Source organism: Pseudomonas sp. SD17-1 (assembly GCF_029201585.1).
Classification (GTDB): Bacteria; Pseudomonadota; Gammaproteobacteria; order Pseudomonadales; family Pseudomonadaceae; genus Aquipseudomonas; species Aquipseudomonas palmensis.
The window spans coordinates 2,981,254-3,038,590 of the sequence record NZ_CP104044.1; the positions used below are offsets into that span (position 1 = coordinate 2,981,254).

A 57,337-nucleotide genomic window follows, 5' to 3' on the forward strand; every position below is an offset into this window, starting at 1 on the left:
AGCGCCAGGCTCTGGAGGCAAACCGCCCTGCTGCGCTTGAGGCCCTAGCTAGTCTTGGCCCTGTACAAGCCCTGGATAACGACGAAGTCGTCTTGTGCAACACGCAGCAGGTGCAGCCATGACCGACCTGATCGAAGTGAAGACGGCAGACCTGGTGGGCGAGCAGTTGGCCTGGGCGGTCGCCAAGGCCGAAGGTCTGGATGTGCATGTAGAGAAGCCGCACTACGGCGCGCCGGCCAGGGTGTTCGTCAGCTATCGCGGCGAAGCAATCGAGCGGTGCGAGCGGTTCAACCCTCACGAGAGCTGGGCGCTTGGCGGGCCGCTGAAGACGAAACACCAGATCGGCGACGGCCCTGTGCGGGGTGGCTGGACGGCCTACCCCAGCAGGCCGAATGAGCCCACCGACTGGCTGATAGGCCCGACTCCACTCGTCGCGATCTGCAGAGCCGTCATAACTAAAATCACCGGCTGGGCAGTCCAGGTGCCCAAGGAGCTGATGCCATGATCGCCCTCGCCTATATGGCCTACCTGATCTACAGGGGGCCGCGATGAGCGATACGAGCCTTTACCACGGCGAGTGCTTGGAGGTGATGCGGGCGTTGCCGGACGCCAGCGTCGACATGGTGCTGGCTGACCTACCCTACGGGACCACGCAGTGCGCCTGGGACGTGGTGATCCCCTTCGCCCCCCCTCTGGGAGCAGTACTTGAGGATCGCCAAGCCCGAAGCGGCCATCGTCCTCTGCGCAGCCCAGCCGTTCAGCTCACTGGTGGTCGCCAGCAACCCCCGCGACTACCGCTACGAATGGATTTGGGAAAAAGGCAACGCAACCGGCTTCCTCAACGCCAAGAAGCAGCCACTGCGGGCGCACGAAAGCGCCCAGGTCTTCTATCGGCGCCAGCCAGTGTACAACCCACAGATGACCACCGGGCACGAGCGGCGCACGGCGAAGCGTAAGACGGTCAACTCGGAGTGTTACGGCAAGGCGCTGTCGCTCACCGAATACGACTCGACGGACCGGTACCCACGCTCGGTGCAATTCTTCTCGAGCGACAAGCAGACGGCCAATTTCCATCCAACCCAGAAGCCAGTTAACTGGATGCGCTTCCTGATCGCCACCTACACCCATCCCGGCCAGGTGGTGCTCGACAACACCATGGGCAGCGGTACGACCGGCGTTGCCTGCATCCAGTTGGGCCGACTCTTCATCGGCATCGAGCAGGACGAGGCGCATTTCGGTACCGCGCAGCAGCGCATTGCCGAGGCGCTCTCCATCCGCGACACCCCGGCGGTGCAGATCGAACTGTTCGAAGCGCGCGCCTAACCCCCCTACTACTCAAGCCCGCCGACATGCGCGGGCATGGAGATCTATTGCCATGAACAAAGAGGCCGAGAGCGGCGACTTCGACAAAGTCACCGAGCAGCGCATGGCCGAACTACTCGGCTGCACGAAGCGATCCCTCGAAGGCCGGCGCCTGCGCTCGGTTTTCCCCGAAGGCGTCTGGATGAAGATCCACGGCCGCATCATGTACAGCAAAAGAAGGTACGACGAATGGCTCGAAAGCCAATGGATTTGCCCCGTGGGGTCGAAATCTTCCGCAACTCCCTCCGGATTCGTTTCACATGGAGCGGTATCCGTCGATGTGAAACGCTCCCCTATCCCCCGACACAAAAAGGCATCCAGGCTGCATCCCAGCTTCGCGATCAGGTAGTCAGCTTCAACAGGCTTGGGCTGCTTGATCAGGACAAGTACGCCGAGCTGTTTCCGGGATCGCAGACCGTCGCCGGTAGCAAGCCGTCGTTCGGCGAGTATGCCCAGCTCTGGCTCGATAGCCGCGAAATCACGCCCGGTACCCGCCAGAACTACAAAAGCGCGCTCAACCTATACTGGATGCCGGCGCTGGCCCTCACCCAGGTGGACCTGATTTCGACGACAACCATTCGACGCATCATCACCAGCACCGAATGGCACTCGCCAGGTGTGAAGCGCAACGCGCTGATCAGGCTTTCGACGATCCTCGGCGCGGCGCTCCAGGAGGGTCTGATAACGAAGAACCCTGCCGCCGCAGTCGAGCTGCCGAAACGATCACGAAAGGAAATCGACCCCTTCACCCTGGACGAGGCAAACCAGATAATCGAAAAGCTGTACCAGCACGCTCACTGGCCCAGCCAAATTTATGCGGCGTTTTTTGAGTTCGTGTTTTTCACCGGGGTGCGCCTGTCCGAAGGCCTGGCGATGCGATGGGATGCGGTTGATCTGGATAAGAAGGTAGCCCACGTGCGACGCACAGTCGCATTGGGCGAGGTGGTAGAGCGCACCAAGACCGGCAAAGACCGGTTTGTACTGCTCAACGAGAGGGCCTTGCGCGCGCTCGAGTTCGCAAAGAACTACGCCGAGCGCCGCAGGAATGGAAAGGGACGGGTCACCGAAACACCGTTCGTGTTCCCGCCGTCGAAGAACGCAGAGTTCGTTCAGCAGACCTCGGACCTGCATCACCAATGGCGGCCGGTCCTGAAGGACCTAGGAATTCGTTATCGGCCGCCATACAACTGCCGCCACACCTATGCGACAATATGCTTAATGTCCGGCCTCAACCCCGCATTCATCTCCCAACAGCTTGGCCACAGCGTTCAGATGCTGCTGTCAACTTATGCGCGTTGGATTAACTCAAGCTCCGACTGGAGCGAGCTGGAAAAGCTGCAAATTGGTATCAAATCGGTATCAGCTGCATTGCCAGCGACGTAAGCTATTGATAGGTAAGCCCTTTGATCTCCACCGCTAACATCACCATGCAGTTTGGCGCCAAGCCCTTGTTCGAGAACGTCTCGGTCAAGTTCAACAATGGCAACCGCTACGGCCTGATCGGCGCCAACGGCTGTGGCAAGTCGACCTTCATGAAAATCCTCGGCGGCGACCTGGAGCCGTCGGCCGGCCAGGTGATGCTCGAGCCGAACGTGCGCCTGGGCAAGCTGCGCCAGGACCAGTTCGCCTACGAAGAATTCACCGTGATCGACACCGTGATCATGGGCCACGAGGAACTGTGGCGGGTCAAGGCCGAGCGCGATCGCATCTACTCGCTGCCGGAAATGACCGAAGACGACGGCATGGCCGTCGCCGAGCTGGAAACCGAATTCGCCGAGATGGACGGCTACACCGCCGAATCCCGCGCCGGTGAACTGCTGCTGGGCCTGGGTATCCCCCTCGAACAGCATTTCGGCCCCATGACCGAAGTCGCCCCAGGCTGGAAACTGCGTGTGCTGCTGGCCCAGGCACTGTTCTCCGACCCTGAAGTGCTGCTGCTCGACGAGCCGACCAACCACCTGGACATCAACACCATCCGCTGGCTGGAAAGCATCCTCACGGCGCGTAACAGCACCATGATCATCATTTCCCACGACCGTCACTTCCTCAACAGCGTGTGCACCCACATGGCTGACCTGGACTACGGCGAGCTGCGTCTGTTCCCGGGCAACTACGACGAGTACATGACCGCCGCCACCCAGTCGCGCGAGCAACTGCTGTCGGACAACGCCAAGAAGAAGGCCCAGATCGCCGAGCTGCAGACCTTCGTCAGCCGCTTCTCGGCCAACGCCTCCAAGGCCAAGCAGGCCACCTCGCGCGCCAAGCAGATCGACAAGATCCAGCTGGCCGAGGTCAAGCCATCGAGCCGCGTCAGCCCGTTCATCCGCTTCGAGCAGACCAAGAAGCTGCACCGCCAGGCCGTGACCATCGAGAAAATGTCCAAGGGCTTCGACGGCAAGACCCTGTTCAAGAACTTCAGCTTCACCGTCGAAGCCGGCGAGCGCGTGGCGATCATCGGCCCCAACGGTATCGGCAAGACCACCCTGCTGCGCACCCTGGTCGGCGAGCTGACCCCGGATGCCGGCGAGGTGAAATGGACCGAAAGCGCCGAAGTGGGCTACTACGCCCAGGACCACGCCCACGATTTCGAAGAGGACCTGAGCCTGTTCGACTGGATGGGCCAGTGGACGCAGGGCGAGCAGATCATCCGCGGCACTCTGGGTCGCATGCTGTTCTCCAACGACGAGATCCTCAAGTCGGTGAAGGTGATCTCCGGTGGCGAGCAAGGCCGCATGCTGTTCGGCAAGCTGATTCTGCAAAAGCCCAACGTACTGGTGATGGACGAACCGACCAACCACCTGGACATGGAATCGATCGAGGCGCTCAACCTGGCGCTGGAAAACTACCCGGGCACGCTGCTGTTCGTCAGCCACGACCGCGAGTTCGTGTCCTCGCTGGCCACCCGCATCATCGAGCTGAGCCCCAGCGGCGTGATCGACTTCAGCGGTACCTATGACGACTACCTGCGCAGCCAGGGTGTGTTGATCTAAACGTCGTACACAAGCTTCGTCGGCAAGGCCGGCTCCTGCAGGGTGCGTGGTTTTCGCGACCCGGGTAGGGGCCAGCCTTGCTGGCCACAGCTTGTTCGTTAGCCTGCTTTCTTTTCCTGCCCGCTCCCGCCATCATGGTCGCCTCCAACCGCTTGCCTGCGAACGAGCCCCATGTCTGCCCCGCCCCCTTCTGCTGCACTCAGTAACGAGTCGGTTACCCGACAGATACTGTCGATCGTCTTCTACACCTTCATCGCCTTCCTCTGCATCGGCCTGCCGATCGCGGTGCTGCCCAGCCATGTGCATGACACCCTGGGGTTCAGCGCGGTCATCGCCGGCATCACCATCGGCCTGCAATACCTGTCCACCCTGCTCAGCCGCCCCATGGCCGGACGCCTGGCCGACAGCCTGGGGACCAAGCGCGCGATCATCTACGGGCTGCTGGGCATCGCGCTGAGCGGCGTGCTGACCTGGGCATCGGCACTGGCCGTGCACCTGCCAGTGATGAGCCTGGCAGTGCTGCTGGCTGCACGGGTGGCCCTGGGCATCGCGCAGGGCCTGATTGGCGTGGGCACCCTGAGCTGGGGCATCGGCCAGGTGGGCGCCGAACACACCGCGCGGGTGATTTCCTGGAACGGTATCGCCTCCTATGGCGCCATCGCCATCGGAGCACCGCTGGGGGTGATCTTGGCCAGCGAACTGAACTTCGCCACCCTGGGCCTGAGCCTGACCGCGCTGGCAGCAGCGGCGCTACTGGTGATACGCAACAAGCCCTCGGTGCCGGTGGTGCGTGGCGTGCGCCTGCCGTTCTGGGCCGCCTTCGCACGGGTGGCACCGTGCGGCGTGGGCCTTACCCTGGCCTCCATCGGCTATGGCACGCTGACCACCTTCGTCACGCTCTTCTATATAGAACGCGGCTGGAGCGGCGCCGCCCTGTGCCTGAGCGCCTTCGGCGTGTGCTTCATCCTGTCGCGGCTGCTGTTCGTGAACGCGGTCAACCAGTGGGGCGGCTACCGCGTGGCAATTGCCTGCATGGGCGTCGAGGCCCTGGGGCTGGCATTGTTGTGGCTGGCGCCGTCACCGCTGCTGGCGTTGGTCGGCGCGGGGCTGAGCGGCTTCGGCCTGTCACTGGTGTACCCGGCACTGGGGGTCGAGGCGATCAAGCAGGTGCCCAGTTCCAGCCGCGGCGCCGGGCTGGGGGCCTACGCAGTGTTCTTCGACCTGGCCCTGGCGATTGCCGGCCCGGTGATGGGCGCCATCGCTGCGCACCTGGGCTACGCCTCGATCTTCTGTGTGGCGGCGCTGCTGTCACTGGCCGGCGTGGGCCTGACACTGGTGCTGTTGCGCCGCGCCACGGCTCAGTGATCGACCGCACTCAGGCCGACACGCTCGGCGCCCCCCAGGGTGCGGGTGAAGAAGCGCGTGGCTTCGGCCTGCAACGACAGGTGTATGCCGGCGCGGTCCACCCCTTCGGCATCGGTGCACAGCGTGGCCATGTGCTGCAGTTGGGATGCGTCGCACGGGGCCATGAACACGAAGTGCCCGGCACCCGCCAGCAGGCGGTAGTTGGGGGTGATCGGCAGTTTGCGCGCCAGTGCCTGGGCATTCTTGTCGATGGCCAGCAACTGGTCGCGGTCGCCGCTGTAGATCAGCGCGGGCACCTTCACATCGGCCAGCGCGTGGCGTCCGAACATCAGGCTCAACGGCGCCATCAGCAGCAATGAACGCACCCTGGGGTCGGCATGGGGCAGCAGGTCGTCACGGTCTGCCACCAGCACCCCGTGGGCCTTGCAGGCATCGGCGTCCAGCGGGTTCTGCTGGCAGTAGCGGCGCAGGCGTTGCAGGTCTGGTCGGGCACCGGACAGGATCAACGCTGTCTCGCCACCGGCCGAGTAACCGATCATGCCTACCTGCCCGTCGCTGACGTAAGGTGCAAGCAACGGATCGGCAAGGGTCGCGGTCAAGGCGGCACTGATCTGCAGGGGCCGGCCATAGAGGTTGCTCAGGGTGCCAAGCCGGCTGTGATCGCGGGCGTTGTCTCCCGGGTGCACCACCGCCACCACCACGAAGCCCCGGCGTGCCAGGGCGCTGGCCAGGTCATGCAGCGCCAGTGGCGTGCCGGTATTGCCATGGGACAACATCAGCAACGGGAAGCGGCCCATTACCACCGCGCCTTCTTCGGCCACGTGGACCCGATAGCCGTCGACCTGATGCCACCGGGCGATGTCGCTGGATGGGTAGAACGCCAGGGCCTGCATCGGCTGGCCGTCCACCGGGTCGGTCACAGCCATGCGATGCAGGCCGACACTCCAGTGCTGCGCGGGCTCGGCCTGCACCAGCAGGCAGCAGCCCCACAGCACCAGCATCAAAAATGTTCGAACCCACCGCATCGTTGCTCACCCTGCCCGGCCCGCACCTGTGACCGGTACTGGCAAGCATAGAGCGGGCCAGGCCGGGCTGGATGAAAGGTGCATGAAAAAGCCGACTTGCGGGGTGACCGCAAGTCGGCTTTTCGACAGGGGCTCAGGCAGCCGCGAACAGCTCGCTGTCGATCTGCGCCTGGGCGGCCTGCATGGCATTGCTGCGGTGCTCGTCGCCGTAGGCCAGGCCATGGGCGCGCACGAACTCGACGTCGGTGATGCCGATAAAGCCCAGGAACACCTTGAGGAATTCCTCGTGGGCCACACCGGTCGGCTGGCCGACGTGCAGGCCGCCGGAGGTCGACACCACGATCACCTTCTTGTTGCCGCACAGGCCTTCAGGCCCGGCTTCGGTGTAGCGGAAGGTCTGGCCGGCGACGGCAATGCGGTCGATCCAGGCCTTGAGCTGGGTCGGCACGGTGAAGTTGTACATGGGCGCCGCGATCACCACCGCATCGGCCGCCAGAAACTCCTGGAGGGTTTCACTGCTGAGCCTGGCTTCATGTTGCTGCGCCGCATCGCGCAGTTCGTCAGGCGTGCCGGCGGCAACCAGGGTCGCGGCCGAGAAATGGCTGATGGCATCGGCGGCCAGGTCCCGGTAGACCACCTGCGCCGAAGGTTCTGCCGCTTGCCAGGCGGCGACCACGCGCTGGCTGAGCTGGCGAGAAGCGGAGTTGTCGCCGAGGATGCTGGAATCGATGTGCAACAGTTTCATGGGGCTCTCCTGAATGAGGATCGGCTGGCGATCACGATGGGGAGGATGCTACCGGGATAGCCAATAGCTGATAAGATCGCAAATTCGCACTTCTTCGTCCCACTGGCAGGACAATGCCCATGACCGGCATGCAAGACCTCAACGATCTGTTCTATTTCGCCCGCGTGGTGGAGGCCGGCGGCTTCGCGGCGGCCGGGCGTCTGCTCGGTGTGCCCAAATCCAGGCTGTCGCGGCGCATTGCCGAACTGGAGGAGCGCCTGGGCACGCGTCTGCTGCAGCGCACCACCCGGCAACTCAAGCTCACCGCCGTGGGCGAGCGCTACCTGCGCCATTGCCAGGCCATGCTGCTGGAGGCCGAGATGGCCGACGAGGCGGTGGCCAGCATGACCAGCGAACCGCGCGGGCGCTTGCGGGTGTCGTGCCCGGTGGGCCTGGCCCATGAGTTCCTGCCCGGCGTGATCAGCGCATTTTTGCAGCAGTACCCGCAGGTACAGCTGGACATGGTGCTGCTCAACCGCCGGGTCGACCTGATCACCGAGGGCATCGACGTGGCCCTGCGTGTGCGCGACCTGGGCGACGAAGACCCGGCACTGGTCACCCGCCGCCTGCGCCAGGCGCAGATGCTGCTGGTGGCCGCACCTGAGTTTGCCGCCCGGCACCCTGTCAGCTCCCCTGCCGACCTGGCCAGGGTGCCGGTACTGGGCGCGGTCGAGGCCGACCGTCTGGTGCACCTGCGCCTGCTCGACGAGCAGGGCCACAAGCAGGACCTGACCCTGGAAGCGCGCCTGGCCATCGACGACTTCGTGGTGCGCAAGGCCGCCACCCTGGCGGGCCTGGGCTTCACCACGCTGCCGATCATGCACTGCGAGGCCGAACTGCAGCGCGGCGAACTGGTACGCCTGCTGCCGGGCTGGTCACTGCCGGGCGGTTACCTGCAGGCGGTGTACCCGCACCGGCGCGGCGTGCTGCCGGCGGTCAGGGCGTGGATCGATCACCTGGTAGCCTCGTTCGAGGAATGTGGAGAGCGTTATGTCTGAGCGAAAAATGACCGAGGCACAGGTGGCGGCATTCTGCCTGGGCCTGCCCGGTGTGCAGGAAGACTACAAATGGGGTGGCGTGCGCGTGTTCTCGGTGGCCGGCAACAAGATGTTCGCGGTGATGGACCTGGCGGGTGCAGGCTTGTCGTTCAAGGTCGACACCGAGCTGTTCCTGGGCTACGTGGACCGCCCCGGGGTGCGACCGGCGCCGTACCTGGCGCGGGCACACTGGATCAGTGTGGCGCAGCCTTATGCGATGGGGCGTGGGGAACTGGAAGAGTTGCTGCGCCGCTCGCATCAACTGGTGGTGCGGCGATTGCCCAAGCGCGTACAGGTCGGGTTGCTGCTCTGAGGCCGATGGCTTTCGCCGGCAAGGCCGGCCCCTGAAGGCGCCGACCTTGCCGGCGAAAGCGCTCTAGAACCCGAACAATCGCCCGGCAAGAAACAGGTAGTCGGCCCAGAACACCTGATGCCCCAGCACGATCACCCAGAACACCAGCTGATACGACAACTTGCGTGTCTTGTGCCGGAACACCTGCTGCGCCAGCAGCGCCCCTGGCCAGCCACCGGCCAGTTCGCAGGCATGCAGCACCTTCTCGGGGGTACGCTGCCCCTGGCCGCGCGCCTGACGCTTGTCGTAGCCATACAGCCCGAAACAGCCAAGGCTCGCCAGCCCATAGGCCGCCAGCCACAACCAGTTGCCTGTGCCCACACCCAGCTTCAGTGCGCCCAGCACCGGCAGCAGGCACAGGGCCACGAATGCCAGCAACTTGAGGCGCAGGTGGCGCATGGGCGGGCGCGTTTCGATGCGGGCCATCTCAGCCGTGCGCCACGGCCCAGTCGACCCAGCCGAACTGCCAGGTCGCCAGGATCACCAGGCCAAATGCGATACGGTACCAGGCAAACACCGCGTAGCTGTGGCTGGCGATGAACTTGAGCAAGCCGCGCACCGCAATCATCGCGAAGATGAACGACACCACGAAGCCGATGGCGAACACCGGGAAGTCATCCGGCTGGAACAGGTCGCGGTACTTGTAGCCCGAGAACACCGCCGCCCCGACCATGGTCGGCATCGCCAGAAAGAACGAGAACTCGGTGGCGGCCTTGCGCGACAGGCCGAACAACAGCCCGCCGATGATCGTCGAGCCCGACCGCGAAGTCCCCGGAATCATTGCCAGGCACTGCGCGCAGCCGATCTTCAGCGCATCGGTCCAGCGCATGTCATCGACCTCCTCGGCGCGCACCACGTGCTGGCGGCGCTCGGCCCACAGCATGATCACCCCGCCCACCACCAGGGCCACCGCCACCGTGATCGGGTTGAACAGGTACTCATGGATCAGGTCGGCGAACAGCACGCCCAGCACCACGGCGGGCATGAAGGCGATCAGCAGGTTGAGGGTAAAGCGCTGGGCCCGGGCCTGGCGGGGCAGGCCCACCGCCACGTCCAGGATCTTGCGGCGAAATTCCCACACCACCGCCAGGATCGCGCCCAGCTGGATGATGATGTTGAACGCCATCGCGCGTTCGCCGCCAAAGTCGATCAGGTCGGCGACCACGATCTGGTGACCGGTACTCGAAATGGGCAAAAATTCCGTCAGACCCTCGACGATGCCGAGAATCACAGCCTGCATGGCGGTCCAAAAATCCATCATTCCCCCGTAAGACATTGCCGCTGGCAGGTCTCATCATTCGTTATTTGATTGCCCGAAACCGGGCATATTACGGCGACACTCCGTCGCAAAACCGAAGGAAATGCTACCCCGGCCTTCAGAACTGCCCCGTGAAGGCCGAAATCCTAACAGAGCGCTCGTGCAAACGCTGCCGCTCGACGCGACAGCGCTCTACTAATCAATCACTTAGCCCTTGGTCGAGTAGGTTGTTTCGGTAAAGCGTGGTTGGATGCGGACAATAACAAGAACATAGGGTGACCTTCATGAAGACTTTACGCAGTATGTCGATCAGCCGTCGGCTGTGGCTCATCCTGGTGGTGGCGGTACTGATGCTGGTGACCCTGGGGCTGCTGATGCTACGTCAGATCCACGGTGACCTGTACCAGGCAAAGGCCGAAAAGACCCGGCACGTGGTCGAAACCGCAGCCGGCGTGCTGGCCTATTACCAGGGGCTGGAAGCCAGCGGTACCCTTACCCGCGAGGCCGCCCAGCAACAGGCGCTGAGTGCGGTGCGCGGGTTGCGTTATGACCAGGACGACTACTTCTGGATCAACGACCTGGGTCCGAAGATGATCATGCACCCCATGAACCTCAAGCTCGAAGGCCAGGACCTCTCCGGCATTCGCGACCCGGACGGCTATGCGCTGTTCAACGAAATGGTCGCGTTGGCCAAGGCCCAGGGCGCCGGCAGCATCGACTACCGCTGGCCCAAGCCCGGTGCCAGCGAGCCGGTGGAAAAAACCTCGTACATCCAGCTGTTCAAACCCTGGGGCTGGGTGATCGGCTCTGGCGTGTACATCGACGACATGCACGCCGAGTTCGTGCGCCAGCTTCGCGACGCATCGCTGCTGGGGGTGGTCATCGCGCTGATAATGGCACTGGTGGTCATGCTGATCGCCCGCAGTATCACCCGCCCCTTGCAGGAAGCCGTGGATGCCATGGGCAACATCGCCAGCGGCGAAAGCGACCTGACCCGTCGCCTCGACACCCATGGGCAGGATGAAGTCACCCAGCTGGGCCTGCACTTCAACACCTTCACCGCCAAGCTGCAGCAGGTGGTGACCCAGTTGCAGGGCGCCGCCCAGGCCCTGGGCCATTCGGCCGGGGATGTAGGCAGCAACGCCGGCCAGGCGCACCAGCGCAGCGAACAGCAGTCGCAGCAGATGGAACAGGTGGCCACCGCAATCAACGAGGTCAGTTATGCGGTGCAGGACGTGGCCAGGAACGCCGAGCACGCCTCCAGCGAGATGCAGGACGCCCAGCAGCGGGCCGAACAGGGCCGGCAAAGCATTCATGGCAGCCTGCTGAAAATCGACGAGCTGTCGGGCACCATCGACCAGGCGGTGCAGGTGATCCAGGCCCTGGCGGGCCAGAGCACGCGTATCGGCAGCGTGCTGGAGGTGATCCGTTCGATTGCCGAGCAGACCAACCTGCTGGCACTCAACGCCGCCATCGAGGCCGCGCGGGCGGGTGAACAGGGTCGCGGGTTCGCCGTGGTGGCCGACGAAGTGCGCCTGCTGGCACAACGCACCCAGCAGTCGACGGCCGAGATCCAGCAGATGATCGAGCACCTTCAGGGCCAGTCCGAGGCTGCGGTCAAGGCGATCGATGCCAGCAGCCTGGCCTCGCGCGAGACGGTCGAACAGGCCAGCGAGGCCGGTGCCAGCCTGGATGCCATCAGCCAGGCACTGCACAACCTCAGCGCGCTGAATGCCTCGATTGCCAGTGCCACGCTGCAGCAGTCGCATGTGGTCGAAGAGATCAACCACAACGTCACCCAGACGGCCGAGCTGTCGCGTCAGACGGCCGTGGCGGCGCACCAGTCGAGCAGTGCCGGGGCCGCATTGAACCAGTTGAGCGAACAGCTGGGGCAGTTGCTGAGGCAGTTCCGGGTCTGACCGCAGCCTGCACCTCGCCGGCGGCCGGCTTCTGCAAGGCTCGACATTGCCTCAGCAGGAGCCGGCCTTGGCGGCGAAGTGCTCACCCAAGGCTGGCACCTGACGTGCCACAAGGTACAATCGCCGCCCTGCCCCCCTTCAAGGAACGCCGATGTCCGGCCTGGAACTGTACGCTGCCGTGCTGGGCGTCATCGCTGTATGGCTCACGACCCGCCAGAACCCCTGGTGCTGGCCCATCGGCCTGCTGGTGGTGCTGCTCTACAGCTGGATCTTCTTCGACTTCAAGCTGTATTCGAACATGCTGCTGCAACTGGCGTTTGCCGTGTTCCAGCTCTATGGGTGGTGGCAGTGGACACGCCCCGGCGAGGATCGCCCGATCCGGCAGGTGACCTACCTGGGTACCGCGCCGCTGCTGTCGGGCCTGGGCGTGGGCCTGCTGGCCAGCCTGGCCCTCGGTGCGGCCATGGCCACCTGGACCGATGCTGCAGAGCCCTGGCTGGACGCCACCCTCACCGCCTTCAGCCTGGTGGCGCAGTTCTGGATGGCGCAAAAGCGCGTGCAATGCTGGCCGTTGTGGATCGTGCTGGACGTGATCTTCGTCGGCCTGTTCCTCTACAAAGGCATGTACATCACCGCCGCGCTGTATGCGCTGTTCACCCTGATCGCCCTGCAGGGCTGGCGTAGCTGGCGACGTGACCCGGCATTGGCCAGCCCATGAAGGTCCTGGTACTGGCGGGCCCGGAATCCAGTGGCAAGAGCTGGCTGGGCGGCGAAATCCAGGCGCATTTCGGTGGCGAACTGGTAGGCGAGTACGTGCGCCACTTCATCGACGAGCAGCGACGCGACACCTGCTACGCCGACATCGACCCCATCGCCCGCGGGCAGCTGGTGTGGGAGGATGCGGCCCGCGCGCGCCAGCCCGAGCTGCTGATACTCGATACGCACCTGCTGAGCAACATGCTGTGGAGCCGCGTACTGTTCAACGACTGCCCGGCGTGGCTGGAACAGGCGCTGCTGGCACGGCGCTACGACCTGCACCTGTTGCTCAGCCCCGCAGGCGTGCCCTGGGTCGGCGACGGCCAGCGCTGTCAGCCACGGCTGGAGGAGCGCCAGGCGTTCTTCGAGGCCAGCCGCCAATGGCTGCAACGGCATGGCCAACCCATGCAGGTCATCGAGGGCGACTGGGCATACCGCCAATCGACGGTACTGGCGGCCGTACAGGCGCTGCTGGAAGGCAAGCCCCCGGCCTGCGCCACCGAGTGTTAACCCGGCGTTACACACCCGGCCACCTCAACCGCCGATCCAGAGCACTTGCGCCCAACACGCGGTGACGTGTTAAGCCGGTGATACACCCACCCTCGGGGCACGCCGGGCATCTGCGCTGCTGCGGCGCCTGCAAAAAGGACCAGCGGTTGTATCACCGGTGATACAGGTTTTCCGACCGGCCCCTGCCCCGTGCGCTATGCCCTTGATTCGCTGGCACAAAGCAAAAGCGGCACAGCTTCTGCTCTCCTTCTCGCAACGCTGATAGGGCCAGCGCACCGAAGAAGGAATCGCTGCCGTGGGGAATCACACCAACAAGCTGCTGAGTCTTTTCGTCATGGGCTGTGCGCTGGGCGCCAGCACCCTGAGCCTGCCGATACTGGCCGCCGGCGACGGCACCATCATCATCCAGCGCCAGGTTCAGCCCCGTTCGGCCGTTCGCCCGACCGGCACCCCCGACCCCCGCCCCATGACCGTCAATGCCAATCAGTCGCCACGCATCCTGAGCCAGACCAACGAGCTCAGCGATGGCGACTTTGCCGGTGTGGCCAGCGGTGCCAGTGTAAACCGGGTGTTGATGCCCGACGCGTCCGGCAACATCCGCGGCATGGGGGCCGTGCCCACCAGCCTGCCGGGCCTGCGTGGCGGCTCCGGCCCTGGCGCAGGGGGCGCCAACAGCATCTCCAATTCGGTCAACCAGAACGTGCAGCGTGGCCTTGCGCCGCTGCAGATCCTGACCGGGGGCCGTTGAGATGAACCACTCACTGCTGTTTCTGGCGCTGGCCTGCAGCGCGTCGGCCCTGGCCGGCCAACCGGTCAATGACAACGCCACCATCAACGCCAGCGGCCAGGGCTACAAGGGCAACGTGACCATCAACCAGGCGGCTGGCGACCAGCAGCAACAGAACAACAGCCGCGCCATCGCCATCAACCCCGATGCCACCGCCACCACCCAGGTGCGCCAGCGCATCGACACCCCTGCCAGCAGCGCGATCAATGCCCGCGCCAGCATCGGTGGCAACGCCTTCACCAACGGTAACGGGATGATTGGGATCAACCAGTCGGCCGGTGCCAACACACAACAAGTCAATGCCGTGCGGGTAAGCATCAGTGCCACCGCGCAGAGCATCGACGACAGCGTCCTCGACCAGCAGAACGTGGCGCTGTCAAACGGCTCAGGCTCGACAGGTCAAACCCCCGGCAGTCGCCAGGTCGCTACCAGCGATCAGGCCTTCACCGGCAGCCGTGGGGTGATCCAGTTGAACCAGAGCGCCGGGGTCGGGAACCGAATGGCCAACACCCTGAGCGTACGGGTTGCAGATTGACCCGAGCAGTTCACAACGCAGCACAACACAACACTTAACAACTAAAAACAATGCGGAGAAACACCATGAAACCCACAATGGCACTCAAGCCTCTGGTATTCGCACTCGCAGCGGTCATGGCAGTTGCTGCACAAGCGGGCGGAAACAACGGTGGTCACAACGGCGGACACAATGGCGGCAATAACGGCGGCAACAACAATTCCAGCGCGCTGCTCGCCCTGCTGGTAAACGCCGGCGCTGGCGCCACCGTGATCGATACCCAGGGCAATGGTGGTAACGGTGTGCTCAACGAGAACACCCGCAACAACGGCACCATGGACAACTCGGCAAACGGCTCTCAAGGCAACCTGGGCGCCAACGTGGCCGCCGGTGACGGCAACCAGCAAGACAACGTTGCCGCCATCGCCACCGCCGACGAACGCTTCATCTTCGGCAGTGCGGTTGCTGTTTCCAGCGCCACCCAGACCAACACCAGCAACATCGTCAACAACTTCTCTACCCAGAACAACGCCAATCTCACCAATTCGGCGAACAACAGCTCCGGCAACATCGGTGTCAACGTGACCGCCGGCGACTTCAACCAACAGAAAAACAACCTGGCAATCGCCGTGTCCGGCGGCCGTGTGGCCGTGGCCAGCGCAGCCGCCAACCAGTCCACCTCCGGCCTGAGCGTCAACAACAAGGCCGACCGTACCTACACCAAGGAAACCCTCGGTGGCGCCTTTGCCGCCTATGGCCAGTACGAAGGCGAAGGCCACGGCTACGTGGAACGCAAAGACGACAAACCCGGGCACAACGGTGGCTGGGATGATCGTGGCGGCAACAAACCACAGAAAGACAAGCTTACCTTCACCGAAGAAGGCAGCTTCGTACTCGGTGGCGTCTACACCTACCAGGTGCTCAAACCTACCGGCTGGGCCAACCCTGTGGTCAACAACGCCAACATGAGCAACTCGCTCAATGGCGTGTCGGGCAACGTGGGCGCCAACGTGTCGGCCGGCTCGGGCAACCAGCAGAGCAACTCGCTGTCCATCGCAGCAGGCTGCCGCGCCTGCCTGTAAGCTGAAAAAGGACGGGGCCCCCAGGGGCCCCTTTCCTGCCATCTACACGGTGCGAAGACCATGCGCATTGCCCTGCTTGCCGCATTGCTGTTTCTGGCCAGCCTGGCCGAGGCCGCACAGATGCCCATCGCTGCCCTGCCGGGCGGCAATGTCATTTACAAGCCCATCCAGAGCATTCGCGAACGACGCTTCGCCGACCTTGTACAACAGAAAACCGATTTCAGTTGCGGCGCCGCCGCCCTGGCCACCGTCCTCAAGCAAGCCTACTGGCTGGACGTCGACGAAGAACACATCATCGACGGCATGCTCGCCCACGCCGACCAGCAAGTGGTCAAGACCCAGGGCTTCTCCATGCTGGACATGAAGAAATACGTGGAAAGCATCGGCATGCGTGCCCGGGGCTATCGGATCCCGCCCGAGAGCCTGCAAAGCGTCACCATTCCAGTGGTGGTGCTGATGGACATTCGCGGCTACAAGCACTTCGTGGTGCTGCAACGCACCGAAAAGGACTGGGTGTACATCGGTGACCCGGTTCTGGGCCACAAACGCTACAAGTTCGATGATTTCGTCAAAGGCTGGAACGGCATCATCTTTGCCGTCATCGGCCCTGGCTATGACAAGGCCAACGCATTGCTCGACCCGCCACAACCCTTGACTGCAAAAAACAAGATCAACGGGTTCAGCCCGGTAGACGATGCGCAGTTGATGGATTTTGGTTTCATACAAAGTGATTTCTTCTAATCAGAAGGGGCATGAAGCTCCGGGGAGCACCCGATGAAGACTTCAACCTGGCTGGTTGCCGCCTGCCTGGCCGCCAGCTTGCCTGCCCATGCGCAGTTCAAGCCCATCGAGATCAAGGACCAGGAACTGTCCGAGCTGCGCGGACGCTATGTGATGCCAGGGCGCATCATCAGCTTTGGCGTGGTGATGAGCAGCACCTGGCAGAACGCCCGCGGCGACAGCATCGGCGCCACCGCCAGCATGCAAGTGCAGCAGTCCTCGTTCAAGCCGCAGTTCTATGTCTCGCTCGACACGCGCGATGGCAACGGCGCCCCGGTAACCCAGGGCAGCGGTACCGTCACCGGCGGGGCCGGCCTTGGCACGACCCAGGGCGTTACCCAGTCGGTACGCGCGGCGGGCGACTACAACACGGCCTACAACAATGTCTCGATCAACGTGAAGGAAGCCAACAGTGCCCCGGCGGCGGGCCAGCCACAGGGTCAGTTGCTGGGTAGCGGGCAGACCATCACCGGCAGCAATGGCGCCGGCACGCTGAGCGTTTCCGCCACCGGCAAGGGCATCCAGCTGGGTATCCAGGCCAACAACAACCAGGGCAATACGGTGCAGCGCCTGGCCCAGGGCGGGCTGCTGCAGGCCACCACGCTCCTGGGCGGCAACAACGCCGTCAACAACATCACCCAGCTCAATGTGGTACTGCGCAACAACCTGCCTACTGCCGGGGCCTTGAACTGCAACCTGGATCAACTCAAGGGCCTTCGTATTTCCGGATATTGATCTACGCTCTGTCTCAATTCACCGCAGTTGGAAGGGACGGCTAACCCATGCATCGATCGTTTTCGTTGAAGGCAGTGGTCTGTGTGAGCACTCTGGCGTCTTCAGCGCTGCTGCAAGCGGCGCCAGATCCGCAAGTTGAGGCCCTGAAACAGGAGTTGCAGGCACTCAAGCAACGTTATGAATCCCAGCAGCAGGCACTGATGGTGCTCGAGCAGCGGGTCCGTCAGGTTGAAGATCAACCCGCGGCACCTCCTCAGCGCCTGACCCGCTCGCCAGCGGCCCCCACCCGGTCAGGCCAGGTGGCTACCGCATCCGGGGCGGCCCCCGGCACCGGCAGTTCCTACGGCGAAGCGCTCAAGGGCGACTCGGAACCTGCGCAGAGCGTGTCCAACCTGTACGACGAGGCCAGCGGCTTCTTCGGTGGCGGCAAGTTCAGCGTCGAGACCGGCATCACCTACGCCCGCTACGACACCCGCCAACTGATCCTCAACGGCTTCCTCGCGCTGGACTCGATTTTCCTGGGCAACATCAACCTGGACCGCATCAAGGCCGACAACTGGACCCTGGACCTGACTGCCCGCTACAACCTCGACCAGCGTTGGCAGTTCGATATCAACGCCCCCATCGTCTACCGCGAGTCCACCTACCAGTCCGGGGGCGCCGGCAACAACGCCCAGGGCGTGACCGAACAGACCGTCACCCGCGACCCGACCCTGGGGGATGTCAACTTCGGCGTGGCCTACAAGTTCCTCGACGAATCGGAAAACAGCCCCGATGCGGTGCTCACCCTGCGGGTCAAGGCACCCACCGGCAAGGACCCGTTCGGCATCAAGCTGATCCAGGACCCGAACAACGACAGCCTCGCCTACCCCGAAGACCTGCCCACCGGCAACGGCGTATGGTCCATCAGCCCGGGCATCTCGCTGGTCAAGACGTTCGACCCGGCAGTACTGTTCGGCAGCCTGTCCTATACCCATACCCTGGAAGAGTCGTTCAGTGACGTCAGCTCCACGTCCGGGGTCAAGGTGCCGGGCAAGGTCAAGCTGGGCGACAGCTTCCAGATCGGCGCCGGTATCGCCTTTGCGCTGAACGAGAAGATGAGCATGTCGTTCTCGGTGTCCGACCTGATCGCGCGCAAATCCAAGATCAAGTCGGCCGAAACCGGCGACAGCTGGACCTCGGTGCCCAGCAGTGATGCCAACGCCGCCTATTTCAACGTGGGCATGACCCTGGCCGCCACCGACAACCTGACCATAGTGCCCAACCTGTCGATCGGCCTGACCGACGATGCGCCGGACTTCACCTTCAGCCTCAAATTCCCTTACTACTTCTGATCTTCGCCGACGCCATTCGCCAGCAAGGCTGGCTCCTACCTTCGGGTAGGAGCCAGTCTTGCTGGCGAATGGACGTAGCGTGGGATCTTCAGCGAATCTGATGCTTGTGCAGCAACCGGTAGAACGTAGGCCGCGACACCCCAAGCACCTTGGCCGCAATGCTGAGGTTGTCACTGTGACGATTGAGCACGTCACACAGCGCCTGGCGCTCGGCGCGGTGCTTGTAGTCTTCCAGGGTACCCATCGGCGTCATCTCGACCTGCGCCCCCTGCAACCCGAGGTCCTGGGCCTCGATCTGCCGCCCTTCGGCCAGCACCAGGCCGCGACGCACGCGGTTGGCCAGTTCGCGCACATTGCCCGGCCAATCATGCTTGCCCATCGCCATCAGCGCGTCTTCGCTGAAGGTGCGCGGGCGCCGGCCGGTTTCCTGGCTGTAGAAACGCGAAAAGTGGCTGGCCAGCATCGACAGGTCGCCATGCCGGTCACGCAGCGGTGCCGTCACCACCTGCAGCACGTTGAGCCGGTAATACAGGTCTTCGCGAAAACGCCCGCTGGTGATCGCGCTCTCCAGGTCGACATGGGTCGCAGCCAGCACGCGCACGTCCACCGCAATCGGCTGGCTGCCGCCCACCCGTTCGATATGCTTTTCCTGCAGAAAGCGCAGCAGGTTGGCCTGCAGTTCCAGCGGCAGGTCGCCGATCTCGTCGAGAAACAGCGTGCCGCCGTTGGCAGCCTCGATGCGCCCGACCTTGCGCTGGTGCGCGCCGGTGAAGGCGCCCTTTTCGTGGCCGAACAGCTCGGACTGGATCAGGTGTTCGGGAATCGCCCCGCAGTTGATCGCCACGAACGGTTTGTCGTGGCGCTGTGACTGCCGGTGCAGGGTGCGCGCCACCAGCTCCTTGCCGGTACCGCTCTCGCCTCGAATCAGCACCGGTGACTCGGTGGGCGCCAGCTTGCTCAGCAACTTGCGCAATTCGCGGATCGGGCGGCTGTCACCCAGCAGTTCGTGCTCGGGCTCATCCACATGCAGGTTGCCCTTGCCGCGCAGGCGTGCCATGCCGAATGCGCGACCCAGGGTCACCTGCACGCGGGAGACATCGAACGGCAACGTATGGAAGTCAAAAAACCACTCGCACACAAAATCACCCACGTTCTGCGCGCGCAGCTCCTCGGCGCTGAGCACCGCGATCCACTCGGTACCGCTGCGGCTGATCAGGTCCTTGACCGCATCGGGGTGCTGCAGGTGGCTGGCGTGCAGGCGCAGCAACCCCACATCGCAAGGGTGCTCCAGGGCAGTGGCAAGGGTGCAGGTGCGCACGTCCCAACCTACGCTGCGCAGGCCTGGCAACAAGCGGTGGCAATCGTCACAAGGGTCAACGATCAGCAAGCGGCGGTTCGGTACCGGTTCCAGCATGACCTTTCCTTGGCGCCAATTATTGGAAATGTTAGTAGAAACAGCATGTTGTATGGCCCGTCTGTAACAGTAGCAACCAACGTCAGAATGCCCACTACCGTCCGTCTGCAAATACGGCCTTGCTTTCGGCTCGGTAGAATTTTCCTGTTAATTCAACGTCCCAGATGTTGCCAATGAATGCAGATTGTCAGCACCGATTAAAAAAACATTACTTGCAGTGTGACCTGACCCACTACTGCGTGCATCAGTACAAGTAACCTGCCGCAGGGAACACACCTTGCCGCAACTTTTTCAATGTTTGGGACCACAGAGAGACCGAACCCATGAACGCCCCGCTCCGTGTCAACGAAGCACTGCTGATTGCCGACCACGCCTTCGAACCTTTCCAGTGCGTCGCCTGGGATGTGCCTAACGGCACTGGCGAACTCAGCCTGGCGGTAATCGACCGGACCAGCACCCGTATCGGCAGCAAGCAAGTTCCAAGCAGCACCTATTCCGACCCGCAGCAATTGGCACACCTGATCGAGGAAGTGCGCGCCGAGTTGAGCCAGAAAGGTTATGACTTGCAGCCGTGGAGCATGCCGAAGTAACTTTCCGGCCTGCCCCGTTCATGCAAAAGTGCACCCACCGGGTGCACTTTTTTTGTTTGTGAAGTGTGCGCCGGCGGCTGCGGCAGTTGGCCGCAGTTTACGGCCCAAGTACTTGTTTCAACGCAAGTTGAACTGTTCCAGGTGTTGGTATTGCGCACCCAGTTCCAGCGCCATTTGCCTGGCGCGGCCCAGGCGAACCGGTGCGCTTTCCATGTCCACCAGCAGGCTGCTGCACGGCAGTGCCTCCAGCGCCGGCCAGGCCTTGAGCCGGCCATCGGTGAGGATCAGGCAGTGCTGCACCTCATTGGGGTAGCGCCGCTGGCGTTGGGTCAGCCATTGCCGGGCCTGCTGCAGTGCCTCGAGCAGTGGCGTGCCTCCGCCGGCGCCAAGCTCCGCCAGCCAGGGCTGCAGCGCAGCAGAGGCCTTCAGGCCGTGGCGCTGCCAGCGCGGTTCGCGGCCGCTGGCCGTGAGCAGGGCGAGCCTGGCGCGGGCCCGGTACGCCTGGTCGAACAGCTCGGCCAGCAAACCCTTGGCCTTGCTCAGTGCCTGGTAACGCCGGGTAGACGCCGACGCATCCACAATCACCAGCCAGAGCTGCGCCGGCGCTGCGGTGCGCTGCGCCCAGCACAGCTCGTCGCGCTGGCGCGGGCGGCCCTTGAGCAGGGTGGCAGGCCAGGCCACGCTGCCCTGCCCGGCTGCCCGGGCACGCCCGCGCGGGCCCCGGTCGAGCTTGCCTGCACGGGGCCTGGCATCCGCCGCTGGGTGCGAGCGCGGGCGGATGCTCAAGGCTTTTTTGGCCAGCGCGGTACCTCGCGCCGAGCGCCCACAGCCACCGGCTGGCCTGGCAGCTCACCCCACTGGCCACTGCCCTGGGGCTCGCTCGACGGGCTCGATTGCCCCTGGGGCTGAGCGTCGGGGCGAGGCGGTTGCTCGGCGGGCCGGTCATGGCGCCGATGGCGCAAGGCAAACTCTGCCACCGCCTCGATATCCTCGGCCTCGATGCCCGGTGCACTGCGCCAGGCCGCATGGGCACGGGCGGCACGCAACCAGACCAGGTCGGCGCGCAGGCCGTCGACCCCGGCCTCGAAGCAGCGCTGGGTGATCTGCGCCAGGGCCTGGTCATCCAGGGCAATCTGTTCCAGGCGCTCGCGTGCCTGCTGGCAGCGCTGGCGCAGCTCGGCCTGGGCATCGGCCCACTGCGCGCAGAACGCCTGCGGGTCGCTGTCGAAGTCCAGCCGGCGGCGGATGATCTGGCCGCGCGCCTCGGGCAGCGGCTGGCCCTGCAGGGCCACATTCAGGCCGAACCGGTCGAGCAACTGCGGACGCAGCTCGCCCTCCTCCGGGTTCATGGTGCCGATCAGCACGAATCGCGCACTGTGCCGATGGGAAATGCCATCGCGCTCTACCCGGTTGGTGCCGCTGGCAGCCACATCCAGCAGCAGGTCGACCAGGTGATCGGGCAGCAGGTTGACCTCGTCGACGTACAGCACGCCGCCATCAGCCTTGGCCAGCACACCCGGCGAGAACTGCGCGCGGCCCTGCCCAAGCGCAGCATCCAGGTCCAGGGTGCCGACCAGGCGCTCCTCGGTGGCGCCCAGCGGCAAGGTCACGAAGGGCCCCTCGCCCAGCAGGTCGGCCAGGCCCCGGGCCAGGGTGCTCTTGGCCATGCCGCGCGGGCCTTCGATCAGCACGCCGCCGATCCTGGGGTCGATGGCCGTCAGGCACAGCGCCAGCTTCAGGTCGTGGGCGCCGACCACGGCGGCCAGCGGAAAATGTACGGGTTCGCTCATGTCTGGCTTATTCCTCTGCGTCCAGCAGTTGCTCTTCCAGGGCCTGGCGGTACTCGCCCGGTGCCTGCCACAGCCCGCGCTGCTGGGCCTCCAGCAAACGTTCGGTGATGTCGCGCAGGGCCTCGGGGTTGTGCTGGCGGATAAACTCGCGGGTCGCGGCATCGAGCACATAGGCCTCGGCCAGCGACTGGTAATGATGATCGTCGATCAGGTGCGTGGTGGCATCGAAGGCGAACAGGTTGTCGACCGTCGCAGCCATCTCGAACGCGCCCTTGTAGCCATGGCGCTTGACCCCGTCGATCCACTTGGGGTTGAGCGCACGCGCACGGATCACCCGGTTCAGTTCTTCCTTGAGGGTGCGAATGCGCGGGCGATCCAGCTGGCTGTGATCGCCGTGGTAACTGGCAACGCCGGCACCGGCCAGGCTTTCTGCCGCCGCGAGCATGCCGCCCTGGAACTGGTAGTAGTCGTTGGAATCGAGCAGGTCGTGCTCATGGTTGTCCTGGTTCTGCAGCACCGCCTGCACCTGGCTCAGGCGCCGGGCAAAGGGTTCGCGCGCGGCGGTGCCGTCGTCCGAGGCGCCATAGGCATACGCGCCATGGTTGAGGTAGACCTCGGCAAGGTCTTCACGGCTGTGCCACAGACGGCCGTCAATGGCGTTCTGCACCCCGGCGCCGTAGGCGCCGGGCTTGGAGCCGAACACCCGCCAGCCGGCCTGGCGCTCGGCCTGCTCGGGGCTCAGGCCAGCGGCCAGCAGTTCGGCACGCTCGCTGCGCACCTTGGCCGCCAGGGGGTTGAGGTCATCCGGCTCATCCAGTGCCGCCACGGCCTGCACCGCCGCGTCGAACAGCTTGATCAGGTTGCCGAACGCATCGCGGAAGAACCCCGAAACGCGCAGGGTCACGTCTACCCGGGGGCGATCCAGCAGGCTCACCGGCAGGATCTCGAAGTCGTCCACCCGCTGGCTGCCGCTGGCCCATACCGGGCGTACGCCGAGCAGGGCCATGGCCTGGGCGATGTCGTCGCCGCCGGTGCGCATGGTGGCCGTGCCCCATACCGACAGGCCGAGCTGGCGCAGGTGGTCGCCGTGGTCCTGCAGGTGGCGTTCCAGAATCAGGTTGGCCGAGGCGAAACCGATGCGCCATGCCGTGGCGGTGGGCAGGTTGCGCACGTCCACGGTGTAGAAGTTGCGGCCGGTGGGCAGCACGTCCAGGCGCCCGCGGCTGGGCGCCCCGCTCGGCCCCGCCGGCACGAAACGCCCGTCCAGCGCCGCCAGCAGGCCCTGCATTTCGGCCGGGCCGCAGGCATCCAGCTGCGGCGCCACCTGGGCCCGCAGCGCCTGCAGCACGGCCTCGACGTCGGCGCTGTGCTGGTGGCTGGCCGGCGCCCCGTCGAGGGTCTGCTCGATCAGGCGGGCGGCATACAGTTCAAGCCGCTCGCGGGTGTCGCCGTTGGTCCGCCAGGCCTCGCTGCTCACCTGTGCCAGGCTCGGCGGCCGTGGCCCTTCCCAGGCAAGGCCCAGGTCGCAGTCCAGCGGGTCGAAGCCCAGCCCCAGGCCGCGGGCCAGGGCGCGCAGCAGGCTGGCATTGGGGCCGCGCCCATCACCACGTTCCACCCGCAGCAGGGCCAGCAGCGTGTCGATCCGCAGGCGTCCGTCCGGCGATTGGCCGAACACATGCAGGCCGTCGCGAATCTGCGACTCCTTGAGGTCGCACAGGTAGGTGTCCAGGCGCGGCAGCCACACCGCCGCATCGTCCAGCGCGCCTTCCAGCTGCAGCTCGCGGTCGATGTGGTTGTCGCGCACCAGGTTGAGGATGTCGCGCTGCAGTTCACGGGCCCGGCGCGGGTCCAGCAGTTGCGCCTCGTAGTACTCGTCGGCCAGCAGTTCCAGGTCGCGCAACGGCCCGTAGGTTTCGGCGCGGGTCAACGGCGGCATCAAGTGGTCGATGATCACCGCCTGGGTGCGGCGCTTGGCCTGTGCGCCCTCGCCCGGGTCGTTGACGATGAACGGGTAGATGTTCGGCAGCGGCCCCAGCAACGCGTCCGGCCAGCACCCGGCTGACAGGCCGACGCCCTTGCCCGGCAGCCACTCCAGGTTGCCGTGCTTGCCCACGTGGATCAGCGCATCGGCGGCATAGGCGTGGCGCAGCCAGAAGTAGAACGCCAGGTAGCCATGCGGCGGCACCAGGTCGGGGTCGTGGTACACCGCACTGGGGTCGACCTGATAACCGCGCGCCGGCTGGATACCGACGAAGGTCAGGCCAAGGCGCAGGCCGGCGACCATCATGCGCCCGCTGCGGAACATCGGGTCCTGCTCCGGCTCGCCCCAGCGCTCGCGCACCGCCTGCTGGTTGGCCTGGGGCAACAGGGCGAAGGCGGCGCGGTAATCGTCCAGCGCCATGCTCTGCGCACAGGGGCGCTGGTCGAGCGTGTCGAGGTCGTTGCTGACCCCGCCGAGCAGGGCCTGGATCAGCGCCGTGCCACTGTCTGGCAACGGCCCCACCGGGTAGCCCTGGGCCTGCATGGCGCGCAGGATGTTGAGCGCCGCCGCCGGGGTGTCCAGCCCCACACCGTTGCCGATGCGCCCGTCGCGGGTCGGGTAGTTGGCCAGAATCAGCGCCACGCGTTTTTGCGGGTTGTCCAGGCGCGCCAGCTCGCACCAGCGCCGGGCCAGTTCCGCAACAAAATCCATGCGCTCCAGGTGCGGCTTGTAGCACACCACGTCCGACTGGCTGCGTTCGCTGCGCCAGGCCAGGTCCTTGAAGCTGATCGGTCGGCTGATGATGCGCCCGTCCAGTTCCGGCAGGGCAATGTGCATGGCCAGGTCGCGGGCCCCCAGGCCCTGTTCGCTGGCCTCCCAGGCCGGCTGGTTGTCCTGTGCGCAGATGGCCTGCAGCACCGGGATGTCGCGCCGGAACGGGCGCAAATGCGGCTGCTGCGGGCTGGACTGGGCGAAGCCTGTGGTGTTGATGATCAGGGCCGCGTCGACCTGGTCCAGCCATTGCTCGACCTGGTCCAGGCAGGCTGCCTCCTTGAGGCTGGCCACGGCAATCGGCAGCGGGTTGAGCCCCGCGCCTTGCAGACGCTCGCAAAACGCATCGATGAACCCCGTGTTGGCGGCCTGCAGGTGCGAGCGGTAGAAGATGATCGGCGTCACGGGCTGGCCGGGCTGCCACAGGGCACGCCAGCTGTCCACGCTCGCCTGGGGGTGTTGCGGGTGATAGACACTGGTGCGCGGCAACTGCTGCGGCTCGTCCCAACGGTAGTCGCGGCCCAGCCATTGGCTGGCCAGGCACTGGAACAGGTTCAGCGCATTGGCCTTGCCGCCCTGGCGCAGGTAGTGCCACAGCCGTTCGGCCTGGGCAGGGGGCACCGTGCTCAGGCTGGTCAGCTCAGGGTCCGGGCGGTCGTCGCCCGGCACCAGGATCAGTTGCACGCCCCGCCCCGCCAGCGCCACCAGTTGCTCCACGCCATAGCGCCAGTAACCGATGCCGCCGTGCAGCGACACCAGGATGACCTTGGCATGGCGCAGCACTTCGTCCACATACAGGTCGACCGAAGCATGGTTCTGCACCTGCATCGGGTTGGCCAGGCGCAGGCTGGGGTAGTCGTCCGGCAACTGCTGGGCGGTTTCGGCCAGCAGTGCCAGGTGCGAATCACCGCTGCAGAGAATCACCAGGTCGGCGGGGGTCTGGCCGAGGTCGGCGATGCTGTCGTCCGGCACAAAGCCGCCGGGCTGGGTCCGCAGCAGGTGCATGGGTCAGGCGCCCAGTGCGGCGCGCAGGCTGGCTTCGAGTTGCACGGCGTCTAGGTCCTGGCCGATCAGCACCAGGCGCGTGGTACGTGGCTCGTCGCTGCGCCAGGCGCGGTCGAAGTGCTTGTCGAAGCGCGTACCCACGCCCTGCACCAGCAGACGCATCGGCTTGCCCGGAATGGCCGCGAAGCCCTTCACGCGCAGGATGCCGTGCTGCACCACCAGTTGGGTCAGGGCATCGAGCAGCAGGCTTTCGTCGGCCTGGGGCAACTCGATGGAGATGGAGTCGAAGGCATCATGGTCGTGATCGTCGTGGTCGTCATCGCCGTCATGGTGCGAATCGTGGTGGGTACGACGCGCGTCGATGTGCTGCTCGGACTCGGCGCCCAGGCCCAGCAATACGTCCAACGGCAGGCGGCCGCTGCTGGCCTCCACCACCTTGACCGCAGGCGGCAGTTCCTCGGCCACCTCGGCGCGCACCCTGGCCAGGTCGTCGGCAGCGATCAGGTCAGCCTTGTTCAGCACCACCAGGTCGGCGCTGGCCAGCTGGTCGGCAAACAGTTCGTGCAGTGGGGACTCGTGGTCCAGGTTCGGGTCGAGCTTGCGCTGGGCGTCCACCTGGTCGGGGTAGGCAGCGAAGGTGCCGGCGGCCACGGCCGGGCTGTCGACCACGGTGATCACCGCATCGACCGTGCAGGCGTTGCGGATTTCCGGCCACTGGAAGGCTTGCACCAGCGGCTTGGGCAGCGCCAGGCCGCTGGTTTCGATGAGGATATGGTCCAGGTCGCCACGGCGCGCCACCAGCTCGCGCATCACCGGGAAGAACTCTTCCTGAACGGTGCAGCACAGGCAGCCGTTGGCCAGCTCGTAGACGCGCCCGCTGGCTTCTTCCTCGGTGCAGCCGATGCTGCACTGCTTGAGGATCTCGCCATCGATGCCCAGCTCGCCGAACTCGTTGACGATCACCGCGATGCGGCGGCCCTGGGCGTTGTCGAGCATGTGCCGCAGCAGGGTGGTCTTGCCCGAGCCGAGGAAGCCGGTAACGATGGTGACGGGGAGTTTGGCCAGTGTTTTCATGGGGGTGCCCTTGGCAGGATGGCGGGCATGCAGGACGAGAGCCGCAGGAGCCTTGCTGCCTGAGCGCATTCGCCACCGGATCACCCCGCCCGGTTGAAAGTCGGAAACTGTTCGAGGCAGGTCTCCTGGCTCGCGCTGTGCCGGCACGCCTGCCGGCAGCATCGACGCCTTCCCGCCCGGGGCAGTGGCACGGCCGATGCCGTTAACGCTTACAGTTGCGGGGGCAGCCACGGCTTGAACCGTATTCCCGTCTTAGCTGCAGCCAGGGCCGCAGAACCTCGAAGCGGCTAGGCTACGCAGTGGTCCGGGGCAGGTCAACCGCTGTATTGACGGATGCCGGCGCGCATGATTTGCTAGCCGCATTCGTTCGGGTGCCTTTTTACAAGGTGAAACGGGAAACCGGTGCGTCAGCCGCTTCTGCAAAGAAGCAGCGACAAATCCGGTGCTGCCCCCGCAACGGTAAGCGAGGAAAGCGTCTTTACCACTGTGCCAGCTGTGCGGCATGGGAAGGTGACGCCCTCAGGCTGAGCATGCTGCCAGCCCTCGCAAGCCCGGAGACCGGCCCGATACAGTCATGACAAACCCGCGGTGGGCGGGCGCTGTTGAACCCCTGGGCGAGCCTCGCGCAGGGGTTGGCCGCGCTTGCCTGTTGCCGACAGCCCCGACGACACGACAACAGCAAAAAGGAACGCGCCATGCCCATCAGTACCGCCAGCCAGCCCCTCGTCACCCCCACTACCCTCAGCCAGCGCCTGGCCGTCGCCATCGGCGCATCGCTGCTGGGCCTTTGCCTGGTCTACTTCGCCGGCTTCTCGCACATCGAGGCGGTGCACAACGCTGCCCACGATACCCGCCACAGCGCCGCGTTCCCTTGCCACTGAGACCTGCCCCGATGATCAAGCGCATTGCCCGCACCGCAGGCTTTACCGGCCTGCTCGCCGCCCTGCTGCTGACCCTGCTGCAAAGCTTCTGGGTCGCACCGCTGATTCTGCAGGCCGAAACCTACGAGAACCCGGCACCAGCCGCCCAAACCCATGAACATGCCGACGCCGCGGGTGAAGGCCACCACCACGATGCCGAGGCCTGGTCGCCTGAAGACGGCTGGCAGCGCGTGCTGTCGACCACCGGTGGCAACCTGGTGGTGGCCGTAGGCTTTGCCCTGATCCTGGCTGCGCTGTACACCCTGCGTGCGCCGGGCCGTACCGCCACCGGTGCAGCCTGGGGGCTTGCCGGGTTCGCGGTATTCTGCCTGGCGCCCACCCTCGGGCTGCCGCCAGAGCTGCCGGGCACCGCCGCCGCCGACCTGGCGCAGCGTCAACTGTGGTGGGTGGGCGCCGCGGCTGCCACCGCTGCCGGCCTGGCCCTGATCGTGTTTGCCCACAACTGGCTGCTCAAGGCGCTGGGTGTGGCATTGCTGGTTGTTCCGCACGTGATCGGTGCGCCGCAGCCGGAGGTGCACGAGAGCCTGGCGCCGCAAGCACTGGAGGCGCAGTTCAAAGTGGCGTCGCTGTTGACCAATGCCGCGTTCTGGCTGGCCCTGGGCCTGCTCAGTGCCTGGCTGTACCGTCGCCAGCCAGCCTGATGCAGCTGTATGCCGGGCTGGGCTGTCGTCGCGGCTGCCCGGCCCGCGAACTGGCTGCCCTGCTCCAGCAGACCCTGTTCGCCCATCACCTGCCCGCCTCTGCCCTCGCCGGGCTGGCCAGCATCGACCTCAAGGCCGACGAGCCCGGCCTGCATGAACTGGCCAGGCAACTGGGGTTGCCGCTGGTATTCTTTTCGGCCGCGCAACTGGCCCCCTTCGAAAGCCGCCTGAGCCACCGTTCGCCCACGGCGTTCGCCCTCAGCAGCTGCCATGGGGTGGCCGAAAGCGCCGCGCTGGCCCTGGCCGAGCAACGCGGCGGCGCCAATGCCGCACTGCGCCTGCCACGCACCGTGCAAGGCGCCGCCACCCTGGCATTGGCCTGGGCCCCGCCGTTTGACGGATAATGCCGCGCAATCTTTCCAAGGATTCATCATGACCGTCTATTTCATCGGTGCCGGCCCGGGCGACCCCGAGCTGATCACCGTCAAGGGCCAGCGCCTGATCCACAGCTGCCCGGTGATCATCTATGCCGGCTCGCTGGTGCCCGCCGCCGTGCTCGAAGGCCACCGCGCCGAAACCGTGATCAACAGCGCCGAACTGCACCTGGGGCAGATCATCGAGCTGATGCGCACGGCCCACGCCAACGGCCAGGATGTGGCCCGCGTACACAGCGGCGACCCGGGGCTGTACGGTGCGATCGGCGAACAGATCCGCCACCTGCGTGAACTGGGTATCCCGTTCCAGATCATCCCCGGCGTGACCGCCGTGGCTGCCAGTGCCGCGCTGCTCGAATGCGAGCTGACCCTGCCGGACATCGCCCAGAGCGTGATCCTGACGCGCTACGGCGATACCTCACCGATGCCGCCGGGCGAATCGCTGGGGAGCCTGGCCAGCCACCATGCAACCCTGGCCATTCACCTGGGGGTCAAGCACCTGGCCAGAATCGTCGAGGAACTGCGTCCGCACTACGGCAGCGACTGCCCGATCGCCGTGGTGCACCGCGCCACCTGGCCAGATCAGGACTGGGTGCTGGGCAGCCTGGACGACATCGTGCAACGGGTGCAGGCCAAGGGCTTTCGACGCACCGCACTGATCCTGGTGGGCCGGGTGTTGGGCAGCGATACCTTCAGCGAGTCGGCGCTATACCGCGCCGGGCATGCGCACCTGTACCGACCTTGACGGCCATTGAAGGCGGCCCTCCCGGCCCGATGCCCGGCGCGTTCCCATGGGCCCGCCTGCCAATTCAACAGCCTCTGCAAGCGACAACTGGGCCAGGCGATAGGAAATCGGCTACAGAACTTTCGAGCGCCTTGTAAGAAAAATCCTCTAATCGAACTGATTTCTTCCTCACTTCTATACTGGACGTACTCCTGCTGAGCGTTTCCACGTATCTTGGCCGCCTTGCCAGAGCCTGGGCAGGCGTCGCCCCGAACGGTTCGGGGCCTGGATCACCTCTCTGACAAGGAGTTGCGCGATGCCCAAAGTCTTGATCGTTGATGACCACACCACCATCCTCTTCGCCATCCGCACCCTGCTGGAGCGCGATGGCTACAACATCGTCGGTGAAGCCCGAGACGGCGCCAGTGCCGTCGAACTGGCGCGCAAGCTGCAGCCTGACGTGGTGATCCTCGATCTGGGGCTGCCACGCCTGGATGGCCTGAGCGTGCTGGAGCGGCTCAGCCAGTTGACCAACCCGCCACGTATCCTGGTACTGACCGGCCGCCCACCCCGGCTGTTCGCCCGCCGTTGCATCGAGTCCGGTGCTTCGGCATTCGTGCGCAAGGACGAAGACCTCGATATCCTGAGCGCCGCCCTCAAGGCCGTGCTCAACGGCTACTCCTACCTGCCCGATGCGTCACGCTTCAATGACCGGTCAAGCTCGGAACTCCAGCGCCTGGACAAGCTGTCCAACCGTGAGTTCGAGGTGCTGCGCCAGTTGGCCAAGGGCGCCAGCAATGGCGAAATCGCTACGGCGATGATCCTCAGCGCCAAGACCATCAGCACCTACAAGACCCGCATCATGGAAAAGCTCGGGGTGGTATCGCTGGTTGAGTTGATCGATGTGGCCAACCGCAACGCACTGACCTGAGCCGCCCATGACCAAGCGTTGCCTGCCTGCCCTGCTGCTAGCCTGCCTGGTGCAGTGGCTGGCGATAAGCGCCATGGCACAGGAGCCGGGGGTTGCCCGGCAACTGCTCGGGCGCTCGGTCAGCAGCAGTGCGCCACCCTCGCTGACCCTCGCCGAACGTCGGTGGCTCAAGCACAAGCAGGTGCTGCGCCTGGGCACCTCGGCGCCGGACTACCCGCCCTTCGACATCAATGTGAGCCAGCACGACTATGAAGGGGTCAGCGCCGACTTCGCCGGCCTGATCGGCGAGCAGTTGAAGATCCCGGTGCAGGTGCTGCAGTTCCCGAACCGTATCCAGGCCATCGCCGCCCTGCACAGTGGCCAGATCGACCTGCTGGGCAGCGCCAACGGCTACGAAGCCGCCGACAGCGCACTGGTGATGAGCCAGCCCTACGCCGACGACCAGCCGATCATCGCAACCCCCGTCGGCGTGACCCATGACCCTGACGACCCGCTCGACGGGCTGACGCTGTCGATGGTCGAACACTACCTGCCACCGTCGCTGGTACGCCAGCTCTACCCCCGGGCGAACCTGCAACTGTACGCCTCGACCATGTCGGCCCTGTCGGCGGTGGCCCTGGGCCAGGCCGATGCATTCATCGGCGACGCGATCAGTTCCGACTACCTGATCGGCAAGAACTACCGCGAAAGCCTGCAGATCTCCCACTACGTCAAACCCCAGCGCTCTTCCTTCGGCTTTGCCCTGGTGCGCGAGAACACCGCGTTGCTGGACCTGGTGAACAAGGCATTGGGCAGCATCACCGACAGCGACCGGTTGAACGTGATGCGCCGCTGGACCAGCGGCGTGAGCAGCATCCTGCTCAACCGGGCGGACATCGCGCTGACCGACGAAGAGCGACACTGGATCGCGCAGCATCCCAGCGTGCGCGTGGTCATCAACAAGTACTTCGCGCCCCTGAGCTTCTTCGACGAAAACCAGCACTTTCGCGGCATCACCGCCGACGTGCTGGCGCAGATCAGCCTGCGCAGCGGGCTGAAGTTCCAGATCATCGAGACCGACTCGGTGCCCACCATGATCAGCATGGTCGAACAGGGCGAAGCCGAGGTCGTCGGCGCGCTCAACTATGGTGAGCAGCGCGCCAGAACCCTGGCCTTCACCCGGCCCTACCTGGCCAACCCGCGGGTGCTGGTGACCAGCGTGCGCGATACATCGATCCGCCACCCCGACCAGCTCGACGGCAAGCGCCTGGCGATCATTCGCGGTACACCGGTGAGCGCCGAACTGCGCCAGCGCTATCCCGCCATCAGCCTGATCGAAGTCGACGACCCGCTGGCACTGATGGAGTACGTGGCCCAGGGCCGCGCGGACGCGGCGCTCAGTTCGCAGATCAACGCCGCCTACTTCATCAGCCGCATGTTCAAGGACCGCCTGCGCATCGCCACCCTGCTGGACGACACCCCGGCCCTCGCCGCCTTCGCCACCGAACGTTCTTCGCCACTACATGCGATATTGGAAAAATCCCTGCTCAGCATCCCGCCCGAGCAGATGACCCAGCTGGTCAATCGCTGGCGCATCAACGCCCTGATCAGCGACACGCCCTGGCGCAACTACCGCTCGCTGGTGCTGCAGATTCTTGGCATCGCGGTGGCGCTGGTGCTTGCCATAGCGTTGTGGAACCGTTACCTGCGCAAGCTGATGCAGCAACGCGCCGAGGCCGAGCAGGCCCTGCAACTGCAGCTGCGCATCAGCGAACACCTGCTCGAAGAGCTGCATGTGGCCAAGGAACAGGCCGACAGCGCCAACCACGCCAAGAGCACCTTCCTGACCACCATGAGCCACGAGATCCGCACCCCCATGAATGCGGTGATCGGCCTGCTCGAGCTTGCCCTGAAGGATGCCGCACAGGGCCGCACCGACGAGCACTCCCTGCAGGTGGCATTCGATTCGGCCAGCAGCCTGCTGGAGCTGATCGGCGACGTGCTGGACATCGCCCGCATCGAATCCGGACACATGAGCCTGGCGCCACAACCCACCGACCTGGGTGCGCTGGTACGCAGCACCGTGCAGGTGTTCGAAAGCAGCGCCCGTCTCAAGGACATCAGCCTGACCCAGGACCTGCAGCCCCCCGCCGCCCTGGTGGAGATCGACCCGCTGCGTTTTCGCCAGATCCTGTCCAACCTGCTGGGCAATGCCATCAAGTTCACCGAGCGCGGCGGCGTCAGCGTGCGCCTGCAGTGCCAGCCCACGCCGTGCGGCAAGCAGGTGCACATGCACCTGGCCGTCGAGGACAGCGGCATCGGCATCAGCCAGCCGGACCAGCAGCGCCTGTTCCACCCCTTCATCCAGGCCGGCAGCCAGCCGGCTCGCCAGGGCACCGGCCTGGGCCTGGTGATCAGCCGGACCCTGTGCGAACTGATGCAGGGCAGCCTGGAACTGCACAGTACCCCGGGCCATGGCACCCAGGTCACGGTCAGCCTGCCGCTGATGCTGGCCAGCACTGCCAGTCAACCCGAGGAACCGGCCCAGGAGCCAACGGCCCAGGCCAGCCAGCGGCTGAACATCCTGGTGGTCGACGACTACCCCGCCAACCTCATGCTGCTGGAAAAGCAGCTGAGCGTGCTGGGCCATCGGGTGACCCAGGCCAGCGACGGCGCGGGCGGCCTGCAGGCCTGGCAGGCCGGGCGCTTCGACGCCGTGATCACCGACTGCAACATGCCCGGCATGGACGGCCACCAGCTGGCGCGCGAGATTCGTGCCCAGGAAGCCCAGACGAATCGCCCGCCCTGCCTGATACTGGGCCTGACCGCCAACGCCCAGGCCGACGAACGCGAGCGCTGCCTGGCGTCGGGCATGGATGACTGCCTGTTCAAGCCGATCGGCCTGGGCGCCTTGAGCCGTCACCTGTCGGGGGTGGATACCCCCGAGCCGCAGGCGCCACCCGAGCCCCGCGCCGAGGACAACAGTGGTTTCAACATCGACAACCTCAAGCACCTGACCCTGGGTGACCCACGGCTGATCAAGCGTCTGCTGACGGAGCTGGAGCGCAGCAGCGCCGAAGACCTCGAGGCGTTGCGTGCCCTGGGCTCAGGCGCGAGTCGACAGCAACTGCGCAGCCTGTCGCACCGCATCAAGGGCGGCGCCAAGATGCTCAAGGCCCATGGCCTGGTGGGGCACTGCGATGCGCTGGAGCAGGCCTGTACCGGCAAGGCCCCGGACAAGGCCATCGAGGCGTTGCTGGCGGCGCTGGAACAGAGCCTGAAGGATCTGCATGAACACCTGCAGCGATCCATCGCCGCCGGTTGAGATGCGGCTCAGTGCAGCTGCAGGGTCGAGTTGATCTGGCTGATGGCGTCCACCACGTGCTGCGAACCCTGCTGGATTTCCAGGATCACTTCCCCCGCCTCATTGGCCAGTTCCACCCCCAGCCCGGTGCGGCTGAGGCTCGACTGCATACTGGCCACCGCATTGAGTGAAAGGTCGTGGTTCTGGCGCACCACATCGACGATCTCCAGGGTCGCCTTGCTGGTGCGTGCCGCCAGGCTGCGCACCTCGTCGGCCACCACGGCAAAGCCGCGGCCGTGTTCACCTGCCCGCGCCGCCTCGATGGCGGCGTTCAGGGCCAGCAGGTTGGTCTGGTCGGCAATGCTGCGGATGGTCTGCACGATCTGCCCGATCAGTTCCGACTGCTTGCTCACCGCATCGATGCTGCGGGCTGCGGCATTGAGCTCGCGGGAGATCTCCTCGATCACCTGCACCGTATGCTGCACCACCTCCGAGCCCTTGCGCGCGCAGGCATCGTTCTGCACCGAGGTGGCGTGGGCCGCTTCGGCCGCCGTCTGCTGGGTACACACCTGGTGGGTGATGTCGCTGGCGAACTTGACCACCTTGTACAGGCGGCCACGGGTATCGAAGATCGGGTTGTAGGAAGCTTCCAGGTACACCATCTGCCCGAGTTTGTTCTTGCGCTCGAAACGATGGGAATGGTACTCGCCGCGATTGAGCGAGGCCCAGAATGCCTTGTAGGCGCTCGACTCGCTTTCGCTGCGGTGGCAGAACAGGCTGTGGTGCTGGCCAATGACCTCCTCGGCCCGGTAATGCATGGTCTTGAGGAAGTTCTCGTTGGCACGGATCACATTGCCTTCGGGGGTGAACTCGACCATCGCCATGGAACGGCTGATGGCATTGATCAGGCTGTCGCTCTCATGCTCCTCGACCACCCGCCGGGTGATGTCGGAGGCGACCTTGATCACGCTGGTGACCTGCTGGTTGGCGCCGAACACCGGCATGTAGCTGGCCTCCAGCCACACATCGTGCCCGGCCTTGTCGCGCCGCAGAAAGGTACCGCTGTGGGCCTCGCCCCGCGCCAGGTCGCGCCACAGGGTGCGGTACGCATCGCTCTTGACGTAGTCGGGCTCGCAGAAAATGCGGTGGTGCTTGCCGATGATCTCCTCGGCGGCATAGCCCAGGGTGGAGCAGAAACGCTCGTTGGCTTCGAGAATCACCCCGTCGGGGCTGAACTCGATCATGGCCATCGAGCGGCCTATGGCCGCAAGCTTGGCATTGGAGTGGTGTAACGCTTGGGTGCAACGCTCGATTTCAGCCAGGTCAGACTTGCGATGGGCGTTAAACATTGGTTACCACTCCATTGGCGGTTTTTGCTCAGCATAGATGCACTTCTGTACCCTGCAAGCCAACTGCCATCACCGTTTATCACCCCACGTCAACTGCTTTCGCGCACCATCAGTTCGAAGCCCAGGTCCTGGGTGCGCGGCTGCCCGCCCTTGCCGTCGAGCAACGCCAGCAGCGCCTGCGCAGCCTGCCGCCCCACGGCAGCGCGCGGGGTGCGAATGGAGGTCAGGCGCGGTACCAGGTGAGCCGATGCCGGCAGGTCGTTGAAGCCCACCATCGCCACCTGCCCCGGCACCTCGATGCCCTGGCGCAAGGCCTGCAGAATCGCGCCCTGGGCCAGGTCGTCGTTGCAGAAGAACAGCCCGTCCACCTCCGGGTGACGCTCGAGCAACTGGCTGAACAGCTCGCCGCCCAGGCCGATGGATGACGGCTGCGGTGCGAGCATTTCCAGTGCCGGGTCATACAGCCCTGCATCGTCCAGCGCCTGGCGGAACCCGTCGGCGCGTTGCATCACCCGCGGATCGAGCTGCGCGGCAATGAAGCCCAGGCGCCGCCGCCCGCGTTCGATCAGGTGCCGGGCAGCCGCGCGCCCGGCCTGCTGCTGGGAAAACCCGACCGAAGTGGCCGTGTCCGGCCCACCCAGCTCCATCATGTGCACGCAGGGCACACCACTGGCGGCCAGCATCTGCTGCGACGCCTCGGTGCGGTCAAAACCGGTGAGCAGCATGCCGCACGGCTGGTAGGCCAGGTAGTTGCGGATCAGGTTCTCCTCTTCGGCCACGTCGTAGTGGAAGTTGCCGATCAGCACTTCAAGGCCGCGCGGGCGCATCACGTCGTGGATGGCTTCGAGGGTTTCGATGAACAGCTGGTTGGACAGCGACGGAATCAGCACCACCACCGACTGGCTCTGAGCCGACGCCAACGCGCGGGCTGCCGGGTTGGCGACATAGCCCAGCGCTGCGGCAGCATCCTTGACCTTCTGCACCAGTTCCGGGGCAACCGTGCTGATGCCGCGCAGGGCGCGCGAGGCGGTGATCGGGGAAACCCCGGAAAGCCTGGCCACTTCAGCCAGGGTGGGACGACCGGTAGTACGGGAGCCAATGCGGGTCATGGGGGCTTTTATTTTTCGGCTTGCAAAGAGAAGGGAACGGGCACTAAGGTAGCGCTGTCTCAGACGTCAGGCAATGCATAACTGCAGGTGCACGGCGATGAGCGCCCAGACTGCTTTTACAAAACCAATAACAACCGGGTGGGAAGCCGCCGAGGCGTTGTCAGCCTCGGCCAAAGATAGCGCTATCTCGCCCCGCAGGAGGTACCGATGAACTCTCCCCTGTCCGCTATTGTGGTGATGGGCGTGGCTGGCTGCGGCAAGAGCTGCGTCGGTTCTGCCATCGCCGATTGCAGCGGCGGCCGCCTGATCGAAGGCGATGCCTTTCACCCTGCCGCCAACATCCAGAAGATGAGCGCCGGCATTCCCCTTGACGATGACGACCGCGCTGGCTGGCTGATCCGCCTGGGCGAAGAGCTGCAGGCCACCCTCAAGGCCGGCGAACGGCCGATCCTCACCTGCTCGGCGCTGAAAAAGCGCTACCGCGACGCCCTGCGCCACGCCGTACCCGACCTGGGCTTCGTGTTCCTCGAACTGACGCCCCAGGAAGCCGAACGCCGCGTGCTGGCACGCCCCGGCCACTTCATGCCGGCAAGCCTGATCGACAGCCAGTTCGCCGCCCTGGAGTCGCCGCGCGGCGAAACCCTGACCCTGACCCTGGACGCCACCCAACCCATCGCCCAGCTGGCCCGTCAGGTAGACACCTGGCTAAAGCCCTGCGGTGAGTCGGCACTGGCGCGAACTGCCTGATTTTCCGGCAGTTTTCCGGCTCACCAAAGATAGCGCTGTCTCGACTGCTGCACGCTGTAAAAGTTCCGCCCACAACAATGACAATACGAGGCACTGAACCATGTTCGGTCTGGCAACTGATACCTACCTCTTGCTCGATGCACTGGTGACCATCATCGGCCTGGTGCTGCTGATCACCCACTTCAAGGTGCACCCTTTCGTGGCGCTGACCCTGGCCGCGGGCTTTCTGGGCCTGACCTCCGGCATGCCGGTAGCCAAAGTGATGAAGTCGTTCCAGGACGGCTTCGGGGGCGTACTCGGCTTTGTCGGGATCGTGCTGGCACTGGGCACCATGCTCGGCAAGCTGATGGCCGATTCCGGCGGCGCCGACCAGATCGCGCAAACCCTGATTCGCGCCTTCGGCAAGCAGAAGGTGCACTGGGCCATGATGTTCGCCGCCTTCCTGGTGGGCATCCCGCTGTTCTTCGAAATCGGCTTCGTGCTGCTGATACCCCTGGTGTTCATCGTGGCCCGGCGCACCGGCGTATCGCTGATCAAGATCGGCATTCCGCTGCTGGCCGGGCTGTCGGTGGTGCACGGGCTGGTGCCGCCGCACCCGGGCCCGCTGCTGGCCATCGGCGTGTTCGGCGCCGACATCGGCAAGACCATCTTCTACGGGCTGATCGTGGCGCTGCCCACGGCGATCATCGCCGGGCCGCTGTACGGCACGTTCATTTCGCGGTACATCCCCGGCTCGCCGTCCCAGGAGCTGATGGACCAGATCGCCCGCGAAGCCGAGCGCACGCAACTGCCCAGCTTCGCCATCACGCTGGTGACCATCCTGCTGCCGGTGTTCCTGATGCTGCTCAAGACCTTCGCCGACGTGGTACTGCCGGCCGAGCACATCTTTCGCCAGTGGATGGACCTGATCGGGCACCCGATCACGGCGCTGCTGGCAGCCCTGCTGCTGGCCTTCTACACCTTCGGCTCGGCCCAGGGCTTCAGCCGCCAGCAGATTATGAAGATGCTCGACCAGAGCCTGGCGCCTACGGCGGCAATCGTGCTGATCGTGGGGGCTGGGGGCGGCTTCAAGCAGATGCTGGTGGATACCGGTGTGGGCAACGTGATCGGTCAGATGGCGGTGCAGGCGCAGATCTCGCCGATCATGCTGGCCTGGCTGGTGGCGGCGGTGATTCGCATCGCCACGGGCTCGGCGACGGTGGCGACCATTACCGGTGCGGGTATCGTGGCCCCGGTGATCGGCATGATACCGGGCGTGAACCGCGAGCTGCTGGTGCTGGCCACGGGGGCCGGCTCGCTGATCCTGTCGCATGTCAACGATGCGGGCTTCTGGCTGGTCAAGCAGTACTTCAACATGACCGTGGCCGAAACCTTCAAGACCTGGAGCATGATGGAAACCATCCTGTCGGTGGTGGGCATCATCTTCATCATGCTGTTGTCGCTGGTGGTCTGACGGCATCGCCGCAAAGCCAGCCCACAGGTTCTGGCTGTACCGCAGAACCCTGTGGAAGCTGGCTTGCCAGCGAAGATGCGCTAGAAGGCTGCCTTGAAGATCGCCTCGATCTCGGCCTGGCTGGCCCGCCGCGGGTTGGTCAGGCCGCAGGCATCCTTGAGCGCGTTGGCCGCCAGGGTCGGCACATCCGCCACCCGCGCACCCAGCACCTCCAGCCCCGGCGGGATCTCGATATCGTCGCTCAGTTGCACGATGGCCTGGATCGCCGCATCGGCACCCTGCGCCGCGTTCAGCCCCTCCACCGCCACGCCCATCGCCTGTGCCACATCACGCAGGCGCGCCGCGCTCACCGCCGCATTGAACCGCTGCACATGGGGCAGCAGCACCGCGTTGCACACCCCGTGCGGCAGGTCGTAGAAGCCACCGAGCTGATGCGCCATCGCATGCACGAACCCCAGCGAAGCATTGTTGAACGCCATGCCGGCGAGGAACTGCGCATAGGCCATGTTCTCCCGCGCGGTCAGGTCCTGCCCGTCGATCACCGCCTGGCGCAGGTTGCGGCTGATCAGCTCGATGGCCTTGAGTGCGCAGGCGTCGGTGATCGGCGTGGCCGCCGTGGATACATAGGCCTCGATGGCGTGGGTCAGTGCATCCATACCGGTGGCCGCCGTCAGCGACCTGGGCATGCCGACCATCAGCGCCGGGTCGTTCACCGACAGCAACGGGGTGACGTTGCGGTCGACGATGGCCATTTTCACGTGGCGCGCCTCGTCGGTGATGATGCAGAAGCGCGTCATCTCGCTGGCCGTACCGGCCGTGGTATTGATCGCGATCAGCGGCAATTGCGGCTTGGCGGAGCGGTCGACCCCTTCGTAGTCGCCGATGTGCCCGCCATTGGTGGCACACAGGGCAATGCCCTTGGCGCAGTCGTGGGGTGAACCGCCGCCCAGCGAAATCACGCAGTCGCAGTGCTCGCGCTTGAGCATCGCCAGGCCCTGCTCCACGTTGGCGATGCTCGGGTTGGGCTTGGCGCCGTCGAACACCACCGAGTCGATGTCACGCATCGCCAGCTGCTCGGCGATTCGCTGTGCCACGCCGGCCTTGGCCAGCCCGGTATCGGTGACGATCAACGCCTTGGCAAAGCCATAGCCGACAATGGCGGTCATGGCTTCGTCCAGGCAGTCGATGCCCATGATGTTGACGGCTGGGATGAAAAACGTGCTGCTCATGGCGGTATTCCTCAGGCTTTATATCTCTGCCTCAAGGATCCGCCCGTGGGCCGCAGGGCATGTTGATCCAGCGCAAAGTCAGCCAAGAAACAGCCGATAGGCCGGGTTTTCGGTCTCGTCCCAGTAGCGATACCCCATGCCGTCGAGGGTGCCTGGCAACTGCGCCAGCTCATCGTCCGGCACCTGCAGCGCCACGAACACCCGCGCCTCGGCAGCCCCGTGGTTGCGGTAGTGGAACAGGCTGATGTTCCAGCGCTTGCCCAGGCGCTCCAGAAAGCCCAGCAAGGCGCCAGGACGCTCCGGGAACTCGAAGCGCAGCACCCGCTCGTCGAGCGAGGGGGCCGAGTGGCCGCCCACGGTGTGGCGGATATGCAACTTGGCCAGCTCGTTCTCGGTCAGGTCCAGCACCTCGTAGCCCTGCCCGGCCAGGCTGGCCAGCAACTGCGCGCGCGGGTCGGTGTGCGGGTGGGTCTGCACGCCGACGAACAGGCGGGCCTCCTTGCCGGGCTGGTAGCGGTAGTTGAACTCGGTGATCTGGCGCTGGCCCAGGGCCTGGCAGAAGGCACGGAAGCTGCCCGGCTGCTCGGGGATGGTCACCGCGATGACCGCCTCGCGCTGCTCGCCCAGTTCGGCGCGTTCGGCCACATGGCGCAGGCGGTCGAAGTTGACGTTGGCACCGGAGTCGATCGCCACCAGGGTCTGGCCTGTCACACCGCGGCTGGCCACGTACTTCTTGATCCCGGCCACCGCCAGCGCACCGGAAGGCTCGGTGATCGAGCGGGTGTCGTCGTAGATGTCCTTGATGGCCGCGCACAGCTCGTCGCTGCTGACCGTGACCACTTCGTCCACGTAATGCCGGCACACCTCGAAGCAATGCGCGCCGATCTGCGCCACCGCCACGCCGTCGGCGAAGGTGCCGACCTGGGGCAGCACCACCCGTTCGCCAGCGGCCAGCGCGGCCTGCAGGCAGTTAGAGTCATGCGGCTCGACGCCGATCACCTTTACCTGCGGGCGCAGGTACTTGACGTAGGCGGCGATGCCGGCGATCAGGCCGCCGCCGCCCACCGGCACGAAGATCGCGTCCAGCCCGCCCGGTTGCTGGCGCAGGATCTCCATGGCCACGGTGCCCTGCCCTGCAATCACGTCCGGGTCGTCGAACGGTGGCACGAACGTGGCGCCTTCGCTCTGGGCCAGTTGCAGCGCATGGGCCAGCGCCCGCGGGAAGCTGTCACCGTGCAGCACCACATTGCCGCCACGCGAGCGCACCCCTTCGATCTTCAGCGCCGGAGTGGTGGTGGGCATCACGATGGTGGCGCGCATGCCCAGTTCACGAGCAGCCAGCGCCACGCCCTGGGCATGGTTGCCGGCAGACGCGGTGATCACCCCGCGCTCGCGCTGCTCGGTGCTCAGACGACTGAGGCGGGTGTAGGCCCCGCGGATCTTGAAGGAAAAGGTCGTCTGCAGGTCTTCGCGCTTGAGCAGCACGTTGTTGCCCAGGGCCTCGGACAGCGCCCGGGCGGGCTGCAGGGGCGTCTCGATGGCCAAGTCATATACCGGTGCGGCAAGAATCCTTCGCACATAGTCCGACAGCAGGCTGGTGGCGCTGGTCGAGGTGCTGGGGCAGACGGTAAGGCTGGTCATCGGTGACTCCTGGTTTTTTTTGAAGTGCCCAGGAGTCAGAAAGGAAAAACCCGCCTCCAGGGCGGGTTAGGTGCAAGGTGCTCGCTAGCCCGCCAATCTGATAATGGCGGTAATAATGCTGTGCGAAGGCAACGCTGCGAATAAGGTCATGGCAGCGAAACTAGCCCAGGGCCTTTTTCAAGTCAATCATTCATTTTGCGCTCGTGCAGGCTTGCACGCCGCGTTCGTGCGCCGATTCGGGCACGCCGAACACCCGGTCGAAGCCCCACTGGAACACGAAGGCGTACACGAAGAAGAACACGAACAGCGCAAGGTTGGTGCCCAGTGCCGCCCACAGGCTGATGTCCAGCCACCAGGCCACCACCGGCAGCAGGATCAGCACCAGCCCGCCCTCGAAGCCGATGGCATGCAGCAGGCGCCGCACGAAGGTGCGGCTGCGTCGGGCCTGACGTGCCTCCCAGAACTCGAACAGGTAGTTGTAGAGCATGTTCCAGCCCAGGGCCATGCCCGACATGATCACCGACAGCACGGTGGAATGGGCCATGCCCTCATCGAAGGCCAACGCCAGGGCCGGTGCGACACAGGCCACCGCGATGACTTCGTACAGAATGGCCTGGGTGATCTTGCGGGTAACGCCTTGCATGACGGGCTCCTTTCAACGGTATGCCGCGCAGGCTAGGCTGATTGAAGCCGGGTTTCAATGCTGAAGCGGTCAACTGTCGTCGGCCGCAGGGGCCGGCAGACCGGCCAACACGCTGCCAGGCCATTGCGGGGTTCCCCGAATGGCCTGGCACAGGGCTCAATGGCCCTTGAGCTTGAGGTAGGACTGGTGCAGGTCGGACGCCCAGCCATCGAGCACTGCCTTCACATCGTCGGCCTTCATCACCTGGCTGTCGTTTTCCAGCGGCTTGCCACTACCCTTGCGCACCACCTGGGCGAGCACCTTGTTGTTGCCGCCATCCAGAAACTGCGCCTCGGTGGCGATATCGGTTTCCTGGTCGCGGATGCCCGAGGCCGTGCTCACCGCTGCCGCCACCAGCGCCACCGGAATCACTTCGTATGCCTTCAGGCCCTCGGTCTTGCTGCTGACGGCCGTGATCGCCGGGCGTACCACGATCACCCCCGGGCCAGGGCCGGTGGCCAGCGGCAACGACTTGCCCAGCTCGCGCTTGAGCGCCTGGTCGTAGTAGTGGGTGATGCCTTGCAGGGTGCTCTGCGGAATCCGCGCGGTAGGTTGCGGCTTGGGATACAGCTGGCTGGGCTCGATGTATACGCTGGTGTAGCGGTCGAGCTTGAGGTTCGGGTCGATCCAGCGCATCACCGTGGCACCGGAGGGCGAGGTGGTCTGCTTGAGACGGCTGTAGTCCTTGAGGAACCCGGAGTACTCGTCGGGCTGCACGGTGCTGCTCGAACAACCGGCCAGGCCCAGCCCGGCCAGGCACAAGGTGCCGATGATCAATGCGTGTTTCATGCGGTCGCTCCAGTGGCGCCTGAAGAAAGGCTTCCTAGGTATAGGCTACAGTTGGCGGTGCATCCATCGACGTGAGGCAACATGGCATTCCACAAACTGGCCCATACCCACCCGCGCCTCAGCGCCGCCGCACTGGTCGGCTGCCTGGGCGGCGTGTTCATCCCGGCAGACAACCTGGTGCAACACATCCTGGCGGGCTGGAACCTCGGGGTCTGGCTGTACCTGCTGCTGGTGTTCTGGCTGACCCTGCGGGCAAAACCGGGCCAGGTGCGCAAGGTGGCCTGCATCGAGGACGAAAATGCCGGGCTGGTGCTGTTTACCGTGAGTATCGCGGCCATCGCCAGCCTTGCCGCAGTTACCCTGCAACTGGCCAGCAGCAAGGGCCTGACCGGCAGCACCCAGGCCCTGCACTACCTGTACACCGGCCTCACCGTGGCCGGCTCGTGGCTGCTGATCGGCACCATCTTCAGCCTGCACTATGCGCGCCTGTTCTACACCAGCACCGCCAAGCAGCCGCTGCTGCGCTTTCCAGACGAGGAGCGCAACCCCGATTACTGGGACTTCCACTACTTCTCGTTCACCCTCAGCGTCGCGGTGCAAACCTCCGATGTGGGCGTCGCCGGGCGTGAACTGCGCCGGGTGGTGCTGGCCCACTCGGTGATCGGTTTCGTGTTCAACACCGCTATTCTGGGTTTCACCATCAACATCGCCGCCGGCCTGCTCAGCTGAGCCCGCCGCTGGTCTGAAATACCCGTGGCCCCACCCTGCCCGCTTCAGCGGCCATGACAGCCTCACCCGCCGCAATGCGGACCACGCAAACGCTTGCGCAACCCACACATAGCAAAAAGCCATTGTGACGCAGGTCAAACATCCTGCAACGGGGCGCAAACAAGCGGCGGACAGCGGCCGCATCGGTGCTATGGTTAGGGTCTTGGCCTTCCCTGGGCAGCGTGTCCCGGGTACAGGCATGCTCAGCGAATCGGGGTCAGCTGTAAAAGGAGGCCGGCATGAACAAGCTCACGTTTCCCAACGCCTGCCAGATGATGCGCTGGCACTTCCATCCCCTGGGCTTTGAAGCCAGCATGGATGCACCGCGCAGCATGGTGGCGCGCGTGTTCGACCGCGCCACCGGCGAAACCCTGCTGGCGATTGCCGGCATTCCGTGCGCCACACTGATGGCGGCGTCGGATGTGGAGCGCATCATCGAAGCGGTGGAAGACGAGCTTGAAGCGTTCCAGCCCTCGTGTGCGCTGCGCTCGGCCTGACGCTGGCGCTCAGGCCTGCCCCACCGCCAGTCTCTCGATATCAGCCATGAAACGCTCGGCCGGCAGCGGCTGACCGAGCAGGTACCCTTGCAGCGAATCACACCCCAGACGGGTCAGGAAGTCCTGCTGGCGGTCGGTTTCCACCCCTTCGGCAACAATCCTCAACCCCAGTGCCTGCCCCAGCGCCACGATGGCCGACACGATTGCGGCATCGTCGCTGTCCTGCTCCAGGTCGCGCACGAAGCCACGGTCGATCTTCAGCTCGTTGGCCGGCAGGCGCTTCAAGTACATCAGGCTTGAGTAGCCGGTACCGAAATCGTCGATGGACAGGTCCACGCCCATGTCCGACAGGCGCTGCAACACCATCAGGCTCGCATCGGCGTCGTGCATGGCGGTGGTTTCGGTGATCTCCAGGGTCAGGCTGTTGGCCGGCAGGCGATGACGCTGCAAGGCCGACGCCACGCTGTCAACCAGCCCGGCATGGCAGAACTGGATGGCCGACAGGTTCACTGCAACCCGCCAGTTTTCATAGCCCTAGTCCATCCAGCTGCGCATCTGGCGGCAGGCCTCGTCCAGCACCCACTCGCCGATCGGGATGATCAACCCGGTTTTTTCCGCCAGCTGGATGAAGCGATCGGGCAGCAACATGCCGTGCTGCGGGTGCTCCCAGCGCAGCAGGGCCTCGGCACCGATAGGCTGGCGCCCCACCGCATCGAACTTGGGCTGGTAGAACAGGCGCAACTGGCGCTGCTCCAGCGCCATGCGCAGGTCCTGCAGCAACTGCAGCTGCAGGCGCGCGTTGCTGTTCATCGACACATCGAAAAAGCTGTAGGCGTTCTTGCCGGCGCTCTTGGCGTGGTACATGGCCGCGTCGGCATTGCGCAGCAGCTCCATCTGGTCGGCGCCGTTGCCGGGGTACAACACGATGCCGACGCTGGCGGAGATCTGCAGGCTCTGCTCGGCCACCCGGAACGGGCGCGACACCAGGTTGACCTGCTTGGCGGCCACCCCCACCGCGTCTTCAGGCTCGTCCAGCTCCACCAGCAGCACGAATTCGTCACCGCCGATGCGCGCCAGGGTGTCCTGGCTGTGCAGGTGGCCACGCAGGCGCATCGCCACCTCCTTGAGCAACTGGTCGCCGGTGTGATGGCCGAACGCGTCGTTGACCGGCTTGAACCCGTCCAGGTCGATGAACATCAGCGCAAAGCAGCCGCCCTGCTCGGCCACCTTGGCGATGGCCTGCTCGATGCGGTCGGTCAGCAGACTGCGGTTGGGCAGCCCGGTGAGGGTGTCGTGCAGCGCCAGCTGGGTCAGCTCCTGGTTGGCCAGGGTCAGCGATTGCGCCAGCTCCGCAGTGCGCGCCTCCAGGCGTGCATCCAGCACCGAGGTCAGCAGCGCCACCGCCAGCACCGCCAGGGTGGTGATCAGCACCAGGTAGTCCAGGCCACTGCCGCTGAGCCCACCGTCCAGCGCGCCACAGAAGCTGCCGTCGGCAAAATTGGCCGCTGCCATGCCGGTGTAGTGCATGCCGACGATGGCAATGCCCATCACCACGGCGGCGCCGCCGCGAATCTGGCGTACATACGGGGTATTGCGGCGCAGGCGGAAGGCGATCCACAGTGCGGCCACCGACGCGCCTACTGCAATCAACAGCGAGGCGGCGAACAGCAGCGGGTCGTAGTCGATGCCCGGTTGCATCTGCATGGCGGCCATGCCGGTGTAATGCATGCTGCTGATGCCCGCGCCCATGATCAGCGCCCCCAGCGCCAGCACGCGGCCCGGCAGGCTCGGCTGGCTCACCAGCCAGAGTGCGAAGCCCGACGAAAGCACCGAGATCACCAGCGACAGCGCGGTGAGGCTCAGGTCGTAGCCCAGCTCGATGGGCAGGCTGAAGGCAAGCATGCCGATGAAGTGCATCGACCAGATCCCGGTGCCCAGGGCCAGAGCACCGCCGACCATCCACAGGTACGCGGCACGGCCCTTGGCGGTGGCGATGCGCCCGGTCAGGTCCAGCGCCGTGTAGGACGCCAGAATCGCCACGCACAGCGAAATCAGGACCAGCGAGGAGGAATAACTACCGTTGAGCATGAAGGTTCCAAGGCCCGGTTGACGGGCGCTGTCCCGGCCCGGTGAAAAACCGATGATTGTACTCAACCTTTAGCGAAACGCACGGAGTTTCCGAGGGATGGCGGGATGTTTTTGGCGAATGGCCATCAGGCTTTGGAACCGCGTCGCGGCCTTCGCCAGCAAGGCTGGCCCCTACAATCACACCGCGGCCTGTAGGCGCCGGCCTTGCCGGCGAACGCCTCGACGCACACTACCTGTCGGTCGCGGTACGCTCTTCAGCAGCAAGGCTGGCTGCCTCCCAGCCGCCCCCCAACGCCGCAATCAACTGCACGCTGGCCACCAGCCTGCCCTGCAGCAGGTTCAGCACGCTGCGTTCATTGCTCAACGCGGTGGTCTGCACGTTCACCACGTCCAGATACCCGATCAGGCCCGCCTTGTACTGGTTCTCGGTCAGGCGCAGCGACTCGCGCGCCGACGCCAGCGCCTCATCGCGCACCTGCGCCTCATCGGCATACACCTTCAACTGCACCAGGTAGTTTTCCACCTCCTGGAAGCCATCCAGCACGCTCTGACGGTACTGCGCCACAGTCTGGTCGTACACGGCCTTGGTACGGTCGACCTCGGCCGAGCGCTTGCCGGCATCGAACAGGGTCACGGCCAACTGCGGCCCCACCGACCAGAATCGGTTCGGCAAGCTGATCCAGTCGCTGAAGCTGCTACTGCTGTAGCCACCGCTCATGCTCAGGGTCAGGTCCGGGAAGTACGCCGCCCGCGCCACGCCGATATTGGCGTTGGCCGCCATCACCTTGCGCTCGGCCGAGGCAATGTCGGGGCGGCGCTCCAGCAGCTGCGACGGCAGCGCCAGCGGGATCTGCGGCAAGGCCGGTATGGTGGTGCTCGGCGCCAGGGCAAATTCGGCCGGCGCCTTGCCCATCAGCACGGCAATCGCATTCTCGAACTGCGCCCGCTGCCAGATCAGGTCGATCAGGTCGGCCTGGGTGCTCTTGAGCTGGGTCTGTGCCTGGGCCACCGCGTCCTTTCCCGAAACCCCGGCGCGATACTGGTTCTGGGTCATGGTCAGCGAACGCTGATAGGCCGCCAGCGTGGCCTCGAGCAGGCGCTTCTGCTCGTCGATCACACGCAGCTGCAGGTAGTTCTGCACCAGCTCCGACTGCAGGCTCAGGCGTATCGCCGCCAGGTCCGCCAGGCTCGCCTCGGCACTCGCCTCGTTGGCGTTCAGGCCCTCACGCAGCTTGCCCCACAGGTCGGCTTCCCAGCTCACGCCCAGCTGGGCGCTGTACGTGTCGCGGATACCGCTGCTGTTGTTGCTCAGGCTCGAACTGCTGCTGCCGGTGCCCTGGCTGGAGCGGGTCTTGCCGGCGCTCAGGTCGAGGCTGGGAAACAGCGAAGCCCGGGCGCTGCGCACCAGGGTCTGGGCCTGGCGGTATTGCGCCTCGTACTGGGCCACCGTCTGGTTGTTGGCATTGAGCTGCTCGACCAGACCGTTGAGCTGCGCATCGCCGTACAGCTCCCACCAGGCGCCGCGCGCCAGGGCGTCGGACGGGTTGGCCTGGGTCCAGCCCTCGGCGTACTTGAACGCCACCGGCTCCGGCGCCTGCGGCCGGTGGTAGTCGGGGCTCAGGGTACAGGCGCTGAGCATCGCCAGGCACAGGGCCGAGGTCAGCAGGCGCGAACCACGGGCCGCCAGCACGCGCTGCAGGGAAGGTGGACAAACATCGGCAGGTCGGGTCATAGCGGGGTTTCCAAAGCAGCGTCGGTACGCACGCCACGCCAGTGATTGAAGCGATGGCGCAGGCGGTCCAGATAGAGGTAGACCACCGGAGTGGTGTAAAGCGTGAGGATCTGGCTGAACACCAGCCCGCCAATGATGGTCAGGCCCAGCGGCTGGCGCATCTCGGCGCCCTCGGCGGTGCTCAGCAGCAACGGCAAGGCGCCCAGGATCGCCGCCAGGGTGGTCATCAGGATCGGCCGCAGACGCAGCAGGCAGGCTCGACGAATCGACTCCTGCGGGCTCAGCCCTTCATGGCGCTCCAGCTGCAGGGCCAGGTCGATCATCAGAATCGCGTTCTTCTTCACCACCCCGATCAGCAGGAACAGCCCCAGCAGCGAGATCAGGCTGAATTCGCTGCCGACCACGTACAGCGTCAGCAGCGCCCCTACCCCGGCCGACGGCAGGGTCGAGAGGATGGTCAGCGGGTGAATGTAGCTTTCATACAGAATCCCCAGCACCAGGTACACCGCCAGCAAGGCGCCGAGGATCATCCAGGGCTGGCCCTCCTGGCTCTTGGTGAAGGCATCGCCGGTACCGCCAAGCTTGGCGATCACGTCCTCGGGCAGGCCGACCTTGGCCACCGCACGCTCCACCGCGGCCAGCGCCACGTCCTGGCTGACGCCTTCTGCGAGGTCGAACGAGATGTCCTCGGAGGCGAACTGCCCCTCGTGGCTGACACGGTCCTCGGCCAGGCTGTTCTCGTAATGGGCAAAGGTCGACAGCGGCACGCGCGCGCCGTCGGCGGTGATCACCTGGACCTGCTCCAGGGTGCGCGGGTCCTGCGCATACTTGGGGTTGACCTCCATCACCACCTGGTACTGGTTGAGGCTGTCGTAGATGGTCGAGATCTGGCGCTGGCTGTAGGCGTTGTTGAGCACGGCGGTGACCATGTTCATGTCGATGCCCAGGCGCTTGGCCTGCTCGCGATCGACCACCAGGGTCACCTGCTGGGTGCCGCTGCCTTCGCGGGCGTCGATGGCCGTCAGCTCCGGCAGCGCCTTGAACGCCGCCACCACCTTCGGGTACCACTCGCGCAACGCCGTCAGCTCGCCACTTTGCAGGGTGTAGAGAAACTGCGAGCTGCTCTGCTCGCGGCCACCGCCAAACTGCAGGTCCTGGTCGGCCATCAGGAACAGCCGCCCGCCGGGTACCTTGGGCATCTCCTTGCGCAGGCGCTCGATGATCTTCTGCGCCGACTCCTTGCGCTCCTTGATCGGCTTGAGGCGCACCAGCACCATGGCGTTGTTGATGCCGCTGTTGCCGCCGATGAAGCCGGCCACGCTCTGCACGGCCGGGTCCTTGAGCAAGGCGCGCCGGTAGATTTCCATCTTCGGCTGCATCACCGCGAACGACAGCCCGTCGTCACCCCGCACAAAGCCCATCAGCTGGCCGGTGTCCTGCTGCGGCATCAGGGTCTTGGGCACCACCACGTACAGCGCCACGTTGACCACGATGGTCACCAGCAGGCTCAGCAGGGTCAGGCGGCGATGGCGCAGCGCCCAGCCCAGGCTGCGGTCGTAGCCGGCCATCATGCGCTGGTTGAGACGCTCGCTCCAGCGCTGCAGGCGGGTCTGCTCGCCGGGGGCGTGAGGTTTGAGCCAGCGCGCGCAGAGCATCGGCGTGAGCGTCAGCGACACCACCAGCGACACCAGGATGGCCGCCGCCAGGGTGATGGAGAACTCGCGGAACAACGACTCGACGATGCCGCCCATGAACAGGATCGAGACGAACACCGCCACCAGCGAGGCGTTCATCGCCAGCAGCGTGAAGCCCACCTCCTTGGCGCCGAGGAAGGCCGCGGCCAGCGGCGCGACGCCTTCGTCGATATGCCGCGAGATGTTCTCCAGCACCACGATGGCGTCGTCCACCACCAGCCCGGTGGCGAGAATCAGCGCCATCAGCGACAGGTTGTTGAGCGAGAACCCGCACAGGTACATCACCGCGAAGGTGCCCACCAGCGACACCGGCACCGCCAGGGTCGGGATCAGCGAGGCGCGCAGGTTGCCCAGGAACAGGAACACCACCAGGATCACCAGCGCCACGGCGATCAGCAGCGTGTGTTCGGCCTCCTTGAGGGTGGCCTTGATCACCGGCGAGCGGTCCATGGCCACGTTCAGTTGCACGCTGGCCGGCATCAGGTCCTGCAACGCCGGCAACTGCTCCTTGATGCTCTCGATGGTCTTGATGATGTTGGCGCCGGTCTGGCGGTTGATCACCAGCAGCACCGCGTCCTTGTCGTTGAAGAAACCGCTGTTGTAGCGGTTCTCCACGCCATCGGTGACCTTGGCCACGTGGCTCAGGCGCAGCACCGAGCCGTCCTGGTAGCGAATCACCAGCGGGCCGTAGTCCTTGGCTTTCTCCAGTTGATCGTTGGCCTGTACCTGCCAGCTGCGCTGGGTGTCCTCGATGAAGCCCTTGGGCCGGCGCACGTTGGCGTTGGCGATGGTCTGGCGCACATCGTCCAGGCTCACGCCGTACTGGTTGAGCAGTTGCGGCTCCAGCTCGATACGCACCGCCGGCAGCGAACTGCCGCCGATCTGCACCTCGCCCACACCCGGCACCTGGGACAGGCTCTGGGACAGGATGGTGGAGGCCAGGTCGTAGAGCTGGCCCTTCTGCAGCACATCGGAGGTCAGCGACAGCACCATGATCGGTGCCTGGGCCGGGTTGAACTTGTTGTAGGTGGGCATGCTCTTCATGCCGCTGGGCAGCAGGTTGCGCGTGGCATTGATGGCCGCCTGCACCTCGCGTGCGGCGCCATCGATGTCGCGCCCCATGTCGAAGCCCAGGATCACCCGCGTGGAGCCCTGGCTGGAACGGCTGGTCAGGGTGTTGACCCCGGCGATGCTGCCCAGCGAGCGTTCCAGCGGGGTTGCCACGGTGGAGGCCATCACCTCGGGGCTGGCCCCGGGCAGGCTGGCCGACACCACGATCACCGGGAAGTCCATCTGCGGCAGCGGCGCCACCGGCAGCAGGCCGAAGCTGACCCCGCCCAGCAGCATGATGGCCAGGCTCAGCAGCATGGTCGCCACCGGGCGACGGATAAACGGGCCGGAGAGGTTCATGCGTCGGCCTGTTGCGGGTCAGGCTGACGGCGCCAGCGACGCGCCAGGCGGTCGAAGTACAGGTAGATCACCGGCGTGGTGAACAGCGTCAGCACCTGGCTCACCAGCAGCCCGCCCACCATCACCAGGCCCAGCGGCTGGCGCAGCTCGGCACCCGAGCCGGTGGCGAGCATCAGCGGGATGGCCCCGAACAGCGCCGCCAGGGTGGTCATCAGGATCGGCCGGAAGCGCAGCAGCGCCGCCTGGTAGATCGCCGTCTGCGGGTCCATGCCCTGGTTGCGTTCGGCCTCCAGGGCAAAGTCGATCATCATGATCGCGTTCTTCTTGACGATACCGATCAGCAGGATGATGCCGATGATCGCGATCATGCCCAGGTCGTTGCCACTGATCATCAAGGCCAGCAGTGCGCCCACTGCGGCCGAGGGCAGGGTCGAAAGGATGGTCACCGGGTGGATGTAGCTCTCGTAGAGCACGCCGAGCACGATGTACATGGTCACCACCGCCGCCAGAATCAGCAGCAGGGTGCTCGACAGCGACGCCTGGAAGGCTTCGGCCGCGCCCTGGAAGCGGGTCTGCACGCCCAGCGGCATGCCGATCTGCTGCTGCACCTGTTCGATGACCTTGACGCCCTCGCCCAGCGACACGCCTTCGGCCAGGTTGAACGACATCATCACCGCCGGGAACTGGCCGATGTGGGCAATGGCCAGTTGCGCCTGGCGCTGCTCCACGTGGGCCAGGCTCGACAGGCGCACCTGCGCGCCATCGGTGGTCTTGACGTAGATCTGGTCGAGCACCCTGGGCCCAAGGTCGGCCGCCGCAGCGGCCTGCAGCACCACGCGGTACTGGCTGGCCTGGGTATAGATGGTGGAGATCTGGCGCTGGCCGAAGGCGTCGTACAGCGCGTTGGTGATTTCCGACACGTTGATGCCCAGACGGCTGGCGGCGTCGCGGTCGATCACCAGAAACACCTGCAGGCCCTTGTCCTGCAGGTCGCTGGCCACATCGGTCAGCTCGGGGCGATCATGCAACGCATCCACCAGCTTGCCGCTCCACTGCGCGAGCAGGTCGGCATCCGGCGACGACAGGCTGAACTGGTACTGGGTGCGGCTGACGCGGTCTTCGATGCTCAGGTCCTGCACCGGCTGCATGAACAGGCGAATGCCCACCAGCTTGTCCAGTTGCGGTTGCAAACGGGTGATGACCTGCGAGGCAGTGATGTCGCGCTCGCCGTGGGGCTTGAGGTTGATCAGCAACCGGCCGCTGTTGAGCGTGGCGTTGTCGCCGTCGACGCCGATGTACGACGACAGGCTCTGCACGGCCGGGTCTTGCAGGATCACCGCGCTCAGTTCCTGCTGGCGCTGGCTCATGGCGGCGAACGAGATCGATTGCGGGGCTTCGGAAATACCCTGGATCACCCCGGTGTCCTGCACCGGGAAAAAGCCCTTGGGCACTGCCAGGTACAGCAGCACGGTCAGGCCCAGGGTCGCCACCGCCACCAGCAGAGTCAGCGGCTGGTGGCACAGCACCCACTGCAGGCCGCGACCATAGTGGGCGATCATCCAGTCGATCCAGGCACCGCTGGCGCGGTAGAAGCGCCCCTGTTCCTCTTCCCTGGGCTCGCGCTTGAGCAGGCGCGCGCACATCATCGGCGTGAGGGTCAGCGACACCACCAGCGAGATCAGGATCGCCACCGCCAGGGTGATGGCGAACTCGCGGAACAATCGTCCCACCACGTCGGCCATGAACAGCAGCGGGATCAGTACCGCGATCAGCGAGAAGGTCAGCGAGATCAGGGTGAAGCCGATCTGCCGGGCGCCCTTGAGCGCGGCCTGCATCGGCGTCTCGCCCTCCTCGATATGCCGCGAGATGTTCTCCAGCATCACGATGGCATCGTCCACCACGAAGCCGGTGGCGATGGTCAGGGCCATCAGCGTGAGGTTGTTGATCGAGAACCCGGCCAGGTACATCACGCCGAAGGTGCCGATCAGCGACAGTGGCACGGCGATCGACGGGATGAGGGTGGCGCTGGCCCGGCGCAGGAACAGGAAGGTCACCAGCACCACCAGCACGATGGCGATCAGCAGCTCGTGCTGCACATCCTTGACCGAAGCACGGATGGTCTGGGTGCGGTCGGTGAGCACCACCACGTCCAGCCCCGCCGGCAGGTTGTCGGTGATCGACGGCAGCAGCGCCTTGATCCGGTCGACCACCTCGATGACGTTGGCCCCAGGCTGGCGCTGGATGTTCAGCAGCACTGCCTGGCTCTGGTTGGCCCAGGCCGCCAGGCGCTCGTTCTCGGCGCCATCGACGATCTCGGCAACGTCCTTCAGGCGCAGCGGCGCACCGTTCTTGTAGGCCAGGATCAGGTTGGCGTATTCCTCGGGGGAGCGCAGCTGGTCGTTGGCGTCGAGCATCGAGACCCGCGTGGGGCCGTCGAAGTTGCCCTTGGGCTGGTTGACGTTGGAGGCGCCGATCAGGGTGCGCACGTCGGCCAGGTTCAGCCCGGCCGAGGCCAGCGCGTCAGGGTTGACCTTGATGCGTACCGCCTGGCGCTGGCCACCGGCGATGCTGACCATGCCCACACCGCTGATCTGTGCGATCTTCTGCGCCATGCGCGTGTCGACCAGGTCGTTGAGCTTGGGCAGCAGCATGGTCTTGCTGGTGATGGCCAGGGTCAGTACCGGGGTATCGGCCGGGTTGACCTTGTTGTACACCGGCGGCGCCGGCAGGTCGCTGGGCAACAGGTTGCTGGCCGCGTTGATCGCCGCCTGCACCTGCTGCTCGGCGACGTCCATGTTCATTTCGAGGCTGAAGCGCAGGGTCAGTACCGAGGCACCGCCCGAACTGGTCGAGGCCATCTGGGTAAGCCCGGGCATCTGCCCGAACTGGCGCTCCAGCGGCGCGGTGACCGCGCTGGTCATCACCTGCGGGCTGGCACCGGGGTACAGGGTGATGACCCGGATGGTCGGGTAATCGACCTGGGGCAAGGCCGCCACGGGCAGCAACGTGTAGGCGATCAGGCCGGCCAGCACGATGGCAAGCATGCTCAGCGTGGTGGCGACCGGGCGCAGGATGAACAGCCGCGAAAGGTTCATGCGCCAGCCTTGCCCTGCTCGCCCGGCGTGGCCGAGAGGTCTTTCTTGTCCTGGCCCTGCAGGTGCTGGCCTGGGGTGGCGGGCACGTCGATGCTGTCGTTGACCACTTCCACCTCGCTGCCGTCACGCAGGCGGTCGGTGCCTTCGAGCACCACGCGCTCGCCCTTGGCCAGGCCTTCCTTGACCACCGTGAGGTCGCCGTCGCTGGCGCCGAGCTTGAGGCTGCGGATGGTCACCTTGTTGTCGCCGTCCATCACGTAGGCGAAGGTGCCGTTGGTGCCGAACTGCATCGCGGCCGATGGCGCCAGCACCACGTCCTTCAAGGTATCGGCCAGCAGGCGCACGTTGACGAACTGGTTGGGGAACAGCATTTCATCCTGGTTTTCGAACCCGGCCTTGAACTTCAGGGTGCCGGTGGTGGTGTCGATCTGGTTGTCCAGGCTGCTCAGCACGCCCACCGAGAGCTGCTGGGTGTCGCCGCGGTCCCACGCCTGCACCGGCAGCTGGGCCCCGCTGCGGTAGCGCGACAGCACGGTGCTCAGCTCGGTTTCCGGCAGGGTGAAGACCACGGTGATCGGCTGGGTCTGGGTGATCACCACCAGTGCCGTGGTGTCGTTGGCCGCCACCAGGTTGCCGACGTCCAGCTGGCGCAGGCCCAGGCGCCCGCTGATGGGGGCACGAATCCTGGTGAAGTCGAGGTTGAGCCTGGCATCGCCCACCGCCGCCTGGTTGGTCTTGATGGTGCCCTGGTACTGGGCTACCAGCGCGGCCTGGGTATCGAGGGTCTGCTTGGCGATGCTGTCTTCGGCGAACAGGCCCTTGTAGCGCTCAAGGTCGATCTGGGCGTTTTTCAGCTGCGCCTGGTTCTGTGCCAGGGTGCCTTCGGCCTGCTGCAGGGCGATCTGGTAGCTGCGCGGGTCGATCTCTGCCAGCAGGTCGCCGGCCTTGACCCGCTGGCCTTCCTTGAAGTTGATCTTGACCAGCTCGCCGCCCACGCGGCTGCGCACGTTGACCGTGTTGGTCGCGGTCACGGTGCCCAGGGCCTTGTAGTACAGCGGGAAGTCGCCCACGGTGGCCGGCGCCACACGCACCGGTACCGGCCCGCCGAACGCGCCGAAACCTGGCCGCCCGCCCCCCGGCTTGCCTGCGCCCGGGGCCTTGTTCGCCGGCGATGAAGGCCAGAATACCCAGCACAGGCCGGCAATCAGCAGCAGGACCAGCAGGCTCAGCAGCCAGCGACGGGAGTGACGAGGACGGGCGGTTTGCATCGGTTGATCGGCCATTGTGCGGAAAGACTTCTCTTGAGGAGGCTGAACGATAAGCAGTAGAGCGGTTTTAGCAAAGCGCCTTTACCGGCTATTTACCTAGAGCTGACGTTGGCAAAGTGCTGAACTATAAATAAAAACGGCCTGGGCTAAGGCCAGGCCGTTACAACTTTTTTCAAATAACCTTTCTATTTCAGCACCGCCCCCCTGTGGGAGCTGGCTTGCCAGCGAAGGCATCCATGCGGTGCATGAAAACTCGCGGTGCCTGAATGCGTTACTTCAATACCGCCAGCGCCGCGTCGTAGTTCGGCTCTTCGGCGATTTCCTTGACCAGTTCGGCGTGCAGCACCTTGTCGTTTTCGTCCAGTACCACGACTGCACGGGCAGTCAGGCCCTTGAGCGGGCCGTCGGCGATGGCCACGCCGTAGTTCTGGATGAATTCGGCACCACGCAGGGTGGACAGGTTTTTGACGTTTTCCAGGCCTTCGGCGCCGCAGAAGCGTGCCTGGGCGAACGGCAGGTCGGCCGAGATGCACAGTACCACGGTGTTGGCCAGTTCGTTGGCCTTGGCGTTGAACTGGCGCACCGAGGTGGCGCAGGTCGGGGTGTCGACGCTCGGGAAGATGTTCAGCACTTTACGCTTGCCGGCGAAGGAAGCCAGGGTCACGTCGGACAGGTCGCCCGCCACCAGGGAAAACGCAGGTGCCTGGGCACCGACTTTCGGCAGTTCGCCGTTGACCTGAACCGGGTTGCCTTTGAGAGTCACTTGAGCCATGAAAGAAGTCCTTATGCGGGGGTGAGTAAAGGACCAGAGTTAAGCATGAAAGTGCCCCGACACCTATGGGGCAGCGATAAATTGTTGAATATCCAGAGAGTTTTTGTGGACAAAGAGCGAGCAAGGGTGTGCACCCCTGCCCGCCCCCGGCCTCAGCCGACCAGCGAGTAGACGATGGCGCTGATGGCCACCAGGCCCACCACGACCACGAACACGTTGGACAGCGCGCCACTGTACTTGCGCATCGCCGGCACGCGGCGGATGGCGTACATCGGCATCAGGAACAGGATCGCCGCGATCACCGGGCCGCCGAACGACTCGATCATGCTCAGGATGCTGGGGTTGAGCGTGGCCACCACCCAGCAGATCACCAGCATGAAGGCTGCGGTGAACCGGTCCAGGGCCTTGGCGCCCGGCCGCTTGCCCGTCTTGAGCACCAGGCCCTTGAGGCCTTCGCTGGCACCGATGTAATGGCCCAGGAACGACTTGGCGATGGCGATGAAGGCAATCAGCGGTGCAGCGAACTCGATGGTCGGGTTGCTGAAGTGGTTGGCCAGGTACGACAGGATCGACAGGTTCTGCGCCTTGGCCTCGGCCAGTTGCGCCGGGTTCAGGGTGAGCACGCAGCTGAACACGAAGAACATCACCATCGCCACCATCAACAGGTGCGCGCGCCGCAGGATCTGCCCGCTGCGCTCGTCGGCGTGCTCGCCGTAGCGGCGTTTCTGGTCCACGGCAAAGGCCGAAATGATCGGCGAGTGGTTGAACGAGAACACCATCACCGGAATCGCCAGCCACAGGGTGTGCACGAATGCCGACCCCGATGGCAGCTCGGTGGCGGTCGT

General features: G+C 65.2%; 49 protein-coding genes, 1 pseudogene and 2 riboswitches (2 of these 52 running past the window's edge). Of the genes and pseudogenes, 28 read left to right on the forward strand and 22 right to left on the reverse strand.

Translation table 11 applies throughout. From position 1 onward, the window contains the following. The 6 genes from N0B28_RS13545 to N0B28_RS13570 form a co-directional block, all read left to right on the forward strand. Window positions 1–122, forward strand: partial view of a hypothetical protein gene (locus N0B28_RS13545; protein ID WP_275726708.1) — the 3' end only. The gene continues 253 nt to the left of window position 1, outside the view; 122 of the gene's 375 nt are visible here — the last part of the coding sequence; the start codon falls outside the window, past its left edge; the stop codon is at window positions 120–122. Continuing rightward, a complete protein-coding gene (locus N0B28_RS13550) occupies window positions 119–505 on the forward strand; it encodes a phage protein NinX family protein (protein WP_275726711.1) in 387 nt (128 codons plus the stop codon). Before N0B28_RS13545 ends, N0B28_RS13550 begins: the two co-directional genes overlap by 4 nt. A gap of 200 nt (window positions 506–705) precedes the next feature. Further along, the gene (locus N0B28_RS13555; protein WP_275726714.1) at window positions 706–1,323 is read left to right on the forward strand and encodes a site-specific DNA-methyltransferase; all 618 of its coding nucleotides are present in this window, start codon (window positions 706–708) and stop codon (window positions 1,321–1,323) included. Window positions 1,324–1,551: 228 nt separating this feature from the next. Then, window positions 1,552–2,745, forward strand: a complete 1,194-nt coding sequence (locus tag N0B28_RS13560) for a tyrosine-type recombinase/integrase (protein WP_275726717.1) — start codon at window positions 1,552–1,554, stop codon at window positions 2,743–2,745. Window positions 2,746–2,765: 20 nt separating this feature from the next. Continuing rightward, entirely contained in the window at window positions 2,766–4,352 is a 1,587-nt protein-coding gene (locus N0B28_RS13565) for an ABC-F family ATPase (protein WP_043861471.1), read from the forward strand. Between the two features lie 171 nt (window positions 4,353–4,523). Further along, window positions 4,524–5,717 (forward strand): MFS transporter, encoded by a 1,194-nt coding sequence (locus N0B28_RS13570; RefSeq protein WP_275726720.1) that lies wholly within the window; start codon window positions 4,524–4,526, stop codon window positions 5,715–5,717. Here the strand turns inward: N0B28_RS13570 and N0B28_RS13575 are convergent. Beyond that, window positions 5,711–6,718 (reverse strand): dienelactone hydrolase, encoded by a 1,008-nt coding sequence (locus N0B28_RS13575; RefSeq protein ID WP_240619861.1) that lies wholly within the window; start codon window positions 6,716–6,718, stop codon window positions 5,711–5,713. The two genes, N0B28_RS13570 and N0B28_RS13575, sit on opposite strands and share 7 nt — an antisense overlap. 157 nt (window positions 6,719–6,875) lie before the next feature. After that, window positions 6,876–7,487: an FMN-dependent NADH-azoreductase gene (locus N0B28_RS13580; protein ID WP_054914558.1), complete on the reverse strand. Its 612-nt coding sequence runs from the start codon at window positions 7,485–7,487 to the stop codon at window positions 6,876–6,878. Window positions 7,488–7,615: 128 nt separating this feature from the next. Here N0B28_RS13580 and N0B28_RS13585 point away from each other — a divergent pair, with 128 nt between their 5' ends. Together N0B28_RS13585 and N0B28_RS13590 are read left to right on the forward strand one after the other, a co-directional pair. Next, complete coding sequence (locus N0B28_RS13585; RefSeq protein WP_043861502.1) at window positions 7,616–8,524, forward strand: LysR substrate-binding domain-containing protein; 909 nt, start codon at window positions 7,616–7,618, stop codon at window positions 8,522–8,524. After that, window positions 8,517–8,876, forward strand: a complete 360-nt coding sequence (locus N0B28_RS13590) for an MmcQ/YjbR family DNA-binding protein (RefSeq protein ID WP_043861467.1) — start codon at window positions 8,517–8,519, stop codon at window positions 8,874–8,876. Before N0B28_RS13585 ends, N0B28_RS13590 begins: the two co-directional genes overlap by 8 nt. A 63-nt stretch (window positions 8,877–8,939) precedes the next feature. Here the strand turns inward: N0B28_RS13590 and N0B28_RS13595 are convergent, their stop codons facing one another. Next, window positions 8,940–9,341, reverse strand: coding sequence for a DUF1294 domain-containing protein (locus tag N0B28_RS13595; RefSeq protein WP_054914559.1), 402 nt, complete (start codon window positions 9,339–9,341; stop codon window positions 8,940–8,942). Window position 9,342: 1 nt separating this feature from the next. Beyond that, complete coding sequence (locus N0B28_RS13600) at window positions 9,343–10,173, reverse strand: undecaprenyl-diphosphate phosphatase (RefSeq protein WP_116055376.1); 831 nt, start codon at window positions 10,171–10,173, stop codon at window positions 9,343–9,345. 284 nt (window positions 10,174–10,457) lie between these two features. Here N0B28_RS13600 and N0B28_RS13605 point away from each other — a divergent pair, with 284 nt between their 5' ends. From N0B28_RS13605 to N0B28_RS13645, 9 genes are all read left to right on the forward strand, one after another. Next, window positions 10,458–12,092, forward strand: coding sequence for a methyl-accepting chemotaxis protein (locus N0B28_RS13605; protein ID WP_043861500.1), 1,635 nt, complete (start codon window positions 10,458–10,460; stop codon window positions 12,090–12,092). Window positions 12,093–12,243: 151 nt separating this feature from the next. Beyond that, window positions 12,244–12,810 carry a nicotinamide riboside transporter PnuC gene (gene pnuC / locus N0B28_RS13610; protein ID WP_100632791.1) on the forward strand — a complete coding sequence of 189 codons (567 nt, stop codon included), beginning with the start codon at window positions 12,244–12,246 and terminating at the stop codon, window positions 12,808–12,810. Continuing rightward, window positions 12,807–13,358 (forward strand): AAA family ATPase, encoded by a 552-nt coding sequence (locus N0B28_RS13615; protein ID WP_054914561.1) that lies wholly within the window; start codon window positions 12,807–12,809, stop codon window positions 13,356–13,358. The genes pnuC and N0B28_RS13615 overlap by 4 nt, the downstream gene beginning before the upstream one ends. A gap of 334 nt (window positions 13,359–13,692) precedes the next feature. Next, the gene (locus N0B28_RS13620; RefSeq protein WP_054914659.1) at window positions 13,693–14,106 is read left to right on the forward strand and encodes a hypothetical protein; all 414 of its coding nucleotides are present in this window, start codon (window positions 13,693–13,695) and stop codon (window positions 14,104–14,106) included. 1 nt (window position 14,107) lies between these two features. Beyond that, window positions 14,108–14,680 (forward strand): hypothetical protein, encoded by a 573-nt coding sequence (locus N0B28_RS13625; protein ID WP_043861463.1) that lies wholly within the window; start codon window positions 14,108–14,110, stop codon window positions 14,678–14,680. A gap of 65 nt (window positions 14,681–14,745) precedes the next feature. Further along, window positions 14,746–15,741, forward strand: a complete 996-nt coding sequence (locus N0B28_RS13630; RefSeq protein ID WP_043861462.1) for a hypothetical protein — start codon at window positions 14,746–14,748, stop codon at window positions 15,739–15,741. A 60-nt stretch (window positions 15,742–15,801) separates the two neighbouring features. After that, the gene (locus N0B28_RS13635) at window positions 15,802–16,482 is read left to right on the forward strand and encodes a C39 family peptidase (RefSeq protein WP_043861461.1); all 681 of its coding nucleotides are present in this window, start codon (window positions 15,802–15,804) and stop codon (window positions 16,480–16,482) included. A 33-nt stretch (window positions 16,483–16,515) separates the two neighbouring features. Next, on the forward strand, window positions 16,516–17,256 hold the full coding sequence (locus N0B28_RS13640) for a hypothetical protein (protein WP_275726730.1): 741 nt from the start codon (window positions 16,516–16,518) through the stop codon (window positions 17,254–17,256). Between the two features lie 47 nt (window positions 17,257–17,303). After that, window positions 17,304–18,590 (forward strand): hypothetical protein, encoded by a 1,287-nt coding sequence (locus tag N0B28_RS13645; RefSeq protein WP_043861459.1) that lies wholly within the window; start codon window positions 17,304–17,306, stop codon window positions 18,588–18,590. Between the two features lie 88 nt (window positions 18,591–18,678). On the opposite strand, the gene N0B28_RS13650 is transcribed toward N0B28_RS13645, so the two are convergent. After that, a complete protein-coding gene (locus N0B28_RS13650) occupies window positions 18,679–20,004 on the reverse strand; it encodes a sigma-54 dependent transcriptional regulator (RefSeq protein WP_043861458.1) in 1,326 nt (441 codons plus the stop codon). A gap of 323 nt (window positions 20,005–20,327) precedes the next feature. Here N0B28_RS13650 and N0B28_RS13655 point away from each other — a divergent pair, with 323 nt between their 5' ends. Further along, on the forward strand, window positions 20,328–20,594 hold the full coding sequence (locus tag N0B28_RS13655; RefSeq protein WP_054914565.1) for a hypothetical protein: 267 nt from the start codon (window positions 20,328–20,330) through the stop codon (window positions 20,592–20,594). A 117-nt stretch (window positions 20,595–20,711) separates the two neighbouring features. Here N0B28_RS13655 and N0B28_RS13660 read toward each other — a convergent pair whose 3' ends face one another. The 4 genes from N0B28_RS13660 to cobW form a co-directional block, all read right to left on the reverse strand. After that, complete coding sequence (locus N0B28_RS13660) at window positions 20,712–21,275, reverse strand: VWA domain-containing protein (RefSeq protein ID WP_058540516.1); 564 nt, start codon at window positions 21,273–21,275, stop codon at window positions 20,712–20,714. Between the two features lie 101 nt (window positions 21,276–21,376). Then, on the reverse strand, window positions 21,377–22,384 hold the full coding sequence (locus tag N0B28_RS13665; protein ID WP_043861456.1) for an ATP-binding protein: 1,008 nt from the start codon (window positions 22,382–22,384) through the stop codon (window positions 21,377–21,379). Window positions 22,385–22,391: 7 nt separating this feature from the next. Next, window positions 22,392–26,141, reverse strand: a complete 3,750-nt coding sequence (gene cobN / locus N0B28_RS13670) for a cobaltochelatase subunit CobN (protein ID WP_275726737.1) — start codon at window positions 26,139–26,141, stop codon at window positions 22,392–22,394. Between the two features lie 3 nt (window positions 26,142–26,144). After that, window positions 26,145–27,215: a cobalamin biosynthesis protein CobW gene (gene cobW / locus N0B28_RS13675; RefSeq protein WP_043861454.1), complete on the reverse strand. Its 1,071-nt coding sequence runs from the start codon at window positions 27,213–27,215 to the stop codon at window positions 26,145–26,147. Window positions 27,216–27,312: 97 nt separating this feature from the next. Continuing rightward, window positions 27,313–27,511: riboswitch (cobalamin riboswitch) on the reverse strand. A 56-nt stretch (window positions 27,512–27,567) separates the two neighbouring features. Continuing rightward, window positions 27,568–27,797, forward strand: a riboswitch (cobalamin riboswitch). 113 nt (window positions 27,798–27,910) lie between these two features. Between cobW and N0B28_RS13680 the strand changes: the two genes are divergently transcribed. From N0B28_RS13680 to N0B28_RS13705, 6 genes are all read left to right on the forward strand, one after another. After that, complete coding sequence (locus N0B28_RS13680; protein ID WP_043861453.1) at window positions 27,911–28,096, forward strand: CbtB domain-containing protein; 186 nt, start codon at window positions 27,911–27,913, stop codon at window positions 28,094–28,096. 11 nt (window positions 28,097–28,107) lie between these two features. After that, window positions 28,108–28,797, forward strand: coding sequence for a CbtA family protein (locus tag N0B28_RS13685; protein WP_054914568.1), 690 nt, complete (start codon window positions 28,108–28,110; stop codon window positions 28,795–28,797). Next, a complete protein-coding gene (locus N0B28_RS13690) occupies window positions 28,797–29,201 on the forward strand; it encodes a cobalamin biosynthesis protein (RefSeq protein WP_275726744.1) in 405 nt (134 codons plus the stop codon). The genes N0B28_RS13685 and N0B28_RS13690 overlap by 1 nt, the downstream gene beginning before the upstream one ends. 28 nt (window positions 29,202–29,229) lie before the next feature. After that, complete coding sequence (cobM, locus tag N0B28_RS13695) at window positions 29,230–29,976, forward strand: precorrin-4 C(11)-methyltransferase (protein WP_275726746.1); 747 nt, start codon at window positions 29,230–29,232, stop codon at window positions 29,974–29,976. Window positions 29,977–30,271: 295 nt separating this feature from the next. Further along, a complete protein-coding gene (locus N0B28_RS13700) occupies window positions 30,272–30,886 on the forward strand; it encodes a response regulator transcription factor (protein WP_043861449.1) in 615 nt (204 codons plus the stop codon). A 7-nt stretch (window positions 30,887–30,893) separates the two neighbouring features. Further along, on the forward strand, window positions 30,894–34,190 hold the full coding sequence (locus N0B28_RS13705; protein WP_275726750.1) for a transporter substrate-binding domain-containing protein: 3,297 nt from the start codon (window positions 30,894–30,896) through the stop codon (window positions 34,188–34,190). Window positions 34,191–34,198: 8 nt separating this feature from the next. Here the strand turns inward: N0B28_RS13705 and N0B28_RS13710 are convergent, their stop codons facing one another. Then, on the reverse strand, window positions 34,199–35,518 hold the full coding sequence (locus N0B28_RS13710; RefSeq protein WP_058540141.1) for a PAS domain-containing methyl-accepting chemotaxis protein: 1,320 nt from the start codon (window positions 35,516–35,518) through the stop codon (window positions 34,199–34,201). Between the two features lie 89 nt (window positions 35,519–35,607). Continuing rightward, the gene (locus N0B28_RS13715; RefSeq protein ID WP_054914573.1) at window positions 35,608–36,627 is read right to left on the reverse strand and encodes a LacI family DNA-binding transcriptional regulator; all 1,020 of its coding nucleotides are present in this window, start codon (window positions 36,625–36,627) and stop codon (window positions 35,608–35,610) included. A 207-nt stretch (window positions 36,628–36,834) separates the two neighbouring features. Here N0B28_RS13715 and N0B28_RS13720 point away from each other — a divergent pair, with 207 nt between their 5' ends. Further along, the gene (locus N0B28_RS13720; protein WP_043861445.1) at window positions 36,835–37,374 is read left to right on the forward strand and encodes a gluconokinase; all 540 of its coding nucleotides are present in this window, start codon (window positions 36,835–36,837) and stop codon (window positions 37,372–37,374) included. Window positions 37,375–37,474: 100 nt separating this feature from the next. Then, window positions 37,475–38,827, forward strand: a complete 1,353-nt coding sequence (locus N0B28_RS13725; protein ID WP_043861444.1) for a GntP family permease — start codon at window positions 37,475–37,477, stop codon at window positions 38,825–38,827. Between the two features lie 80 nt (window positions 38,828–38,907). On the opposite strand, the gene yiaY is transcribed toward N0B28_RS13725, so the two are convergent. The 4 genes from yiaY to N0B28_RS13745 all read right to left on the reverse strand — a co-directional run bounded on the left by yiaY (window position 38,908) and on the right by N0B28_RS13745 (window position 43,168). Beyond that, entirely contained in the window at window positions 38,908–40,056 is a 1,149-nt protein-coding gene (yiaY, locus tag N0B28_RS13730; protein ID WP_054914574.1) for an L-threonine dehydrogenase, read from the reverse strand. 78 nt (window positions 40,057–40,134) lie between these two features. After that, a complete protein-coding gene (ilvA, locus tag N0B28_RS13735) occupies window positions 40,135–41,697 on the reverse strand; it encodes a threonine ammonia-lyase, biosynthetic (protein WP_275726759.1) in 1,563 nt (520 codons plus the stop codon). A gap of 190 nt (window positions 41,698–41,887) precedes the next feature. Further along, a complete protein-coding gene (locus N0B28_RS13740; RefSeq protein WP_043861441.1) occupies window positions 41,888–42,340 on the reverse strand; it encodes a PACE efflux transporter in 453 nt (150 codons plus the stop codon). A 156-nt stretch (window positions 42,341–42,496) separates the two neighbouring features. Continuing rightward, entirely contained in the window at window positions 42,497–43,168 is a 672-nt protein-coding gene (locus N0B28_RS13745) for a DUF3313 domain-containing protein (RefSeq protein WP_043861440.1), read from the reverse strand. An 81-nt stretch (window positions 43,169–43,249) separates the two neighbouring features. On the opposite strand from N0B28_RS13745, the gene N0B28_RS13750 reads away from it, so the two are divergent. Together N0B28_RS13750 and N0B28_RS13755 are read left to right on the forward strand one after the other, a co-directional pair. Then, window positions 43,250–43,897 (forward strand): DUF1345 domain-containing protein, encoded by a 648-nt coding sequence (locus N0B28_RS13750; RefSeq protein WP_054914577.1) that lies wholly within the window; start codon window positions 43,250–43,252, stop codon window positions 43,895–43,897. A gap of 278 nt (window positions 43,898–44,175) precedes the next feature. Further along, window positions 44,176–44,433, forward strand: coding sequence for a DUF1652 domain-containing protein (locus tag N0B28_RS13755; RefSeq protein ID WP_043861439.1), 258 nt, complete (start codon window positions 44,176–44,178; stop codon window positions 44,431–44,433). A gap of 9 nt (window positions 44,434–44,442) precedes the next feature. On the opposite strand, the pseudogene N0B28_RS13760 reads toward N0B28_RS13755, so the two are convergent. The 7 genes and pseudogenes from N0B28_RS13760 to N0B28_RS13790 all read right to left on the reverse strand — a co-directional run. Continuing rightward, a pseudogene (locus N0B28_RS13760) lies at window positions 44,443–46,521 on the reverse strand (EAL domain-containing protein). 229 nt (window positions 46,522–46,750) lie between these two features. Beyond that, window positions 46,751–48,253: an efflux transporter outer membrane subunit gene (locus N0B28_RS13765; protein WP_116054217.1), complete on the reverse strand. Its 1,503-nt coding sequence runs from the start codon at window positions 48,251–48,253 to the stop codon at window positions 46,751–46,753. Next, complete coding sequence (locus N0B28_RS13770) at window positions 48,250–51,357, reverse strand: efflux RND transporter permease subunit (protein WP_043861436.1); 3,108 nt, start codon at window positions 51,355–51,357, stop codon at window positions 48,250–48,252. The genes N0B28_RS13765 and N0B28_RS13770 overlap by 4 nt, the downstream gene beginning before the upstream one ends. Further along, window positions 51,354–54,452 (reverse strand): MdtB/MuxB family multidrug efflux RND transporter permease subunit, encoded by a 3,099-nt coding sequence (locus tag N0B28_RS13775; RefSeq protein ID WP_258658688.1) that lies wholly within the window; start codon window positions 54,450–54,452, stop codon window positions 51,354–51,356. Before N0B28_RS13775 ends, N0B28_RS13770 begins: the two co-directional genes overlap by 4 nt. Then, the gene (locus N0B28_RS13780) at window positions 54,449–55,735 is read right to left on the reverse strand and encodes an MdtA/MuxA family multidrug efflux RND transporter periplasmic adaptor subunit (RefSeq protein ID WP_275726771.1); all 1,287 of its coding nucleotides are present in this window, start codon (window positions 55,733–55,735) and stop codon (window positions 54,449–54,451) included. The genes N0B28_RS13775 and N0B28_RS13780 overlap by 4 nt, the downstream gene beginning before the upstream one ends. A 256-nt stretch (window positions 55,736–55,991) precedes the next feature. Next, window positions 55,992–56,492, reverse strand: a complete 501-nt coding sequence (gene tpx, locus N0B28_RS13785; protein WP_043861433.1) for a thiol peroxidase — start codon at window positions 56,490–56,492, stop codon at window positions 55,992–55,994. Window positions 56,493–56,644: 152 nt separating this feature from the next. Continuing rightward, on the reverse strand, window positions 56,645–57,337 hold the 3' portion of the coding sequence (locus N0B28_RS13790) for a serine/threonine transporter (protein WP_043861432.1). It continues 585 nt past the right edge of the window; only the last 693 of its 1,278 coding nucleotides appear in the window; its start codon lies beyond the right edge, outside the window — the gene reads right to left on this strand; it ends in the stop codon at window positions 56,645–56,647.

Bases quoted from the DNA above. Each gene is read 5' to 3' on its own strand.
- N0B28_RS13550 (WP_275726711.1), top strand. From the start codon at position 119: ATGACCGACCTGATCGAAGTGAAGACGGCAGACCTGGTGGGCGAGCAG.
- N0B28_RS13560 (WP_275726717.1), top strand. From the start codon at position 1,552: ATGGCTCGAAAGCCAATGGATTTGCCCCGTGGGGTCGAAATCTTCCGC.
- N0B28_RS13570 (WP_275726720.1), top strand. From the start codon at position 4,524: ATGTCTGCCCCGCCCCCTTCTGCTGCACTCAGTAACGAGTCGGTTACC.
- N0B28_RS13575 (WP_240619861.1), bottom strand. From the start codon at position 6,718: ATGCTGGTGCTGTGGGGCTGCTGCCTGCTGGTGCAGGCCGAGCCCGCG.
- N0B28_RS13580 (WP_054914558.1), bottom strand. From the start codon at position 7,487: ATGAAACTGTTGCACATCGATTCCAGCATCCTCGGCGACAACTCCGCT.
- N0B28_RS13585 (WP_043861502.1), top strand. From the start codon at position 7,616: ATGCAAGACCTCAACGATCTGTTCTATTTCGCCCGCGTGGTGGAGGCC.
- N0B28_RS13590 (WP_043861467.1), top strand. From the start codon at position 8,517: ATGTCTGAGCGAAAAATGACCGAGGCACAGGTGGCGGCATTCTGCCTG.
- N0B28_RS13595 (WP_054914559.1), bottom strand. From the start codon at position 9,341: ATGGCCCGCATCGAAACGCGCCCGCCCATGCGCCACCTGCGCCTCAAG.
- N0B28_RS13600 (WP_116055376.1), bottom strand. From the start codon at position 10,173: ATGGATTTTTGGACCGCCATGCAGGCTGTGATTCTCGGCATCGTCGAG.
- N0B28_RS13605 (WP_043861500.1), top strand. From the start codon at position 10,458: ATGAAGACTTTACGCAGTATGTCGATCAGCCGTCGGCTGTGGCTCATC.
- pnuC (WP_100632791.1), top strand. From the start codon at position 12,244: ATGTCCGGCCTGGAACTGTACGCTGCCGTGCTGGGCGTCATCGCTGTA.
- N0B28_RS13615 (WP_054914561.1), top strand. From the start codon at position 12,807: ATGAAGGTCCTGGTACTGGCGGGCCCGGAATCCAGTGGCAAGAGCTGG.
- N0B28_RS13620 (WP_054914659.1), top strand. From the start codon at position 13,693: ATGGGCTGTGCGCTGGGCGCCAGCACCCTGAGCCTGCCGATACTGGCC.
- N0B28_RS13625 (WP_043861463.1), top strand. From the start codon at position 14,108: ATGAACCACTCACTGCTGTTTCTGGCGCTGGCCTGCAGCGCGTCGGCC.
- N0B28_RS13630 (WP_043861462.1), top strand. From the start codon at position 14,746: ATGAAACCCACAATGGCACTCAAGCCTCTGGTATTCGCACTCGCAGCG.
- N0B28_RS13635 (WP_043861461.1), top strand. From the start codon at position 15,802: ATGCGCATTGCCCTGCTTGCCGCATTGCTGTTTCTGGCCAGCCTGGCC.
- N0B28_RS13640 (WP_275726730.1), top strand. From the start codon at position 16,516: ATGAAGACTTCAACCTGGCTGGTTGCCGCCTGCCTGGCCGCCAGCTTG.
- N0B28_RS13645 (WP_043861459.1), top strand. From the start codon at position 17,304: ATGCATCGATCGTTTTCGTTGAAGGCAGTGGTCTGTGTGAGCACTCTG.
- N0B28_RS13650 (WP_043861458.1), bottom strand. From the start codon at position 20,004: ATGCTGGAACCGGTACCGAACCGCCGCTTGCTGATCGTTGACCCTTGT.
- N0B28_RS13655 (WP_054914565.1), top strand. From the start codon at position 20,328: ATGAACGCCCCGCTCCGTGTCAACGAAGCACTGCTGATTGCCGACCAC.
- N0B28_RS13665 (WP_043861456.1), bottom strand. From the start codon at position 22,384: ATGAGCGAACCCGTACATTTTCCGCTGGCCGCCGTGGTCGGCGCCCAC.
- cobN (WP_275726737.1), bottom strand. From the start codon at position 26,141: ATGCACCTGCTGCGGACCCAGCCCGGCGGCTTTGTGCCGGACGACAGC.
- cobW (WP_043861454.1), bottom strand. From the start codon at position 27,215: ATGAAAACACTGGCCAAACTCCCCGTCACCATCGTTACCGGCTTCCTC.
- N0B28_RS13680 (WP_043861453.1), top strand. From the start codon at position 27,911: ATGCCCATCAGTACCGCCAGCCAGCCCCTCGTCACCCCCACTACCCTC.
- N0B28_RS13685 (WP_054914568.1), top strand. From the start codon at position 28,108: ATGATCAAGCGCATTGCCCGCACCGCAGGCTTTACCGGCCTGCTCGCC.
- N0B28_RS13690 (WP_275726744.1), top strand. From the start codon at position 28,797: ATGCAGCTGTATGCCGGGCTGGGCTGTCGTCGCGGCTGCCCGGCCCGC.
- cobM (WP_275726746.1), top strand. From the start codon at position 29,230: ATGACCGTCTATTTCATCGGTGCCGGCCCGGGCGACCCCGAGCTGATC.
- N0B28_RS13700 (WP_043861449.1), top strand. From the start codon at position 30,272: ATGCCCAAAGTCTTGATCGTTGATGACCACACCACCATCCTCTTCGCC.
- N0B28_RS13705 (WP_275726750.1), top strand. From the start codon at position 30,894: ATGACCAAGCGTTGCCTGCCTGCCCTGCTGCTAGCCTGCCTGGTGCAG.
- N0B28_RS13710 (WP_058540141.1), bottom strand. From the start codon at position 35,518: ATGTTTAACGCCCATCGCAAGTCTGACCTGGCTGAAATCGAGCGTTGC.
- N0B28_RS13715 (WP_054914573.1), bottom strand. From the start codon at position 36,627: ATGACCCGCATTGGCTCCCGTACTACCGGTCGTCCCACCCTGGCTGAA.
- N0B28_RS13720 (WP_043861445.1), top strand. From the start codon at position 36,835: ATGAACTCTCCCCTGTCCGCTATTGTGGTGATGGGCGTGGCTGGCTGC.
- N0B28_RS13725 (WP_043861444.1), top strand. From the start codon at position 37,475: ATGTTCGGTCTGGCAACTGATACCTACCTCTTGCTCGATGCACTGGTG.
- yiaY (WP_054914574.1), bottom strand. From the start codon at position 40,056: ATGAGCAGCACGTTTTTCATCCCAGCCGTCAACATCATGGGCATCGAC.
- ilvA (WP_275726759.1), bottom strand. From the start codon at position 41,697: ATGACCAGCCTTACCGTCTGCCCCAGCACCTCGACCAGCGCCACCAGC.
- N0B28_RS13740 (WP_043861441.1), bottom strand. From the start codon at position 42,340: ATGCAAGGCGTTACCCGCAAGATCACCCAGGCCATTCTGTACGAAGTC.
- N0B28_RS13745 (WP_043861440.1), bottom strand. From the start codon at position 43,168: ATGAAACACGCATTGATCATCGGCACCTTGTGCCTGGCCGGGCTGGGC.
- N0B28_RS13750 (WP_054914577.1), top strand. From the start codon at position 43,250: ATGGCATTCCACAAACTGGCCCATACCCACCCGCGCCTCAGCGCCGCC.
- N0B28_RS13755 (WP_043861439.1), top strand. From the start codon at position 44,176: ATGAACAAGCTCACGTTTCCCAACGCCTGCCAGATGATGCGCTGGCAC.
- N0B28_RS13765 (WP_116054217.1), bottom strand. From the start codon at position 48,253: ATGACCCGACCTGCCGATGTTTGTCCACCTTCCCTGCAGCGCGTGCTG.
- N0B28_RS13770 (WP_043861436.1), bottom strand. From the start codon at position 51,357: ATGAACCTCTCCGGCCCGTTTATCCGTCGCCCGGTGGCGACCATGCTG.
- N0B28_RS13775 (WP_258658688.1), bottom strand. From the start codon at position 54,452: ATGAACCTTTCGCGGCTGTTCATCCTGCGCCCGGTCGCCACCACGCTG.
- N0B28_RS13780 (WP_275726771.1), bottom strand. From the start codon at position 55,735: ATGGCCGATCAACCGATGCAAACCGCCCGTCCTCGTCACTCCCGTCGC.
- tpx (WP_043861433.1), bottom strand. From the start codon at position 56,492: ATGGCTCAAGTGACTCTCAAAGGCAACCCGGTTCAGGTCAACGGCGAA.